Origin of the sequence: Myxococcus sp. AB036A (assembly GCF_006547355.1) — a bacterium.
In the GTDB taxonomy this organism is placed as follows: Bacteria; Myxococcota; Myxococcia; order Myxococcales; family Myxococcaceae; genus Myxococcus; species Myxococcus virescens.
Genome location: NZ_VHLC01000063.1, coordinates 1 through 50,944 on the forward strand (window position 1 = coordinate 1; position 50,944 = coordinate 50,944).

General features: G+C 70.4%; 47 protein-coding genes and 2 riboswitches. Of the genes, 29 read left to right on the forward strand and 18 right to left on the reverse strand.

Annotation, left to right across the window (positions count from 1 at the left end; translation table 11 throughout):
* A partial coding sequence (locus FL344_RS23940; protein WP_305021771.1) for an FIST N-terminal domain-containing protein occupies positions 1 to 489 on the reverse strand: 489 nt, incomplete at its 3' end.
* A 147-nt stretch (positions 490 to 636) separates the two neighbouring features.
* Between FL344_RS23940 and FL344_RS23945 the strand changes: the two genes are divergently transcribed.
* The 15 genes from FL344_RS23945 (at position 637) to FL344_RS24015 (ending at position 21,360) form a co-directional block, all read left to right on the forward strand.
* The gene (locus FL344_RS23945) at positions 637 to 1,947 is read left to right on the forward strand and encodes a hypothetical protein (RefSeq protein ID WP_141620142.1); all 1,311 of its coding nucleotides are present in this window, start codon (positions 637 to 639) and stop codon (positions 1,945 to 1,947) included.
* Between the two features lie 116 nt (positions 1,948 to 2,063).
* Entirely contained in the window at positions 2,064 to 2,720 is a 657-nt protein-coding gene (locus tag FL344_RS23950; RefSeq protein ID WP_228565315.1) for a hypothetical protein, read from the forward strand.
* A 14-nt stretch (positions 2,721 to 2,734) separates the two neighbouring features.
* Positions 2,735 to 3,016, forward strand: coding sequence for a hypothetical protein (locus FL344_RS23955; protein ID WP_141620144.1), 282 nt, complete (start codon positions 2,735 to 2,737; stop codon positions 3,014 to 3,016).
* Between the two features lie 273 nt (positions 3,017 to 3,289).
* Positions 3,290 to 3,646 carry an FHA domain-containing protein gene (locus FL344_RS23960; protein WP_228565316.1) on the forward strand — a complete coding sequence of 119 codons (357 nt, stop codon included), beginning with the start codon at positions 3,290 to 3,292 and terminating at the stop codon, positions 3,644 to 3,646.
* Between the two features lie 6 nt (positions 3,647 to 3,652).
* Positions 3,653 to 3,900: riboswitch (cobalamin riboswitch) on the forward strand.
* Positions 3,901 to 3,958: 58 nt separating this feature from the next.
* Entirely contained in the window at positions 3,959 to 5,968 is a 2,010-nt protein-coding gene (locus FL344_RS23965) for a TonB-dependent siderophore receptor (protein ID WP_141620146.1), read from the forward strand.
* Complete coding sequence (locus tag FL344_RS23970; protein WP_141620147.1) at positions 5,940 to 7,556, forward strand: MXAN_6577-like cysteine-rich protein; 1,617 nt, start codon at positions 5,940 to 5,942, stop codon at positions 7,554 to 7,556. The genes FL344_RS23965 and FL344_RS23970 overlap by 29 nt, the downstream gene beginning before the upstream one ends.
* A 19-nt stretch (positions 7,557 to 7,575) precedes the next feature.
* On the forward strand, positions 7,576 to 8,469 hold the full coding sequence (locus tag FL344_RS23975; RefSeq protein ID WP_228565318.1) for an ABC transporter substrate-binding protein: 894 nt from the start codon (positions 7,576 to 7,578) through the stop codon (positions 8,467 to 8,469).
* Positions 8,466 to 9,551 (forward strand): iron ABC transporter permease, encoded by a 1,086-nt coding sequence (locus FL344_RS23980; RefSeq protein WP_141592708.1) that lies wholly within the window; start codon positions 8,466 to 8,468, stop codon positions 9,549 to 9,551. Before FL344_RS23975 ends, FL344_RS23980 begins: the two co-directional genes overlap by 4 nt.
* Before the next feature lie 20 nt (positions 9,552 to 9,571).
* A riboswitch (cobalamin riboswitch) is annotated at positions 9,572 to 9,784 on the forward strand.
* A 157-nt stretch (positions 9,785 to 9,941) separates the two neighbouring features.
* Positions 9,942 to 11,264, forward strand: a complete 1,323-nt coding sequence (locus tag FL344_RS23985; RefSeq protein WP_228565319.1) for a hypothetical protein — start codon at positions 9,942 to 9,944, stop codon at positions 11,262 to 11,264.
* A complete protein-coding gene (locus FL344_RS23990) occupies positions 11,261 to 12,025 on the forward strand; it encodes a cell surface protein (protein ID WP_141620150.1) in 765 nt (254 codons plus the stop codon). Before FL344_RS23985 ends, FL344_RS23990 begins: the two co-directional genes overlap by 4 nt.
* Positions 12,026 to 12,057: 32 nt before the next feature.
* Complete coding sequence (locus FL344_RS23995; protein ID WP_141620173.1) at positions 12,058 to 12,561, forward strand: ubiquinol-cytochrome c reductase iron-sulfur subunit; 504 nt, start codon at positions 12,058 to 12,060, stop codon at positions 12,559 to 12,561.
* A gap of 142 nt (positions 12,562 to 12,703) precedes the next feature.
* Positions 12,704 to 14,389 (forward strand): FHA domain-containing protein, encoded by a 1,686-nt coding sequence (locus tag FL344_RS24000; RefSeq protein ID WP_141620151.1) that lies wholly within the window; start codon positions 12,704 to 12,706, stop codon positions 14,387 to 14,389.
* Positions 14,390 to 14,474: 85 nt separating this feature from the next.
* Entirely contained in the window at positions 14,475 to 18,266 is a 3,792-nt protein-coding gene (locus FL344_RS24005) for a protein kinase (RefSeq protein WP_141620152.1), read from the forward strand.
* A 4-nt stretch (positions 18,267 to 18,270) separates the two neighbouring features.
* On the forward strand, positions 18,271 to 19,053 hold the full coding sequence (locus tag FL344_RS24010; RefSeq protein ID WP_141620153.1) for an ABC transporter ATP-binding protein: 783 nt from the start codon (positions 18,271 to 18,273) through the stop codon (positions 19,051 to 19,053).
* Between the two features lie 69 nt (positions 19,054 to 19,122).
* The gene (locus FL344_RS24015; protein ID WP_141620154.1) at positions 19,123 to 21,360 is read left to right on the forward strand and encodes a fused MFS/spermidine synthase; all 2,238 of its coding nucleotides are present in this window, start codon (positions 19,123 to 19,125) and stop codon (positions 21,358 to 21,360) included.
* 1 nt (position 21,361) lies between these two features.
* Here FL344_RS24015 and FL344_RS24020 read toward each other — a convergent pair whose 3' ends face one another.
* Both FL344_RS24020 and FL344_RS24025 read right to left on the reverse strand, forming a co-directional pair.
* Positions 21,362 to 22,132, reverse strand: a complete 771-nt coding sequence (locus tag FL344_RS24020; protein WP_228565320.1) for a YoaK family protein — start codon at positions 22,130 to 22,132, stop codon at positions 21,362 to 21,364.
* A gap of 46 nt (positions 22,133 to 22,178) precedes the next feature.
* Positions 22,179 to 22,529 carry a histidine triad nucleotide-binding protein gene (locus tag FL344_RS24025; protein ID WP_141592699.1) on the reverse strand — a complete coding sequence of 117 codons (351 nt, stop codon included), beginning with the start codon at positions 22,527 to 22,529 and terminating at the stop codon, positions 22,179 to 22,181.
* A gap of 193 nt (positions 22,530 to 22,722) precedes the next feature.
* Here FL344_RS24025 and hprK point away from each other — a divergent pair, with 193 nt between their 5' ends.
* From hprK to FL344_RS24040, 3 genes are read left to right on the forward strand one after another with little or no spacing between them, the layout of a single operon-like run.
* Complete coding sequence (gene hprK, locus FL344_RS24030) at positions 22,723 to 23,688, forward strand: HPr(Ser) kinase/phosphatase (RefSeq protein ID WP_141620156.1); 966 nt, start codon at positions 22,723 to 22,725, stop codon at positions 23,686 to 23,688.
* The gene (gene rapZ / locus FL344_RS24035; RefSeq protein ID WP_141592697.1) at positions 23,685 to 24,548 is read left to right on the forward strand and encodes an RNase adapter RapZ; all 864 of its coding nucleotides are present in this window, start codon (positions 23,685 to 23,687) and stop codon (positions 24,546 to 24,548) included. The genes hprK and rapZ overlap by 4 nt, the downstream gene beginning before the upstream one ends.
* A gap of 46 nt (positions 24,549 to 24,594) precedes the next feature.
* Positions 24,595 to 25,272 (forward strand): hypothetical protein, encoded by a 678-nt coding sequence (locus tag FL344_RS24040; protein ID WP_141620157.1) that lies wholly within the window; start codon positions 24,595 to 24,597, stop codon positions 25,270 to 25,272.
* Positions 25,273 to 25,293: 21 nt separating this feature from the next.
* Here FL344_RS24040 and FL344_RS24045 read toward each other — a convergent pair whose 3' ends face one another.
* On the reverse strand, positions 25,294 to 26,295 hold the full coding sequence (locus tag FL344_RS24045; RefSeq protein ID WP_141620158.1) for a hypothetical protein: 1,002 nt from the start codon (positions 26,293 to 26,295) through the stop codon (positions 25,294 to 25,296).
* 116 nt (positions 26,296 to 26,411) lie between these two features.
* On the opposite strand from FL344_RS24045, the gene FL344_RS24050 reads away from it, so the two are divergent.
* Positions 26,412 to 29,186 carry a serine/threonine-protein kinase gene (locus FL344_RS24050; protein WP_228565322.1) on the forward strand — a complete coding sequence of 925 codons (2,775 nt, stop codon included), beginning with the start codon at positions 26,412 to 26,414 and terminating at the stop codon, positions 29,184 to 29,186.
* 19 nt (positions 29,187 to 29,205) lie between these two features.
* Here FL344_RS24050 and FL344_RS24055 read toward each other — a convergent pair whose 3' ends face one another.
* From FL344_RS24055 to FL344_RS24095, 9 genes are all read right to left on the reverse strand, one after another.
* Positions 29,206 to 30,636 (reverse strand): fibronectin type III domain-containing protein, encoded by a 1,431-nt coding sequence (locus tag FL344_RS24055; protein WP_141620159.1) that lies wholly within the window; start codon positions 30,634 to 30,636, stop codon positions 29,206 to 29,208.
* A 297-nt stretch (positions 30,637 to 30,933) separates the two neighbouring features.
* Positions 30,934 to 31,269 (reverse strand): hypothetical protein, encoded by a 336-nt coding sequence (locus tag FL344_RS24060; RefSeq protein ID WP_141620160.1) that lies wholly within the window; start codon positions 31,267 to 31,269, stop codon positions 30,934 to 30,936.
* A gap of 20 nt (positions 31,270 to 31,289) precedes the next feature.
* Positions 31,290 to 32,516 (reverse strand): ROK family transcriptional regulator, encoded by a 1,227-nt coding sequence (locus FL344_RS24065; protein ID WP_141620161.1) that lies wholly within the window; start codon positions 32,514 to 32,516, stop codon positions 31,290 to 31,292.
* Positions 32,517 to 32,556: 40 nt separating this feature from the next.
* A complete protein-coding gene (locus FL344_RS24070; RefSeq protein WP_228565323.1) occupies positions 32,557 to 32,895 on the reverse strand; it encodes a hypothetical protein in 339 nt (112 codons plus the stop codon).
* 72 nt (positions 32,896 to 32,967) lie between these two features.
* Positions 32,968 to 34,977, reverse strand: coding sequence for a TonB-dependent siderophore receptor (locus FL344_RS24075; RefSeq protein ID WP_141620162.1), 2,010 nt, complete (start codon positions 34,975 to 34,977; stop codon positions 32,968 to 32,970).
* A 53-nt stretch (positions 34,978 to 35,030) separates the two neighbouring features.
* A complete protein-coding gene (locus FL344_RS24080) occupies positions 35,031 to 36,095 on the reverse strand; it encodes a PEGA domain-containing protein (RefSeq protein WP_141620163.1) in 1,065 nt (354 codons plus the stop codon).
* 42 nt (positions 36,096 to 36,137) lie between these two features.
* Positions 36,138 to 37,253: a serine/threonine-protein kinase gene (locus FL344_RS24085; RefSeq protein WP_255508246.1), complete on the reverse strand. Its 1,116-nt coding sequence runs from the start codon at positions 37,251 to 37,253 to the stop codon at positions 36,138 to 36,140.
* Between the two features lie 179 nt (positions 37,254 to 37,432).
* Positions 37,433 to 38,155 carry a DUF1629 domain-containing protein gene (locus tag FL344_RS24090; protein ID WP_141592686.1) on the reverse strand — a complete coding sequence of 241 codons (723 nt, stop codon included), beginning with the start codon at positions 38,153 to 38,155 and terminating at the stop codon, positions 37,433 to 37,435.
* A gap of 183 nt (positions 38,156 to 38,338) precedes the next feature.
* Entirely contained in the window at positions 38,339 to 39,046 is a 708-nt protein-coding gene (locus FL344_RS24095) for a UDP-2,3-diacylglucosamine diphosphatase (protein WP_141592685.1), read from the reverse strand.
* A gap of 344 nt (positions 39,047 to 39,390) precedes the next feature.
* Here FL344_RS24095 and FL344_RS24100 point away from each other — a divergent pair, with 344 nt between their 5' ends.
* The gene (locus tag FL344_RS24100; RefSeq protein WP_194863230.1) at positions 39,391 to 40,356 is read left to right on the forward strand and encodes an SPFH domain-containing protein; all 966 of its coding nucleotides are present in this window, start codon (positions 39,391 to 39,393) and stop codon (positions 40,354 to 40,356) included.
* A gap of 16 nt (positions 40,357 to 40,372) precedes the next feature.
* Positions 40,373 to 41,293 (forward strand): NAD+ kinase, encoded by a 921-nt coding sequence (locus tag FL344_RS24105; RefSeq protein ID WP_141620166.1) that lies wholly within the window; start codon positions 40,373 to 40,375, stop codon positions 41,291 to 41,293.
* 54 nt (positions 41,294 to 41,347) lie between these two features.
* On the opposite strand, the gene FL344_RS24110 is transcribed toward FL344_RS24105, so the two are convergent.
* A complete protein-coding gene (locus FL344_RS24110) occupies positions 41,348 to 41,788 on the reverse strand; it encodes a protease (RefSeq protein WP_228565324.1) in 441 nt (146 codons plus the stop codon).
* A 612-nt stretch (positions 41,789 to 42,400) separates the two neighbouring features.
* Between FL344_RS24110 and FL344_RS24115 the strand changes: the two genes are divergently transcribed.
* Complete coding sequence (locus tag FL344_RS24115; protein WP_228565325.1) at positions 42,401 to 43,360, forward strand: hypothetical protein; 960 nt, start codon at positions 42,401 to 42,403, stop codon at positions 43,358 to 43,360.
* A 58-nt stretch (positions 43,361 to 43,418) separates the two neighbouring features.
* Here FL344_RS24115 and FL344_RS24120 read toward each other — a convergent pair whose 3' ends face one another.
* Positions 43,419 to 43,922, reverse strand: coding sequence for a peroxiredoxin (locus tag FL344_RS24120; protein WP_090488292.1), 504 nt, complete (start codon positions 43,920 to 43,922; stop codon positions 43,419 to 43,421).
* Between the two features lie 428 nt (positions 43,923 to 44,350).
* Between FL344_RS24120 and FL344_RS24125 the strand changes: the two genes are divergently transcribed.
* The 7 genes from FL344_RS24125 to FL344_RS24155 all read left to right on the forward strand — a co-directional run bounded on the left by FL344_RS24125 (position 44,351) and on the right by FL344_RS24155 (position 49,550).
* On the forward strand, positions 44,351 to 44,770 hold the full coding sequence (locus FL344_RS24125; protein ID WP_011556465.1) for a PTS sugar transporter subunit IIA: 420 nt from the start codon (positions 44,351 to 44,353) through the stop codon (positions 44,768 to 44,770).
* 33 nt (positions 44,771 to 44,803) lie between these two features.
* Positions 44,804 to 45,289, forward strand: coding sequence for a PTS sugar transporter subunit IIB (locus tag FL344_RS24130; protein ID WP_141257940.1), 486 nt, complete (start codon positions 44,804 to 44,806; stop codon positions 45,287 to 45,289).
* Between the two features lie 4 nt (positions 45,290 to 45,293).
* A complete protein-coding gene (locus tag FL344_RS24135; RefSeq protein WP_141592680.1) occupies positions 45,294 to 46,010 on the forward strand; it encodes a PTS sugar transporter subunit IIC in 717 nt (238 codons plus the stop codon).
* A complete protein-coding gene (locus FL344_RS24140) occupies positions 46,007 to 46,774 on the forward strand; it encodes a PTS system mannose/fructose/sorbose family transporter subunit IID (RefSeq protein ID WP_141592679.1) in 768 nt (255 codons plus the stop codon). The genes FL344_RS24135 and FL344_RS24140 overlap by 4 nt, the downstream gene beginning before the upstream one ends.
* A gap of 17 nt (positions 46,775 to 46,791) precedes the next feature.
* Entirely contained in the window at positions 46,792 to 47,070 is a 279-nt protein-coding gene (locus FL344_RS24145; RefSeq protein WP_002633201.1) for an HPr family phosphocarrier protein, read from the forward strand.
* Between the two features lie 46 nt (positions 47,071 to 47,116).
* Positions 47,117 to 48,970, forward strand: a complete 1,854-nt coding sequence (gene ptsP / locus FL344_RS24150) for a phosphoenolpyruvate--protein phosphotransferase (protein WP_141620169.1) — start codon at positions 47,117 to 47,119, stop codon at positions 48,968 to 48,970.
* A 133-nt stretch (positions 48,971 to 49,103) separates the two neighbouring features.
* Positions 49,104 to 49,550, forward strand: a complete 447-nt coding sequence (locus FL344_RS24155) for a hypothetical protein (RefSeq protein WP_228565326.1) — start codon at positions 49,104 to 49,106, stop codon at positions 49,548 to 49,550.
* Positions 49,551 to 49,571: 21 nt separating this feature from the next.
* Here FL344_RS24155 and rpsN read toward each other — a convergent pair whose 3' ends face one another.
* From rpsN to FL344_RS24170, 3 genes are all read right to left on the reverse strand, one after another.
* A complete protein-coding gene (gene rpsN / locus FL344_RS24160) occupies positions 49,572 to 49,877 on the reverse strand; it encodes a 30S ribosomal protein S14 (protein WP_141620171.1) in 306 nt (101 codons plus the stop codon).
* 193 nt (positions 49,878 to 50,070) lie between these two features.
* Positions 50,071 to 50,307, reverse strand: a complete 237-nt coding sequence (gene rpmB / locus FL344_RS24165; protein ID WP_011556457.1) for a 50S ribosomal protein L28 — start codon at positions 50,305 to 50,307, stop codon at positions 50,071 to 50,073.
* A gap of 11 nt (positions 50,308 to 50,318) precedes the next feature.
* Positions 50,319 to 50,944 (reverse strand): DUF1826 domain-containing protein (locus FL344_RS24170; RefSeq protein ID WP_141620172.1); only part of this gene is annotated, 626 nt, incomplete at its 5' end.

Sequence of the window (50,944 nt, forward strand, 5' to 3'; positions counted from 1 at the left end):
GACGACACCCGCCCCCGCCTCCTGCTGCGCCCCGCGCACGACTTCCGTTGGATTCCCGCTCAGCGCGTCCGGGAAGACGAGCAGCGCACGGCGGCGCCCCGGCCGCATGGGAGGCAGCTTCTCGATGGCCCGCGCCACCGCGTCACGTCCGGCCGCTCGGGGGTCCTTGCTCACGGGCCCACCCATCCCCGTTCCGACTTGCAAGTCCATCCCGCCGAACAGCGCGACCACCAGCCCCTGGTGCAGCAGCTCGGCTCCAGCGAAAACACCCGCCGCGCAGCATCCGGCCCAGGGGAGGTCCCGGAGCTCCCGCCGGAGCGCCGACGCCAGGTCATCCGCGTCATATTGGTCCGTGCAGAGGACCAAGGCGAAGGTGGGCGCGTCCGCGCCTCGCAGCGCCTCCGCGCCCGCCTCCCGGGCGGCGACTTCGCAATCGGGCGAGCAGCTCTTTCCAATCTGCATCCGCATCCCACTGGAATCGATATTCACGCGCGTACTGGCGTGCAGGTGGCGCTGGCTTCGTTTGGCCGAAGCAGGCGCCTTTCGGGCCTGCCTCGGTTGACACCTCCCACGTGCGCTCGGTTGTATCTGCGTGCTCATCGAGTGAGCGCAGCGTGCGCTCGAAAGGGGGACCTTGTGAGACGCGGAACCATTCTCTTCGTCCTGGCCGTCGTGACTTCCGTGGGGTGTGGCGATGCCTCGGACCCGGACCCGGGCGGGTGTCCCGAGACAGGCACGGGGACGTTGGAGTTGGCCATCGAGGGACTTCCTGCCTCCGCCAACCCTCACGTCATCATCCGCCGGGGCAGTGAGTCCCGGGAGGTGCGCGCGGGCGGCCGGCTGGCGGGGCTCGCGGCGGGCATGTGGACGCTCTCCCCCGAGCCGGTGGCGGGGAGCGGCGGACGGGTTCGCGCCGCCTATGATGCGCCGGCCCGTCAGGTCTGCGTCCTGGATGGCGAAGCAGCAGCGGCGGCCATCCAATACGCGCTCATCCCCAGCAGCCAGCGGCTGTGGCTGTCCACCAGCAACGGGGCGGCCGAAGTGGAGGCCTTCGCCACCGAGGAACTGGAGGTCACGGGCGCGCCGCCGGCCACCGTCCGGCTCGGTTCGAGCCCGGGCATTCCCCGGGCCTCAGGGCTCGCGTTCGACAGGCGTGGCAACCTCTGGGTGGCGCTGGGGTCGGGGGAGCTGCGGCGCTACCCCGCAGGCGACCTGGGCGCCTCTGGCGTCAAGAGCCCCGACGTCATCATGAGCGGCGGCGTGTTGAGCGCCGGGAGCCCGGGTCCCATCGCCATCGCATTCGATGCCGCCGGCGACCTGTGGACCTCCATCGGGTTCAGCAACACCGTCATCCGGTTTGGAGCGGCCCAGCTTGTCTCCGGCACCGCTCCGGCGCCGCAGGTCGTGTTGAGCGGGCTGGGAGACCCCTCCACGCTCGCGTTCGACGCCATGGGCAACCTCTGGGTGGGAGATGTGACGGCCGGGGCCTCTCGCGTCCACAAGGTGGCCGCATCGAGCCTCCAGGCGTCCGGCGCGGTGACGCCTGTTACGAGCATCGACGTGATGGAGGCTGCTCCGGGCAGGAGCTTCGCGGGCCCCGCGGGGCTCGCCTTCGACGGGGAGCGAAACCTGTGGGTTTCCTATGGCGCGAGCGGCGTCGTCGTGCGGCTCACGCCCGAAGACCAGGGCGGCTCCGGCGCGGTGAGCGTCGTCCCAGGTATCCAGATTGACGCGGGCGGTCCCAAGGAGCTCGCCTTCGACGAAGGCGGGGGGCTCTGGATGGCCTACAACTCCGGGAGCATTTCCCGGCTGAGCCCGAGCCAGCTCAGCGTCTCTGGCGCGCCCACGCCCGACGTCGTCATCTCCAGTCCCGACCTCGGGGCCACACATGGCGTCGCGGTGTATCCCGCCCCCGCGAACCTGCCGCTGTTCCACCGGCTGCCGTGACACGGGCCGGTGGGCGCGGGGCGCTGGCCGCTCGACACTTCCAGCGTGCAACGAACCGTTGAATGGCCGGGCGGGGGACTTCCGTCCCCCGTTGCCGGGACAGTAGCGTTGCTCGCATGGCATCGGGCACCGGCTTGCTGCGACTCGGCGTGTTGGGAGGGCTGCTCGCGGGTTCCGCCTCGCTGGCGGCGGACACGGGGGATGTGCCCCGGGCGGAAGCTGCTCCGGTGGTCCCGGAGTCCTCATCCGTGCAGTGGCAGCTCCTGGCGGGCGGCCTCGCCTCGCTCGATGGCTACGCCTCAACGGGTTACCAGGGATGGTTGCTCGGGGCCGGCTGGGAGTTCCCCCGGCTGCGCTTCCGCTTCCAGTTCCTGGCGGGCCTCCCGTCGAGCATGGTGGAGACCCGCACCGAGGTGAAGCTGGAGCAGTACGTCTTCGGCTTCTGGCTGGACACGCCCGTGCTCCGCTCGGGTGCGTGGCGTTGGAGCGTGGGCGCGGGCGCGGGCTTCCTCCTCTTCGGCCGGACCGTTTTTGCGCGCGTGGGCGGACTGGACACCGCGGGCCCCCGCTTCGTCCCCGCGCTCCTCTCGGGGCCGGATACCTCCCTGCGCTGGCGCTTCTCGAAGTACTTCGCCGTGGAGGGCTCGCTGGCGATGGACGTCGTCTTCGGCCGCCCCCTCATCGGCTTCCAGAGCGCGCAGGGGTTCGAACCGCTCCATGAGGGCTGGGCCGTCCGGCCGCGACTGAGCGTCGCGATGATGGTCTTCCCGTGAAAGGTGGCCGCCCGATGAACCGCACTGACTTCGCATCGCACGCGCCTCGCGGGACGTTCCGGCACCTGCTCGTCCTGGCACTGCTGGCCTGGAGCGGAGGCTGCGCCGTGGAGGACCCCATCGCGCGGCTGCGTGCCGCGGACGGTGGGACGGGCACCTTCTCCACCGATGACGACGAGGCCCTGCTCTTCGGTGAGGAGGGCCTGGAGCTGGCGCTTCCGGATTGCGCGGAGGTCGAGCCGGATGCCGGCTCGGGCGTGGCTTGCGAGGACGCGGGGACGCCGGACGTCCCGTAGTCGCCTGGTGGCAGGCGTGGGTGGACATCCCACGCGGTGGGACCTGGCGGTGAATCGCACGTCCCGAGGCTCCAGGAACTGGCGCCTCCGGAGTCTCGTGTCCATGTTGCACGCGTCCATCCGGTGAACAGGAAGGTGCGCGTGTTCCAGCCAGCTCCTCGCGATGCGCGAGCCCATGATGGGAGCTGGCCCGTGTTGCTGTGGGAGCCTGCTGCCACGCGGCCTCGCGGTGGAGCGTCCCGGTCATTGGAGAGGGCATCGACGCCCTGCGCCATGGCGCCCGTAGTGCTGGAGGTGCGCCCACGGTTCCGCACGGCGGACGCCGAGGTGACAGTGGGCAGCGGCGCCGAGTGCGACATCGTCCTCGCCGAGCCCACGGTGTCCCGCCTGCATGCGCGCCTTCGTCGTGAGCCGCACACCGGGCTGTGGTGCGTGACGGACCTGGAGAGCGAACGGGGGACGTACCAGGATGGGGTGCTCATCCTGCCGGGCCGGCCCGCGCCGCTGCTGTGCCGTTCCCGGCTCACGCTGGGGAACGTGGAGCTCCTGTTCCTCCAGACGTATGCCTTCGAGCAGTCCGTGCGCGTGTCCTCGCTGACGCCCCCGGTGAGCTTGACCCGCCGGAGGTGACCTCCTACAAAGGGCGCGCCCTTGGGTGCCCATGTCGGGCTTTCAAGAGGGAAGCCGGTGCGAGTCCGGCGCGGTCCCGCCACTGTGAACGGGCAGCCCTGAGGTCAGGGCCGGGGGCTTCGGTTTGTCGCCACTCCATCCGCGGCCGAGCGCCGTTCTGGGGGAAGGCGGAAGTCCTCTTCTGGCATGACGCAGCGTGCGCCAGTCGCCAGAGCCCGTCAGCCAGGAGACCTGCCCAGGGGTGCGGCCGAGCCTTTCGCGGGCCCGGGCGGTTGGCCTTCTCTCTTCGTCGGAGGGAGCGGAAGGCGGAGCATGCGGTGGACCTTCCTCGCTGGGCCTGCCGTGTGCCTGGTGCTCAGCCTTCCATGTCCCGTCAGGGCGCAGCCTTCCGAGGCCGAGCCCGCCCCCGCGCGCACCACGGTGGTTCGCGGTAGGACACCCCCTCCGCCTGAGTCTCCGGAGCGGAGGGACCCGACGGGCGCCATCACCGTCATTGATGCGCGAGAGCGAGCGGGCGAGGCGCGCGACACGGCGGAGCTGCTCGTGGGCTCGGTGGGGCTCGCGGTGCAGGACTCCGGCGGCTACGGACAGAGCAAGAGCCTGGTGGTGCGGGGCGCGTCGTCCAACGGCGTGCTCGTGTTCCTGGATGGCATTCCGCTCAACGGCGCGGGCGGCCTGTCGGACCTGTCACTCATTCCCGCCGCGCTGGTCGAGCGCTTCGAGGTGCTGCGAGGTGGCGCGGGCGCGCGCTATGGCTCCGGCGGCCTGGGCGGCGCCATCAACATCATCACCCGCGCACCAGGGCCGAACCTGCGCACGAGTGGTGAGGTGACCTACGGGAGCTGGAACACGGCGCTGGGCCACGTCGCCGCCACGGGGCCGATGCTGGGCGGGCAGGCGCTGCTGCTGGTGCATGCGGGCCGCTCGGACGGTGACTTCGCCTACGACGTGGATGAACTGCCCGCCGTGGACGGCAATCCCCAGGTCTCCGAACGGCGCGCCCGCAACAACGCGCAGGGCGGTGGTGCGCTCCTGCGCTACCGGCGACGGCTCGCGGGGGGCTCACGGCTGGATGCGCTCGCGGAGCTGTCCCTGGAGGACCGCGCCATTCCAGGCACCGTGCAGAATCCCCAGTCCACCGGAGACCAGGAGCTGGGGCGGCTGGCGCTGGGCCTCCGCTGGTCGGGTGTGCTCGGCGGGTTGGGGCAGGGGAGCGCGCGAGGCTTCTTCCGGCGTGATGGGCTGGAGGTGACGGGGCACATTCCCGGCGCGGGCGGCGCGCAGCGGCACTCGGTGGGCGGCGTGGAGCTGGAGGGCCGCAGGCCGCTGGGAGAGCACCAGTCGCTGACGGTCACGGTGGCGACCTCGGGTGAGACGGTGACGCAGGAGGAGGGCGCACAGGCTTCCTCGTGGTGGCGCGCCAGCGTCATGGCCATGGATGAGGTGCGGCTCTTCGGAGGCACGTTGGACGTGGTGCCTTCGATGCGGCTGGAGCGGGTGGGGCCGTACTGGTTGCTGTCGCCGAAGCTGGGTGCATCCGTCGAACTGGGAAGCGGCTTCGGGCTGCGCGCCAACGCCGGGCAGTCCCACCGCGCGCCGTCCTTCCTGGAGCTGTACATCCGGCAGGGGACGCTGCTGCCCAACCCCGGGCTGAAGCCCGAGCGCGCCTTGTACGCGGACGCGGCGGTGATGTGGCGCTCTGGTCCGGAAGACTCCGAGGACGCGGCGCCACGATGGGGCCTCACGCTGGGCGGCTTTGCGGCGCTGTATGAGAACCTCATCGCCTATGAGCTGTACCCGCCGCTGATGGCGCGCCCGTACAACTTCGACACCGCGCGCGTGTGGGGCCTGGAGCTGGAGGGCGAGGCGCGGCCCTTCTCCTGGCTCCTGGCCAGCACGGGCTACACGTACCTGCGCACGGAGAACCGCTATGGGGACCCGCGCTTCTTCGGCAAGGACCTGCCGTACCGTCCCAGGCACAAGTGGGTGGGGCGGGTGCGCGCGGGGCCGGATTGGCTCAACGCCCGCGCGGAAGTGCTCTACCAGTCCGCGCAGCTCATCAACCGCACCGGCTCGTTGGACCTGCCCTCACGCACGTTGGTGAGCGCGGGCGCGTCCAGCACCTTCCTTCATGGTCCGGACCTCACCCTCTCCGTCGAGCTGAAGAACCTCCTCGATGTCCGGACCTTCGACTTCACGGGCTTCCCGCTGCCGGGACGCTCCGTCTACGTGACGCTCGCGGTGGCGCTCGAGCCCGGCGCGTCACCGTCATCCTCATCCACTCGGGAGCCCCATGACTCGCCCGCGTCCCCTGTTCCCTGAGCCGTTCATTCCGACCTTGTTTCTGACGGCCGTGGCGGCGCTGCTGCTCACCGGGTGTCCCGAGGAGGGCGCGGTGTGCACCTCCGGCCTGTCCGTCTGCGGTGACGCCTGCGTGGACCTGAGCGGCGACGTCGCGAACTGCGGCGCCTGTGGCAACGCGTGCGGCGATGGGCAGACGTGTCAGGCCGGCGTCTGTGGCTGTCGCCCGGGGACGGAGTCCTGCGGTGGCGCGTGCGTGGCCACGGCGAGCGATGTCGCGAACTGCGGCGCCTGTGGCAACGCGTGCGCCGCCGGGCTCGTGTGTGAATCCGGCGTGTGCCGCGAAGGCTGCTCCGAAGGCAGCTTGCGGTGCGGAGACTCGTGCGTGGACGTCCGCGCGGACGTGCTCAACTGCGGCGCCTGCGGCAACGTGTGTCCGGACGTGCAGACGTGCCACGAGGGACGCTGCGGCTACGACGTGGTGGCGGCCTGCTACACCCACGGGCAGCTCGTGGGCATCCAGGCGGGGACGGACCAGCTCGGGCCGCGGCGTCAGTTCGGCTCGGGCGTGCAGACGCTCGCGTCCTGGGACGGTCATGTGCTGGCCGCGGACGCCACGGCTTCGAAGCTGCTCCAGGCGGCGGGTGGCGCGCTGGGGACGGTGGTGGAGGAGGACTCGCTGGGCGGGGTGGCGGGCTCGCCCAACGACATCCTGGTGGACCCGCCTTATGTCTACGTCGTGGACTCGGTGAACAACACCTTGCAGGTGCTCAAGCGAGAGGGCCCTTCCCAGGGGGCGGGGCTGGGTCTGCGCACCGTGACGCAGGTGAACCTGGGGGCCAACACCAGCCCGCAGGCGCTGGCGAAGTGGGGCACCACGCTGTATGTCCCCTTGTTCGGCACGGGCGGCTCCATGTTCCAGTTCGGCAATGCCGTCGCGCGTGTGGACATCTCCAACCCCGAGCAGCCGCGCAAGGTGGACACGATTTCGCTCACCGGGCTGGACCTGAAGCCCTTCGACGGTGGCACGGTGTTGCCGCTGCCCTACTCCGTCGCGGCGACGGAGTCGGGCGTGTACGTGAGCCTCACCAACCTGAATCCCTACAACGGCTACAAGCCCAATGGCCCGGGCATGCTCGCGAAAATCGACCCCGCGAGCGGCAGCGTGAGCGCCATCGACCTGGGCGCGGCGGATTGCCTCAACGCGGGCTACGTGGAGGCCGTGGGGGACCAGCTCGTGGTGGCCTGCCTGGGCGAGGCCGAGTACGACGAGGCCAACGGGCACAGCGCCAGCGCCGTGCGCGCCTCCGGGCTGGTGCTGGTGAAGAACGACGCGCCCGTGGCGGCGTACGCGCTCAAGGCGGGGTGTGAGCCCGGAACGCCGGGCTGCAACCTCTCCGTGGCCAGCCGCTTCGCGGTGGCGGAGGGCGCGGTGTACCTGGCGGACACGAACGCGGGCCGCGTCTTCGTGGTGGCGGTGGAGGACGGGCGGTTGGTGGAGCGCCGCGGCTTCTCTTCACCCCAGGCGCTGGGGCCCGCGCTGGAGGCGTGTCCCACGGACCCGCGCCGGCCCGTGTCCAATGCCATTGACGTCACCGCCCTGCACTGAGGAAGCGCACGCCATGCCGATGAACACGACTTCCACTTCGCGTCTCTGCTCGGGCATGTCCGTCCTGCTCGCCACGGTGCTGTGCCTGCTCGCCGGTACGGTGAGCGCGGCGGAGAGCTCGAGCCTGAGGACGCTGGGACCGCCAGCGCCTTCCAAGGTGCGGCGCGTGGTGACGCTGGCGCCCTCGCTGTCGGAGATGGTGCTGTCCCTGGGCGCGGGGAGCACGCTGGTGGGGGTGTCCCGCTTCGACGAGGCGAAGGAGGTGGCGAAGCTGCCGCGCGTGGGCGGCTTCACGGATCCTTCCGTGGAGGCGGTGATTGCGCTCAAGCCCGACCTGCTCCTGGTGCAGCCCGGGCCGGGCAACCAGCGTCCGGTGGAGAAGATGGCGGAGCTGGGCGTGCCCGTGCTGCTGCTGCCGCTGCACTCCGTGGCGGACGTGCTCGCGGCCATGCGCGCGGTGGGGAAGGCGCTCGGACGGGAGAAGGAGGCGGAGGCGGTGGTGGTGGGCATCGAGGCCACGCGCACGCGCATCCGGGAGGCGGCGAAGAAGCTGCCCGCGCCGCGGGTGCTGTTCGTCTATGGCTTCGAGCCGCTCGTGGTGGCGGGGCCTGGCTCCTTCGCGGACGAGCTGCTCCGGGACGCGGGCGGCATCAACGTGGCGGCGGACGCGAGCTCCGCGTACCCGGTGTACTCGGTGGAGCGCGTGGTGCGTGCCCGGGCCACCGTGGTGGTGGATGCCGCGGACGTGGACGTGGGCAAGGACAAGTTGCGGGCCCTGCCCGGTCTGTCCAGCGCGCGCTGGGTGGACCTGCCCTCCATGTCGCTGTTGCAGCCGGGACCTTCGCTGGGGCGGGGACTGGAGGAACTCTTCCGTTTGCTGCATCCGAAGGGAACAGGTAAGGCCGCGCCGTGAGCGAGCCGGCGACATCCCAGCGTGCACATGGCGGAGCGGGAGGCTTTCGCGCCTCGCGCGCGGTGATGTTGTTCGGGGGCTTTCTCGTGTTGGCGGTGGGCTGCCTGGCCGTGGCGGTGCGCTTCGGTGAGCAGTCCATCTCCCTCACCGCTGCGCTGACGGAGCCCACGTCCACGGACGCCGTCATCTTCTGGTCGCTGCGGCTGCCGCGCGCGCTGCTGGGGGCCATCGTGGGCGCGGGGCTGGCGGCCTCGGGCGCCACGCTCCAGGGGCTCTTGCGCAATCCGCTGGCGGACCCGTTCGTGCTCGGTGTGTCCGGCGGGGCGGCGATGGGGGCGACGCTGGCGCTCGCGGTGGGGCTCGCCACCGTGGGGGACGTGGCACCGGGCCTGGGCGGCGCCATGGCGCGTCTGTCCGCGCCCGCGCTCTTCTCCTTCCTGGGCGCGGGGGCCGCCATCCTCTTCGTCCTCTCCGCCAGCCGGGGCTCCGCGTCGCGCGCGCCCTATGCCGCGCTGCTCACCGGCGTGGTGTTCAACGCGTTCGCCTCCGCGGCCATCACCCTGGTGAAGACACTGTCCGCCCCTGACCGGCTGGGGGAAATCCTCTACTGGCTCGCCGGAGCGCTGGGGTACGAGCGCGGCGGCACGCTGCTGCTCTCCGCGCTGCTTCAGGCCGGCGCCATTGGCGTCATGTGGGTGCTCTCCGCACGGTTGAACCTGTTGTCGCTGGGTGATGATGACGCGGCGTCCCTGGGGGTTCCGGTGGCGGCGACGCGCCGCTGGTTGCTGCTGGCCGCCAGCGCGAGCGTCGCGGGCGCGGTGGCGCTCACGGGGTTGATTGGCTTCGTGGGCCTCATCGTGCCGCACCTGCTGCGGCTGGCCTTCGGGCCGGACCAGCGGCTGCTGGTGCCACTGTCGGCGCTGGGAGGCGCGGCCTTCCTCGTCCTGTCGGATTTGCTGGCGCGGCTGGCCTTCCCCTTGTTCGGGGCCGAGCCTCCCGTGGGCGTCGTCACCGCGCTGCTGGGAGGCCCGCTGTTCCTCGCGCTGCTGCGGCGGCGGGTGCGCCTGGGGACCAGTCATTGACAATGGCTTGCACCCGCCATATCCCCGCCCGCGTCCTCGGTGTCGCCGTGGAGCCACGGTGACTCAAGGGAACCCGGTGTGAATCCGGGACTGCCCCGCAGCGGTGAGCAGGAACGAACGCCGTCACGTGAAGCACTGGCCCGAAGCGGGCTGGGAAGCGACGGCAAGTAGGTGGGTGCTCCGTGCACCCGCGCCTGCGAGTCCGAAAACCTGCCGAAGACCCGTGCCCTTGGCACGGACATCACCGAGGCCTCCGAGGGGAGGCGGCGGGGGCGGTGCTGTCCGGCGCGAAAGGTCCGCCGGGGCTTTGCCTTCGGCCGTGTCCTCCTGGAAGCCCATTCGCCCGTGGGGGCGGAAGAGGGAGCGAGGACACCGATGAAGTACGCCGATGTGAAACGCGCAGGAGCCCGCACGAAGTCCCTGATGTTCGCCACGGCCAGTCTGGTGCTGGCGGTTGCCACCACGGGCTGTGGCTCCGAATGCGTGGATGTCTACGACTGCCGCAACGAGAACGGCCCCGCTCCCGCGGGCCAGGAGTGGACGTGCGCCTCGGAGAAGTGTGAGACGCGGCCCATCCAGCAGCTCCCCGGGGAAGACGCGGGCACCGACCCGGAGACCGATGCTGGCACCCATCCAGAGCCGGACGCGGGCACGGAGCCCGACGCGGGTACGGAGCCGGACGCGGGCACGGAGACGGACGCGGGCACGGAGTACACGTGTGAGACGGCGCCGTACGACCCGGTGCTCGGCACGCTTCAGCTCCAGGCGGGCTTCGAGACCGCGGGCTCCGCGCCCATGCCGGACGACGTGCTGGCGGTGGCCGTCACGCCAGGCCCCACGTACGCGGTCTACGCCGTGCAGGGGGATACGAGCGCGGACGTCCATTCGCTGGGAATCTGGCCGGACCTGACGCCTTCCGCGTCGCCGCTGTTCAACGTCCTGGCGCCCGAGGACCGTGGGGCCACGTCGGGCATCTTCCCCAACCGCTTCCTCGTGCATGGCGCCGAGCGGCTGCTGGCCGGCTACACGAAGTCGGGTGGCGCGGGCACGGTCTCGCTCTATGACATCCTCACCCCTGACAACTCGAGCTACGTCAACTCGCCGGGCAACATGAGCGCCGCCGCGTTCACGTCGGGCACGACGTCCGCCTTCCTCATCAACAGCATGGGGCTGTCCGCCATCGACGGCTTCGGAATCTATGCGCTGGTGACCTCCGCGGAGCCCGTGGCCTCCGTGAAGGTGGCCGACTTCCCGCAGGCCGCCGGCGGAAATGGCTTCAGTGCCGTGGCGACCAACGGCGTCTCCGTGCTCGGGTTCGTCGTTCCGCCGGACTACGCCAACGTGGTCTACGCGGTGGCGCCCTCCGTCGTGAGCGCGGCGCTCTCCTCCAACACGCCGTTCGCATTGGATGCGCAGCCCCAGATTGACGTGGGCAGCGACTTCAACGCGGCCTCCGCTTTCGGTGACGGCGTCGTCGTCAAGCGGGGTGCCTACGATGACACCTGGCAGTTCATCACCACCGACGTGTCCCGCTACGCCCTCTCCGCGGACGCGACCCCGGGTGAGGTCGTCATTGGCGAGCGCACGCCGGTGCTGACGCTCGTGGACCAGTGCACCCAGGTGACGCAGTTGACCCATCTGGGCTCGGACCTGCTGGTGGGTGTCGAGGACGTGAACGGTGAGCGGCTGGTCCGCATCCGGGCCGTGCCATGAGCCACCATCGCCTCCACCACTTCGTCTGGGGCACGGCGCTCGCCGTGCTCCTGGGCACCGCCGCATGTGGTGACGATTCCTCCGGCGTCAGCGAGGACGCGGGAACGGACCCCGTGCGGGACGACGCGGGACAGCCGGATGGCTCCACACCGCTGGAGCCCGATGCCGGACTTCCGCCCGAGAATCCATACGCGGACGAAGTCGTCCTCTTCGAGCCCGGCGACTTCGCGGGCTTCGGGCAGGACCGCTTCCCGGACGTCGTGCTCGGGCCCCCGTCGGGGCTGGGGCCGGACAACGGCTCGCTGGACGTGCTCTCGCTGGGCCGGGGCGGCAAAATCGAGCTGCGTTTCACCGACATCGCCGTGGTGGATGGGCCGGGCGTGGACCTGCTCGTGTTCGAGAACGCCTTCCTCGTCGCGGGAGGAGCGGCCACGCACTCCGAGCGGGGCATCGTCTCCGTCAGTGACGACGGCGTCACCTGGTACGAATTCCCCTGTGCCACCACGGACGCCGAGGGCGGCTACCCGGGATGCGCGGGCGTCGCCACTGTCCAGGCCAATCCGGCCAACGGCATCAGCGCCACGGACCCCGCGGTTGCGGGTGGAGACGGGTTCGACCTGGCGACGGTGGGCCTGAGCCGCGCGCGGTATGTGCGCATCGTCGACGCAGGCAACAACCGCTACGGCGGCACCTCCGGGGGCTTCGACCTGGATGCCGTCGCGGTGGTGAACGGTGTGTCGCTTCGGAGCGGCACCCCGTGAAGCGGCTCCCGCCACGGCCATGTCCCCTGTCCATGAAGGGGGAGGTGGACCGCCGCGCCGCGCTCGGCACGCTGCTCAAGGGTACCTGTGCCCTGGCGGCGTTCGGGGCGGGGTGTGGTGACGGGTGGCGGGAAGCCGTGGTGCTCGACCCTCCCGATGCGGGAGGGCCGGGCCCGTCTTGTGCGCCGCCGGTGCCGTCGGGCCCACCCGGCGAGGGCTGGGTGGAGGTCTCCCTGGTGGAGTATCCCGCGCTGGATGTCCCCGGCGGCGCCGCGGAGGTCCGCATTCCCCAGGCGCTGCTGGACGTGGTGGTCGTCCACACCTCACCTGGCTGTTACGCGGCGCTCTGGCGCATCTGCACGCACGGTGATTGCGCCGTGGACTGGGTGCCGGCCGACGGCGTCATGGAATGCCCCTGTCATGGCTCCCGCTTCACCCGGGAGGGGCAGGTGCTGAATGGCCCGGCGACTCGACCGCTCGCGGCCTTCCCCGTGGTGAGACAGGGCGCGTCCCTGTTCATCCACCGGCCCCGCTGAGCAATCGTTCGGACATTCGCACCACAGGTGAAATGACGCGGTGCGGAGAGACGTGTCGTGGCGCCGGGTTACGGGATACCCGCACTGAGTCCGAGTCTCCTTCTCTCAACAGGCGGGAGAGTCGTGTAATGTCGGGCATTCGATGTGGCAGATCATCATCAACGGGCCCGGCTACTTCGACACGTCGTACGATCTGCCTGAGGGCGTGACGAGCCTCGGCCGCGCGGACGAGAACGATATCGTCCTGGGCGGCGATCTCGTCTCACGCCGGCATGCGCGGCTGTACGTCGACGGTGACGTGCTGCGAATCGAAGATTTGGGCAGTCGCAACGGCAGCCGCATCAACGGCGCGCCCTTGCAGGGCTCTCGGCAGCTCGTCGCCGGAGACTCGGTGGCGCTGGGCGAGAACGTCCTCTCCGTGCGCCAGCCCAACACCGTGGAGAACGCGGCCACGGAGATGGTGGACCTGGGCGCGGGCGGCGTCGTGCGCTTCGGCCACGGCCAGGACGTGGGCCCCTCCGTCCTGCTGGCGAAGAACGTGCGCGACGCGGACGTGCTGCGGCTCCTGGACAACGTGGGCCCGGTCTCCTTCGACGACAGCTTCTCCGCGTCCGCGCCGCTGCCCGCCGCGAGCCCGCGCGTGGGGCAGGAGACGCTGGTGCTGTTGTTCCGCACCGCGGAGGCGCTCTCGTCGGCCAGCACGCTGTCGTCGTTCCTGGACACCACCATGGACCGGCTGCTGGAGGTCACGGACGCGACCACGGCGGTGGTGCTGCTCAAGCACACCACGGGCGCTCTGGTGCCCGCCGCCGTGCGCCACCGCGGCCGGCTGGCCAAGGGCGAGGTGCCCGTCTCGGATGCCATCGTGGAGGAGGCCCTGCGTCAGGGCCGTGCGCTCGCCGTGGGCGACGTGCGCGATGACCGCCGCTTCGCGGGCCGGGAGAGCGTCATCCTCTATGGCGTGGACCGGGTGCTGTGCATCCCCATCGGCACCGAGCCGCCCTATGCGGGGGTGCTCTACGTCAACCTGTCGGCCAAGGGTGACGCCAGCGTGGAGTCGATGCTGGATACCTGCACCGCGGTGGCGCATCTGGTGGCCACCGGCGTGCAGAAGTTCTCCCCGCGCGAGGGCAGTCCCGCGGCGGACAGGCTGCGGCGCGACCTGGAGCGCTTCCACCCGCCGGAGGTGGCCGAGCGCCGCGCCGCCGAGGCCCAGAAGCAGGGCGGCAAGCTGCCCGGCCTGGAGGAGCGCAACCTCACCATCCTGCACGCGGAGCTCGTGGGCTTCTCCGTGTTGTGCATGCGCATCGGCGCCGCGCGCGCCACGCAGATGCTCAACGACTTTCACGCGCGGATGAGCGGCATCGTCTTCAGCTTCGAGGCCACCGTGGAGGGCTTCCGGGGCGAATCCCTGCGCGCCCTCTTCGGCGTCCCCTACGTGAAGGGCGAGGACTCGATCCGGGCCGTCCGGGCCGCCCTGGCGCTGCGCTCCGAGTGGGAGCGGTCCATGTCGCGCAGGCCCCTGGACGAGCGCTGCGAGCTGCGAATCGCCCTGCACAGCACCCGAGCCCTGGTGGGGATGATCGGCACCGAGGTGCGCCCGGACTACACCGTGGTGGGGGACGGCGTCGGGATTGCGGGGTGGCTCGCCGGTACCGCCAGCCCGGGCCAGGTGCTCATTACCGGCAAGGTCCTGGCCACCGTGGGGGCGCGCTTCGACGTCCAGCCGCTGGGCGAGCGCCTCATCCGCCCCCCGAAGGACAAGGTAGCGGCCTTCGAGGTGCTGGAAGAGGATGTAGGCCAGTTGACCAATCCCGGCTTCCGCTGAGGGGCCCGCGTCCGGTTGACGGGTTGCTGGGACGTACCGGGAAAGGGTTCAATGCGGACCCCGTCGTGGTGAACCCCCGCACCGCATGAACTCGTCAACCCAACCCGCCCGGTTGAGACCCTTCCGGCCCCAGCCCTTTGGCCGGTACACGCTCCTGTCCCAACTGGCGACGGGGGGCATGGGAGAGATCTACCTCGCGCGGTTGGAGGGGGCGCAGGGGTTCGAGAAGCTCTGCGTCATCAAGAAAATCCTCCCGCAGCTGGCTGCGGACTCGGACTTCGTCGAGCGCTTCGTGGGCGAGGCCCGCACCCTGGTCCGCCTGAGCCATGGCTCCATTGCCCAGGTGCTGGACATGGGCCTCCACGAGGACGAGGCCTACATGGCGCTCGAGCACGTGGACGGCAAGGACCTGCGCAAGGTGGCCGCGCGCGTGCGGGACCGGCAGATGCCGCTGCCGGTCACGTTCATCCTCTACACCATGGGCCGGGTGCTGGACGCGCTGGCCTATGCGCACCGCAAGAAGGACGACGACGGGGAGGACCTGAAGCTCGTCCACCGGGACATCTCGCCGCAGAACATCCTCATCTCCTACGAGGGGGAGGTGAAGGTCATCGACTTCGGGCTCGCCAAGAGCCGGCTGTCGGCCGCGAAGACGAACCCCAGCATCATCCTGGGCAAGTTCCTCTACATGTCGCCGGAGCAGGCGCGGCACCAGCCGGTGGACCGCCGCAGCGACCTGTATGCGGTGGGGCTCTGCCTCTACGAGCTCATCTGCGGGAAGAACCCGTTCGACGGGGTCCACCCGGGCGAGCTCATGTCCCTGGTGGCGAACCCGCGAATCGCGCCGCTGGACCAGGTGGAGCCGCTCACGCCGCCCGCGGTGACGGCGCTGGTGGCCAAGGCGCTGGCGGTGGACCCGTCGCAGCGCTTCCAGTCGGCGGAGGAGTTCCGCGGGCGGCTCCAGGCCTGCCTGATGGAGATTGACGCGAGCGCGGGCCCGGAGAGCGTCAGCCGCTTCATGCGCGAGCTGTTCTCGGCGGACTTCCAGTCCGAGCGGCGTCTCCTGGCGAGCCTCAAGGAGGTGCCGCGCCTGTCCACGGCAGAGGTCCGTGCGCTGGCGTCGATGCCGGATGATCCGCTGGCGCCGAAGACGGCGCACGCGATGCTGCCGGCGAAGACCATCCGCCTGGACGGCCCGGTGGAGCCGCTGTCGTTCTTCCCCACGCCCCGCAGCCGCGAGGGCGGTGGTCCGGTGACGGACGGTGAGACGCGCCCGGGTGTCCCGATGGACGAGTCCACCCGGCCCGCGTTCCCCATCGAGGCGCTGGAGGAAGAGGCGCGGGCGCGGGGCGTGCGCCAGGACACGGCGCCTTCGGTGGAGGTGGGCCCCGAGGCCTTCGTTCGCGGCGGCGGGGTGAGTCCTTCGTCTGCGCCGATTCCTCGCGCGCCCGCGCTGACGCGCGAAGTCCAGATGACGTCGATGCCGCCCGAGGCGGTGCCGCCAGGTGTGGCCGCCGCGCGTGCGCTGCTTCCGACGCACATGCGGCCGACCGAGCTGGCGATGCCGAGCCTGGGTGGGCCGCCTTCTCCCGAGGAGGCGTCCGTTCAGGTGGAGTCGACGGCCGCGAAGGCTGAGTCGCTTCGGAGCAGGGCGTTCGAGGCGAGCCCGAGCGTGATTGCCTCGGTGGGAGCGCCCACGCCCGCGGTGCCGCCGCGTGGGTCGCAGGCCACGGTGAACTCGCGACCTCCGCCGCCAGGGGCCGAGCCGCGCGCGCCCGGAGCGGTGCTGCCACGCAGCGGCGTGGTGGTGATGCCCGCGGTCAACGTGACTGCTCCCGCGCCGTTGCCTCGCACGTCGGCGCTGGAGTCGATGCCGGCCGTTGAGGTCTCGGAGGGGGCTGCCGGAGACGAGGACTCCGCCTCGGAGCGCGAGGGCGCGTTTGAGAGTGCGACGCCGGACGAGGCGGCATTCAGCGAGCCGCATCCTTCTGTCCCGATGCCTCGAACGGCTTCGATGGTGATGGCGGCCGTCCAGCCGCCTCCGCCGGGCTCGACGCCGTCTCGCGCGACGTCCGCGGTGGGCTCGCCGGATGAGGCCGTGGCTCCACGCTCCATGTCGTCGGCGGGGATGTCCGCGGTGGGCTCGCCGGATGAGGCCGCGGCTTCACGCTCCATGTCGTCGGCGGGCATGCCCGCCGTGGGCGCGCAGGCGGGGGTTTCGACTCGCGCCATCTCCTCCGTGGAAGTCGCTGCGTTGGATGCGCGGGACGAGGCCTCTTCGGACCCGGTGTCCTCCGTGGCCAGGTCGACGGAGGGCGAGACGCCACCGCGCAGGGTGTCCTCGGCGGGGATGGCCGCGGTGTCGCCAGCCCAGGCTGGCATGACGCCCTCGCGGGGCATGCCTTCGCTGGGGGCACCTCCACCTCCGAAGGGGGCAACGCCCTCGCGAGCCATCCCCAGCGCACCTGCATCGGGAGCGACGGCTTCCCGCTCCGCGCCCGTGGTGGACGAGCCCGTCGTGGACGCCACACCCGCAGATGGCGGGCAGGCCCTCTCTCCGGAGGACGAAGCGGAGGCCGCGCACGAGTCCGAGGCGGGCGTGTCCGAGGACGAAGCCGGCCTTTCTTCGACCGACGCGCAGTCTCAGGACGGCGCCTCGTCGGAGCTGCCTGTGCTCTCCACCGAGGATGTGGGGCACGAGGAAGCCGCGCCGAGCATCGCCGACGTCGACACGCATCCGCGCATCCACCGCCCGTCGCGAACCGAGCGCCACGACGACACCCAGCCCCGCGTCGCACATAACGCCGACACGGACCCTCGCGTCACCCGTCCTGACGACACGCATCCGCGCGTGGTGCTGGATGCGGGCCTCTTCAAGGATGTGGATGGCTCCGAGGACGAGGAGCGGTCCGGCGTCTCCCGGCCCAGGTCTCGGCGGGCCCGGTCGTCTTCGCCGGGGATGGCACCGGCCAGCACCGCGCGCAGGACAGGTTCCGTCTCCGCTGTGCGTCCCACCGCGCCCGCCCCCGTCGTGACGGACGAAGAGGAGGACGAGAGCGACGACGATGTCCGCGTCTCCCTCACGCCCAACGAGGAGACGCGGCGCACGACGATGCCCGTCCGCCCGGAGACGCGCTCGGCCGAGCGAATCGCGAAGGAGGACACCCGCCGCACGACGATGCCCGAGCGCCCCGAGCGCCCCGAGCGTCGTCGCAAGGGCCCGCTGGTGCTCGTGCTGGTGTTGCTGTTCTTCATCCTGGCCGTGGTCGGAGCCTTCTTCCTGGGCCCCCCGGCGCTCCGCGCCCAGGTGCTGAGCCAGTTCATGCCGGAGAAACCCGAAGGGCCGCCGCCCGCGCAGCCCCTGCGTCCCTCCGCTCCTGACGAAGCGCAGGCGGGCAAGGCCGCCGACGAGAATCGCCCGCCTCCCGAGGGGAACGCGGCGCAGGCTCCGGGAACCCCCGCGCCCGACGTCGCGCCGCCAACCGGTGCCACGCCGGGAACCCCCACGCCCAACGCCGCGCCGCCCGCCGGTGCCACGGAAGGCCGAGGCTCGCTCGACGACTCCTTCCTCGCGCCGCTGGACGCGCAGCAGAAGAACACCGAGGTTCCCGAGAAGCGCTCGGCGCCGGTCCGCAAGATTCGCTCCGCGCGCTCCCGTCAGCTCACCGTGCTGGAGAGGGAGTGGCGTGAGACGAACGCGCTCTTCAACCAGCTCAACGCGGAGCACTCGTGCGTGGTGCTCGGCCTCTGGTGCACGCGGTACGCCGAGGTGAAGAGCGAGGTGGAGGCCGCGGGCAGCAGCGACAACCCGGAAGCGCTGCGCAAGGTCCGGGCGATGAAGCGCTACCTGCTGCAGAAGCAGAAGGAGCTGTACTAGTCCCGTGGAGCCTCTGCTCGTCACCCGGGCGCTGGTCGCGGGCTACGGTCCTCGTCCCATCTTGCATGGGGTGGCGTGCGAGGTCCGGCCCGGTGAGCTGTGGGCGGTGCTCGGCCCCAACGGGACGGGCAAGAGCACGCTGCTGCGCGCGGTGCTGGGCCTGGGGCCCTGGACGCGCGGAGAAGTCCGCCTGCTGGGGCGCGAGCGCGCCGCCTGGGAGCCCCGAGCGCTCGCCCGCAAGGTGGCGTGGGTGCCGCAGACCATCGAATCCACGGAGGGCTTCAGCGGCCTGGAGCTGGTGTTGATGGGCCGCAGTCCGCACCTGGGGCTCTGGGGCCTGCCGTCCGCGGGAGACGTGGCGCTGGCGCAGGAGGTGATGACGGAGCTCGGCATCGCGCACCTGTCCGAGCGGCCCGCGGAGGCCCTCTCTGGAGGCGAGCGCCGGATGTTGATGCTGGCGCGAGGACTGGTGCAGCAACCCGAGTTGTTGCTGCTGGATGAGCCCACCGCCTTCCTGGACGTGGCCCACCAAGTGGGCTCGCTCGACCGCGTGCGCGCGCGCGTGGACGCGGGGCTAGGCGCGGTGGCGGTGCTGCATGACGTGAACCTCGCCGCCGCCTTCGCCACCCATGTGCTGCTCCTCCGGGATGGCCAGGTGCTCGCGCAGGGGCCGGCGAACGAGGTGCTGGAGCGTGGCTCCCTGGAAACGCTCTACGGGCTGCCCATGGAAACCGCGCTGGCTCCGTCCGGCGCCCGGCTCTTCGCGCCCCGAGCACCCTCGCGCTGAACCTTCTTCGTCCCTCGGACGCCGGACAGTTGACCGGACGTGCCGGGCGGGAAAGCCTGGACCGCCAACATGTCCCGCTACGCCATCGCCATCTTCGCCAGTGCGTTCCTCCTGTTCGGCGTGCAACCCCTGGTGGGGCGCTATTCGCTGCCGTGGTACGGCGGAACGCCCGGCGTGTGGACGGCGTGCATGTTGTTCTTCCAGGCGGTGCTGCTGGGGGGCTACGCGTACGCGCACGGACTCGCCTCGCGGCTGACACCTCGCACGCAAGCCCGCGTCCACCTGGGACTGCTCGCGGTGGCGGTTCTTCTGCTGGGCGCTCGCGCGTTGCTGGCGGGCTCGCCGGTGGCGCCCGGGCCTGAATGGCGTCCGGAGGGCACCGCGCTGGCCGTCCCCCGGCTGCTGGCGATGCTGGCGGTCACCATCGGCCTGCCTTTCTTCGTGCTGAGCACCACCGGTCCGCTGCTCCAGTCGTGGTTCGCCCGCGCGCGGCCGGGTCGCTCGCCCTATCCGCTGTATGCGCTGTCCAACGCGGGCTCGCTGCTGGCGCTGCTCGGCTATCCCTTCCTGGTGGAGCCGTGGGTGGGACGCGGCGCCCAGGCATGGGGCTGGGGCGTGGGCTTCGTCTTCTTCGCCGTGGCCTGCGCGGTGTGTGCGCTGGACGTGATGAAGCAGCCGGACACGGCGCCCGTCGCCACGCCCGCGCCCGTGACGGCCACGCCGCTGACGGAAGGCGCCGGGGGAGAGGCCGGCGCGGAGGTGGCACGCCCCACCGTGCGCGCCACGATGACGTGGCTGGGGCTGAGCACCTGCGCGTCGGTGCTGCTGCTGGCGACGACGAACCAGCTCTCCCAGGACGTGGCGGCCGGCCCCTTCCTCTGGGTGCTGCCCCTGGCCGTCTACCTGCTGACCTTCATCCTCGCCTTCTCCCGCGAGTCCTTCTACTCGCGGACCGTCTACGCGGTGCTGCTCATCGCCTCGGGCGCGGGCGTGGCGCACGCGCAGACGCAGGGGCCGCAGTCGTCGCTCGCGCTCCAACTGGTCGCGTACTCCGTGGCCCTCTTCGCGGGCAGCATGGTGTGCCACGGCGAGCTGTACCGGCTGCGCCCACCGCCGCGCCACCTCAGCGCCTTCTACCTGTGGGTGTCCGCGGGCGGCGTGCTGGGCGGGCTGCTCATCAGCGTGCTGGCCCCCGCCGTCTTCAGTGCCTACTGGGAGTACCCTCTGTCGCTGGGCGCGTGCTGCGTCGTCGCGCTGGTGGGCATGGCGAAACAGGCGGGCGAAGCGACGCGGACGCAGCGGATGCAGCGTGTCCTGCGCGGCGCCATGCTGCTCCTGGTGGCCGGACACCTGACGTACACCATGGCCCGCGAGCAGGGCCGCGCGCGCTTCGCCTCGCGCAACTTCTTCGGCGTGGTGCGGGTGATGGAGCAGGGCGTGGGCTCGCCGGAGGACCACCGCTTCACGCTGCTGCACGGCGCCATCACCCACGGGCTCCAGTACGTGACGCCCGAGCGCAGGGGCGTGCCCACGACGTATTACACGCCGGAGGCGGGCCTGGGACTGGCCATCGCCGAGCAGCGCCGGCTGCGCGAAGCCGTGGGGCTGCCCGCGGGGCTTCGCGTGGGCGTGCTGGGGCTGGGCGTGGGCACCAGCGCCGCGTTGCTCGAAGCGGAGGACACCGGGCGCTTCTACGAAATCGACCCCGCGGTCATCGCGCTGGCGCAGGGCGAGGGCGGCTACTTCTCCTTCCTGGGAGACACGCCGGCGAAGGTGGAGCTGGTGGAGGGGGACGCGCGCATCTCCCTGGAGCGGGAGCTGGAGGCGGGCGGCGCGCAGGGCTTCGACGTGCTCGCGCTGGATACCTTCTCCTCGGACGCGGTGCCGGTGCACCTGCTCACCCAGGAGGCGGTGGCGCTCTACCGCGCGCACCTGGCGCCCCATGGCGTGCTGGCGCTGCACATCAGCAACGTCCACCTGGACCTGGTGCCGCTGACGCTGGCGCACGCGCGGGCCCTGGGGCTGCACGCGGCGCTGGTGGTCAACGAGACGCAAGGGGACGCGCTGCGCAGCAACTGGATGGTGCTGAGCCCGGACCGCGAGTTCTCCTGGGGACCCACCTTCACCCGGGCCTCCGCGCGCGTGCGCCGGCTGGGCCTGCGGGAGGACCCCGACTTCACGTGGACGGACGAGAAGAGCAGCGTGCTGCACGTGCTCCGCCGCGGCAGGCCCTCGGCGAGCGTCAAGGACGTGGAGGCGTCCTCCGGGCCGCCCGGCCCCGCGTCCGCCCAGCCCGGGACGGAGTGACTCAGGCGCGCGGCATCGCCTGGGGACCGGAGGCGGCGACGGCGCTCAGGTCGAGCGCCACCAGCAGCACCAGCGCGCCGCAGGGAATCGCCAGGGTGGCCGCGCCGAGCCGGGCGAAGAGCAGCGGCCCCAGCGTGCAGCCGCCCAGGAAGGCGGAGCCGAGCCCCAGGTGCAGCCGGGTCCGCTCAAATTCAACAGCGGTGGGCAGCGCCCAGAGACGGCGTCGCAGGCCCAGCAGGCCCTGGCCCCGCGTTCCCTCGCGCAGCCAGGAACCCAGCCGCACCACCTGGATGCCGATGTCGGTGAGGATGCCGGTGATGTGCGTGGTGCGCACCACGGCGCCGGAGACGCGGGTGACGAGCGCGTTCTGGAGCCCCATGGCATAGGCCAGGCCCCACATGAGCGTCGGCTCGTGTGTACTGGGGTGGTACGACAGCCAGGCGCCGATGCCGCCCAGCGTGAGCGCCTCCAGCAGCAGCGCGGAGGAGTGGCGGCCCCGGGGGCGCCGTTGGGAGAGCTCCAGCAGCACCGACGCGGACACGGCGCCCACCACGAAGGACAGCAGGAGCTGCGCGGCCAGCCAGGCCAGGGCCACGTTGCCAGAGGCCAGGGACTCTCCCAGCGTGGCCATGGTTCCGGACATGTGCGACGTGTGCAGGCCCAGCGCCACGAAGCCCGTGGTGTTCACCAGGCCCGCCACGCCCGCGAGCAGCAGTGACAGCAGTGTGTAGGCTCGCCGGTTCCCGGGAGACGATTCCGATGAGAAGGGCATCGCAGTGCCCGAGGCTAACACCGGCCTCGGGCAGGGGCTCGCGGAACTAGCCCGGCGGCCAGCCCAGCGGGCGTCCGGCCAGCAGGTGCAGGTGGATGTGGAAGACCGTCTGGCCGGCGTGCACATGGGTGTTCATCACCACCCGGTAGCCGTCGCTCGGGTCCGCGTGCCCGCGCTCCTGGGCCACCTTGGCGGCCGCGGTGAAGAGGTGGCCCACCAGCTCGCGGTCCTCCGCCGTGATGTCGTTCACGGTGGGGATGTGCTTGCGGGGGATGAAGAGGACGTGGGTGGGGGCCTGGGGATTGATGTCCTCGAAGGCCACGCACACGTCGTCGCGGTAGACCACCTTGGCGGGGATGAGCCCGTCGCGAATCTTGCAGAAGAGACAGTCGGACATGTTTTCCGGCTTACCAGCGGCCGGAGCCCCACGGAATGGCTTCCGTGGCCTTCCGTTACCTGCCGGAACCCGCATTTTGCCTCCCGGTGGGGCGGCCGGGCCCCGGGTCTCCTACCCGGGCCCCCTCTCGTTGAGGGCCCAAGGAAGGCTGTCCCCCTCAAAGGGCCCCACCGGTGATATCCACGCCCTGACGATGAAATCCATCCGCATCTCCCAGCTCCTCGAGGACCGCGACTACGACATGCGGCTCAGTCTCGTCGCCGGCGGCGGCGGGCTGTCGCGCGTCGTGGTGTCCTCGCGCATCCAGAAGCCGGGGCTGGCGCTTGCGGGCTTCACCGAGCACCTGCATCCGCACCGCGTCCAGGTGTTCGGCAACACGGAGATTTCATACCTGGCCACGCTGCCGGAAGCGCGGCAGCGCGAGTCGCTGGCGCAGCTCTTCGGCGAGGAGGAGCTGGCGTGCGTGGTGGTGACCAAGGACCTGGACATTCCCCAGGCCCTCATCTCCGCGTGTGAAGGCGCGGGGCTGGCGTTGATGAAGACGCCGCTGCTCTCCAGTGAGTTCATCATGCGGGTGCAGACGTTCCTGGAAGAGGCCCTCACGGAGTCCAGCAGCCTGCACGGCGTGTTGATGGACGTGTTCGGCGTGGGCATCTTGCTGCTGGGCAAGAGCGGCATCGGCAAGAGCGAGATTGCCCTGGACCTGGTGATGCGGGCCCACCGCCTGGTCGCGGACGACATCGTGGACGTCACCCGCCGCAAGGGGGCCGTCTACGGCGCTGGCAACCCGGTCATCAAGCACCACATGGAGATTCGCGGCCTGGGCATCATCAACATCAAGGACCTGTTCGGCGTGGCCGCCATCCGCGAGCAGAAGAAAATCGAGCTGGTCATCGAGCTCCAGGAGTGGGACCCCCACCAGGAGTATGATCGGCTGGGCGTGGAGGACAGGCATCTGCAGATTGTGGGGGTGGACATCCCCTTGTCGGTGGTGCCCGTTCGTCCGGGCCGCAACATGGCGACCATCATCGAGGTCGCCGCGCGTAATCAGTTGCTAAAGCTACAGGGCCACCACTCGGCGAGAGAGTTCGCCGAGCGACTCAACCGGGCCATCGCCGAAGGGGCGATGCGCCGTACCCTGGGAGAAGAGGTCGAGTGACCGCCCCCGCGAAACAAATCGTCATCATCACCGGCATGTCCGGGTCCGGTAAGTCCACCGCCATCCGCGCGTTGGAGGACTCGGGCTTCTTCTGTATCGACAACCTGCCGGTGTTGCTCTTGCCCAAGCTCACGGAGCTGGCGGGCGGCGGTCACTTCGAGCGCATGGCGCTGGTGGTGGACGTCCGCGAAGGCGTCTTCCTCAAGGACGCGCCCCGCATCCTCGCCGAGGTCCGCCGCGCCGGGCACCAGGTGGAAGTGCTGTTCCTGGACGCCAGCGACGACAGCCTCATCCGCCGCTTCAGCGAGACGCGCCGCCGCCACCCCCTGGCGCCCAACGGCACTGTCGCCGAGGGCATCAAGGCGGAGCGCCAGGCGCTGCGTGACTTGCGCGAGCTGGCCGACCAGGTCATCGACTCGTCCACGCTGAACGTGCATGACCTGAAGCGCATGGTGCAGGCGCGCTTCAGTCCGGAGCCCGCCGCGGGCCCCAGCCTGTCCATCATGTCGTTCGGCTACCGCTACGGCGTGCCGCCCCAGGCGGACCTCGTCCTGGACGTGCGCTTCCTGCCCAATCCGTACTTCGTTCCGGAGATGAAGGGGCTCACGGGCAAGGTGCCGAAGGTGGCGGCCTACGTGCTGGAGCGTGAGGAGACGCAGCAGTTCCTCGAGAAGGTCGTGGACCTCTGCCGCTTCCTCTTCCCTCGCTACCAGAAGGAGGGGAAGGCTTACCTCACCGTGGCCCTGGGCTGCACCGGTGGCAAGCACCGCTCCGTCGCCATCGCCGCCGAGCTCACCCAGCGCCTGACGGACGACGACACCCGCGTCCAGCTCTGGGACCGGGACATCGAGAAGGAATAGCGCCGCCAAATTGCAATGTAATTGTGTTGCAGTTTGCTCCAGTTGAATGCTGGACAAGGACTCTGTCAGCTTTTGGAGAGGTGGGGATGAGTCCCCATCCTCTCCGTCCTGGAGTCCCGACATGCGAGTCTTCAAGTCCGCCGTCTGGTGTTGTGCCGCCGTGTCCCTGGCCGCTTGTGGCGCCCCCGAAGAGGCCCCCGAGCAGGCGGCGCTGGCGCAGCAGGAGGCCGCGCTGGTGACCGGCACCACGCAGGGCTGCACGTACACCATCTCCTCCGTGCCGGTGCCCGGCTCCATGCCTCCGAGCCTGGACATCGTCGTGACGCGCGCGGCGTCCGGCACGTGCGCCCATGGCGCGGGCAGCGTGACGCTGGGACGGTCCTACAACACCCCGTACCTCGCGCTCCTGGCCAACAGCTACGGCGTGGCCACGGCCTTCTCGTACAAGCCCACGCCCAGTGGCAGCTCGATGAATCGCTGTCAGGTGAATCACATCGACCCGGCGACGCTCAGCATGGTCCGCTCGCATGACATCGTCGTCATGTACGGGACGAACCATGTGAACTCCTGCGCGCTGGACCAGACGGACGGCGGCGCGACGCTGGTCGTCTACGGGACGAAGGGTGGCCCGCTGCCGGGTGAGGTCGGCAACCACGCCAACTACGTGGCCACGTATTACGATTTCTTCACCAGCACCACGCCGCCTGTCTATTACACCTACTGAGACAGGTTCCGGGCGCGCGCTTCAGCTCGACTCGCCCAGGCTGAGGCGCTTGCTGCCCACGCCGTTCCCGTCCGCGAAGGACGCCGTGCGCTCGCGGTTGAGGTGGGCCAGGGCGTCACGCTCCTTCTGTCCGCCCACGTCCGTGCGGTTCTCCAGCGCGAAGATGCCGCCGCTGCCGTGGTGCTCCTTGCCGGCCTGGACCGCGCTCTCCAAATCCCTGGCGGACACCCAGTACTCGCCATTGACGGGGTCCTTCACGCGGAACAGGTCGTCCGACGTGTCGGCCGTCCCGTTGCTGTTGACGCCATCGATGGTGACCCAGTGGAGCTGGCCCGGCCCGTTGCGCCGTTGCTCGGGCGCGAGCGCGCCATTGAGGATGGCATTGGCGTCCACGAGCGCCAGGCCGAACTGACCGGCCTTCATCACCTGGCTCATCGCCGCCGCGTCGAAGTCGGCGAAGCCGTCCGTGACTTCGATGCCCAGGCCCCCCAGCGCGGTCGCCATCTCCGTGGGCGTGGCGCCATCATCCAGGTTGACGTCCACCGGGGCGTGGACGGACCGGGCGCCGCTGACCTGCGACGCGCGCTCGCGGACCGTCTCTCGCTCCTGCTTCTCGCACAGCGTGCCCTTCGTCACGCTGCGGCTCGCCCGGCTCAGGAAGGCCAGCGTCGCCTCGCCGCAGCCCGTGTCCGAGTTCTGCGCGATGACGGACGCGGTGGGCGCCCAGCCCTTGTCGGCCTGCGCCTGCGCCGCTTCATTCTCGGGCGCCAGGTCTCGCAGGAAGGGAAGCTCGCTGGTCCCCGTGGCGTCCGGCACCGACAGCCGCGGCACGCCCTTGGCCGCGGGCTTCGTGTCCTGGAAGGTGTCCCGCTCCGGACGGGGCGTCGCCAGGGCGGAGCTGTTCACCGGCCTGGCGAGCGACGTCTCCAGGGGCGTCCTGGCGTCCTTCAACACGGCCGGCTGGATGGGCTTGGACAGGGCCTGCGGCGCTGAGTTGAACACGGTGGTGACAATCCTGGTCACGGCGGACCCTCCCGGACTTCCTTCGCCTGTTCGCATTATCGGCGGCATGTGTGTGTTGTTGCGCGTGAATCCTTCATGGGGGCAGAGAGTCGCTCGCTTCCCGGTACACTTGCGCCATGGCCAACACCGATGACCGGGGCTCGGGTGCTGATGATTCGCCAGAGCTGTCCACGCAGGTCGTGTCAGCGGATGCGCAGGGGACGCCGCATGCGGCGGAGCCTTCCTCCGCGCGCGATGCGTGTGGGGATTGGCGTTCGCGGAGCCCGCTGGGCCAGCGGGTGGGGCGCTTCATCCCGTTGAAGCTGCTGGGGCAGGGCGGCATGGGCGCGGTGTTCGCGGCCTATGACCCGGACTTGGACCGCAAGGTGGCGCTCAAGTTGTTGAGCGTGGAGGCCCGCTTCGCGGACGAGGAGGGCGGGCGTGCGCGGCTGCTGCGCGAGGCGCAGGCCATGGCGCGTGTCTCCCATCCCAATGTCATTCCCATCTACGAGGTGGGCACCTGGGACGCGCAGGTCTTCTTCACCATGGAGTGGGTGGCCGGTGGCACGCTGGCGGACTGGCGGCGGGAGAAGCCCCGTTCCTGGCGCGAGGTGCTGGAGAAGTACCTGCAAGCGGGACGCGGGTTGGAGGCCGCGCACGCGGCGGGGCTGGTGCACCGCGACTTCAAGCCCGCCAACGTGCTGGTGGGGCGTGACGGGCGCGTCTGCGTCACCGACTTCGGCCTGGCGCGTCCCGTGGACAACCTGCCTCTGGACGAACAGCCCACGCTGGCGCGCGTGCGCGACGCCTCGGAGACGTCGCGCCCGCTGCATGACCCGCTCACCGAAACGGGCGTCGTCCTGGGTACGCCGCCGTTCATGTCCCCCGAACAGTTCCGCGGCGAGTCCCTGGACGCGCGCTCGGACCAGTTCAGCTTCTGCGCGGCGCTGTACCGGGCGCTCTACAACCAGCGTCCCTTCGACCCCGACGAGCTCTCGCGGGCCGCGAAGGCGCTGAGGTCCGCACCCGCGAAGGTGACGGCGCCGTTGGAGCGCGCCGGGCGGGAGCCCTCGCCCATCCACGAGCCGCCGAGCGACGCCCGCGTCCCCGCCTGGGTGCGGCGCGCGGTGATGCGGGGGTTGTCACTGGAGCCAGCGGCGCGCTTCGACTCCATGGGGGCGTTGCTGGAGGCGCTGTCCCAGGAGCAGCAGCGCGCACGGGCGCGCAAGGCGGGAGGCATGGCCGCGGCCACGGTGGCACTGGTGGGTGCGGTGGGAGGCGCGCTGTGGTTTCAGTCCAGCGTCTGCGCGGGCGCGGAGGGGCTGCTGGCGGACAGCTGGGGGGCCGAGGCGAAGCAGCGACTGTCCTCGGCCTTCGCGGCCACGGGCAGCCCCCTTGCGGGGGACATGGCGGGCCGGGTGGGGCAGGTGTTGGATGCCTATGCCAGCAGTTGGGCGCGGCAGCACACCGACGCGTGCGAGGCCACGCGCCTGCACGAGGTGCAGCCGGAGGCGTTGTTCACCCAGCGCGTGGTGTGTCTGGAGCGGCGGCACAAGGATTTGCGTGCGCTGGTGGGCGCCCTGTCCCAGGTGGACAAGGCGGGCGTGGAGAAGGCGCTGGACGCGGCGTACGCGCTGCCTTCGCCCGAGGACTGCGCGGACGTGGAGGCCCTGGCGAGCCAGCAGCCCCGGCCCGCGGACCCGGCAATGCGCGCGGAGCTGGAGTCATTGGAAGGCGCGCTGTCGGAGGTGAAGGCGCTGGTGGACACCAGCCGCTATCCCCAGGCGCTGGCGGCGGCGAACGCGGTGGAGTCGCGGGTGTTGGCCGCGCGGTACGCGCCGCTGACGGCGGAGCTGCGCTTCCACCAGGGATGGCTCCAGGCCGTGCTGGGGGAGAAGGAGAAGGGCGCGGGGCTGCTGGAGCAGGCCGTCTATGACGCCACGTCGGGCCGGGCGGACCGGCTGGAGGTCTCCATTCTCAACAAGTTGCTCTACGTGGAAGGGGAGCGCGAGCGCTTCGAGCACGCCTCTCAATGGGCACGCCTGGGCAAGGCGACCCTCCAGCGGCTGGGCGGGGACGCGGTGCTGCGGGGCGACCTGCTGGTGAACGAGGCCAACCTCGCGTTGATGCGCGGTCAGACGGACGACGCCCGGGCCTTGCTGGAGGAAGCCAACACCTTGCTGGCGGACGCGCTGGTGCCGGGCCATCCGAAGCGCGCGCGGGTGACGTTCTCACTGGGGCGGGTGCTGCTGGAGGTGGGGGCCTTCCCGGAGGCCGTGCGGGTGATGGAGGAGGCGCTGCGCCAGACGGAGGCGGCGGTGGGGCCTCGGCACCTGGACGTGGCCCGGCGCCACCAGGGCCTGTCCATGGCGCTGCGCGAGCAGCGGGAGTTCGCGCGGGCCTTGGTGCATGCCCGGGCCTCCGTGGCGCTGCACCGCGAGCTGCTGGGCGACAGTCACCTGAAGCTGGCGGAGGCGCTCGACGAGGAGGGCATGAGCCTGCTCGCGCTGGGCCGCCATGAAGAGGCGCTGAAAGTCTATGAGGCGGCGCTGGCGGTGAAGCACGCCCAACTGGGGCCCGACGACGAGGACCTCCAGTACTCCTACGACGGCGTGGGGCAGGCCCTGCTGGGACTGGGGCGCACGCGCGAGGCGCTGGCGCCGCTGCGCAAGGCGGTGGCCTTCACGGGCGCGCAGGAGGACTCGCTGGGGGAGTCGGGCTTCGCGCTCGCGCGGGCGCTGTGGAAGGAAGGGCAGGGTGTGGAGGCGCGGACCGAGGCGGCGAAGGCGCGTGAGCGCTTCACGGCCTCGGGCCGGGCGCCCCAGGCCGAGGCGGTGCGGGCGTGGTTGGATGCGCTGCCTCCGGAGACGAAGGCGAAGCCCGCCCGTCCCCAGCAGCGGAGGCGCCGCTAGGGACGGGAGGCGCCGTGGCTCACGGCGTGGTGAAGAGGGAGCTGATGGTGTCCGCCGTGTGGAGGGGCAGCTTCTCGTAGATGGTGAAGGGCTCTCGCGTCACCTCCTGATGCGGGCTGTCCAGGGCCGTGACCCTCACCGAGTAGATGGCGTTGGGCGCCAGCGTTCCCACGGGCAGCCGGACCTCGGTGGCCGTGCCCGGCAGATAGAGGGCCGTCTGGGTCGACGCGCTGGTGTTGACGTGGCGAATCAGGCTCACCCGATAGGCGGTAGGCGCGCCGTTCGCGGGTGGCTTCCAGGTGATGATGGGGCTGGTGTTGCCCACCACGCGCTGGGACGTCGCCGGAATGCCGTCGATGGACAGCGCGCGCGGAGGCGTCAGCGCGGGCGTGATGGGGCTCGCCACCAGGTTCTCCACATAGTCCGACGTCAGGAGCGAGCCCGTCACGCTTCGCGTGATGGTGGTGTCGCCCGGCAGGGGCTCCAGGATGCGGTACTGATAGGTGGCGGTGCCCACGGGGCGCCACGACGAAGGGTAGGGGTTTCCATACGGCAACCGGTCCGCGATCGTGTGCGAGGTGCCAGGCGGGAGCAGGAGGCTGAAGAGCTCCCCCGAGTAGCCGACCCAGCCCTCCTGGGGGCTGTGGGCCGAGGGCTCGATGTAGAAGGTCGGCAGGCGCGCCGTCGCGGCGGGGTGGATTTCGGTGGCGACGGAGGCGTAGTTGCCCAGACGCCACTCGAAGGAGACGTCCGTCATGGGGACGTCCTGCATGGCGCCGATGATGACGAGCGGCGTCACCCCATCCGCGGTGAAGTTGAAGGCAGGCAGTTGCGCGCTGCGGACGAGGGCCGAGGCGACCAGGGGTTCACCGTTCGGAAGCGGTTTTCCGAAGACGTTCGTGAGTTGATTCACGTACAGCCGGTCCCCCTTCGCCGCCTCGAAGACGGGGAAGTTGCCCGACAGGCCGTAGGCCTGCGCGTCCTGCGCGTCCAGTTGCGTCTGGCCCGCGGCGACGTAGTCGTTGGTGTACACCTCCGCCGAGAGGTCGACCTGCCCGGAGACAATCTGCAGCCGGCTGCCGCCGCTGTACCCGACGGAATCCTGCCAGGGGGCGAGGTTCGTGAGGTTCAGGTACGCGGGCGTCATGGAGTGAGACGTCGCGACGGCGTCCTGACGTCCCAGATAATGACGGCCAATCTCCACATGCCGCTCGTCGGTGACGACATAGGCGCTCCCCGTCTTCAGGTAGTACTCCCCCTGGGGCACGCTGGGAAAGCGGTAGCCCTCCGACGAGGGCGCGCCGGTGTAGCGCGTGAAACCGGTCCGGGTGCGGACGAGCAGCTCGGGAGGATTGGAGGACAGGTCCTTGCTCCGGACCGCGACGCCTACGGAGGTGTAGAAGCGCTCGGTGTGGGTGATGATGACGTCGGTCGAGTCAACATCCTCCATTTCGCCGGGGGCAGGGTCTTCGCCAGTGGGCTGACCCGTCCAGGTCCCGTCCTCCCCTGGGATGCCGTTGGGTGACGCTGGTGGTGGATTGTCTTTGGGGTCGTTGGTGACATTCGGTCCATTGTCGGCACAGCCCGACAAGACAAGGCACATCGAGACACACGCCACTCCTAGGCGATACATGCGCATGAGTTCCCACGCTGAAAGGTGATGAGGGACAACTGGCGCGGGAGTCTCGGGGAAGTCAGGCGATGCCTGCAACTCAACGCAAGGAAGGTCCATCTTTCCGCCGGGGCTTCAATTCGAAACCCTGGCGGAAAGCGGACGTGCTCCGCAGGAGTCGCAGCCGTGGTTGCCCTTGAAGACGAGCACCTTGCCGCTGTCTGGATAGAACAGCACTGCCCAGGCCGCGTTGTCGTGGCAGTTGTAGCAGGGCACTTCGTACGTTGAAATCGAGGCCTGCACTTCGCTGCCGCCGGCAAAGGCATCCACCGCGGCCAGCAGTGGGTCTCCGTTCCGCCAGGGATTGAAGAACAGCACCTGCGACAAGCCGCTGCGGTGTTGAACGCCTGCTGCTCGTTTTCCCCGGCTGGCGGCCGGGTCACTGGCGAGGCCCGTCAGGGCCAGGGCCACGGGGAGGAGGCCCTGGCGCGTCATGCAGGTTTGCCGATGTGTTGGAGGGGGAAGAGGGTTCGGTCACGCAGCGCCGCCTGGAGCACCAGGGTGGCCGCGCCCACGGCGATGGCGCGGTCTCCCAGCGCGGAGGTGACGATGCGCGTCTCCGCCATGGAGGTGGACAGCGCCCGCTGGCGCACCGACGCGCGGAGCGGGTCCAGCAGCAGGTCTCCCACCGACGAGATTTCACCGCCGAGCACGACGATGGCTGGGTTGAGCAGGTTCAGCAGACCGGCCACGGCGATGCCCAGGTAGTGCCCGAGCCCGTCGATGACCTGACACGCGGCGGGTTCACCCGCCCGCGCGCCTTCCACCAGCTCGCGCACCGTGAGGGCGCGCTTGTCCTTGCGGCCCATCAGCTCCCGCGCGCGCTCCAGCAGGGCCGCGGACCCGATGAGCGTGACGAGGCAGCCGCGCAGGCCGCACACGCACTGCGGTCCGGAGGAGTCCACCGCCAGGTGGCTGATTTCGCCCGCGGTGCCGCCCGCGCCACGGTAGACGTCGCCGTGGATGATGTGGCCGGAGCCGATGCCCGTGGCCAGCTTGATGTACGCCAGGTCCTCGCCGTTGACGCCCGCGCCCCAGTAGCACTCCGACAGCGCGCCCAGGTTCGCATCGTTGTCCACGAACACCGGCAGGCCGAACGCGCTCCGCAGCGACTCCTGCACGTCGTAGTCGCGCCAGGCCGGCACCAGCAGCGGGGACAGCTTTCCGGGCGCGGACGGGTGGACGGGGCTGGGCACGGCGATGCCCATACCCGCCACGGAGCGGCGCGGTACGCGTTCGGCGTCCAGGACCTCCTGGACCAGCTCGCGCACCTTCTGGAGTGTGCCCTTGGGGTCCTCACGGACAGCATGGCTGGCGTGCCGGTACGCGCGCACCCGGCCGCGCAGGTCGGTGAGCGCGGCCGTCACGTGGGTGGCGCCCATCTCCACGCCGATGAGGCCGAACGCGTCATCGCAGAAGCCGATGAGGGTGGGGCGACGGCCGCCCCGGGACACCCCGGCGCCAATGCTGCGCACCAGGCCGGAGCGCTCCAGGTCCGCCACGATGGCGGAGACGGTCGACGGACTGAGCTCCGTCCGCCGGGCGATCTCCGCCCGGGAAATCTGACGCTCGCGCCAGATCATGTTGAGCAGCAGGCTACTGTTCTGCGCGCGCATGCCCGCCGCATCGACCGTCGTCACCGCCGTTCCCACTCGCATCGTCCTCTCGCTCCGTTCCGCCGCGAGGAGGGGGTGGGTGTCAGTGCCAGTGGAGGTCGTCGATGAAGAAGACGAGCGGAGTCGTCCTCCCATCGGCGGTCCATCCGAAGCCACCCACCACCTGTCCATCCCGGACGCGGCTGATGTCGATTGTGTACTGGGTCGGGGTGGTGGTGAGCGCCACGTTCGCTTCTTTCACCCCGAAACCGTCGGCGGCGTTCATTCCCACCACGAAGGAGACGATTTCGCCGCCCTCCGTGCCCCTGGCGTAGACGGACACGGTGTTGGCGCCGTCCGGGACGCGGAAGCCGGGTTGGTCTCCCCAGGTGCCTTCCGGGTACTGCCAGTACACTGTGACAGTCCATTCCCTGTGACGCATTGCTGTAAAGGCAGACGGCCCACCCTCCCGAGGGAAGGCGGGCCGTGGCGGACGTCAGCCTTGGGCGTGCTGTTATTCGTCGCTGACAGGGTCCAGCAGGTAACTGATGCGCACCATGAACTCGCGGGAGAAGACAGGCATGGGCGCGTGGCCGCCGTTGTAGGGCTGGGCGATGCGGAAGTTCGTGCCGGTCAGGTTGTAGACGCCCGCGCCAATCTCCAGTCCGCGCGTGCCCACGTCCTGCGCGCGCACGAAGAGGTTGAGCAGTAGCTGCGTGGGGAGCTCCTCTACCGCCGCGTTGCCCTCGTCATCCGGCACGTCCACGGCGTAGCGCTTGCCCACGAGGACGGCGGTGGGGCTGACGGTGAACCAGGGCAGCACCTTGATGCTGCCGGTGAGCGCGGCCTTGTGAGTGGGCATGCCCGTGAAGGCGTTGGGCTGTCCGGGCACCTGGTAGTCCTCCACGTCATTGCGGCCTGACGGCGTGTAGAACGAATAGTTGAGGGCGGCGCGGCCCCAGCTTCCGCGCACGTGGTAGTCCAGCTCGACGCCGCGGCTGCCCAGGCGTCCGAGGTTCCGGTAGGCCTCCGTGTTCGTCACCGCGTCGTATGAATAGATGATGGGGTCCGCCACGCCCATGTCGAAGGCGTTGGCGCTCAGCGCGTGGCCTTCTCCCATGCGCAGCGTGCCCTCCAACTCGAGCACGGTGGTGCGCTCGGGCCGGACGTCGGCGCCCAGGCTGATGTTCTCGATGCTCGGCGCGCGGAAGGCGCGGCTGAACAAGGCCTTGCCGCTGAACGGCCCGAAGCTGCGCAGCAGCACCAGCCGCGGCACGAAGGACTCACCGAAGGCGCTGTGGTTCTCCACGCGCGCGCCAGCCACCACGTTGACGAACGGATTGACGGAGAAGGCCTCCACGAAGCCCGCCAGATTCACGTAGGAGACGCTGTCGGCCTCCTCGGGGCCGAAGCCCGTCTGGAGGCCCACGCCCACCGGGCCGTTGACCCACCCCTGGTCGGACGTCACATCCACGCCGCCGGTGAGTTGCAGCCAGTCCAGCGCCGCCCAGCGCGCCAGCGTCCGCCCTCGCAGGCGCAGCACCTGCTTGTCGTAGAAGAAGGGCGAATCCTGGTCCGAGTCACTGAAGGGCTTGGAGAAGGTGAGGTTGAGGCGGGGGATGATTTCCACCCGCTCGTCCGGGCGGAACCTGTCGCTCAGCTCCGCGTGGAGGGACTCGAAGTCGGTGGGCGCGGGCGCTTCCAACACCTCGTCGAAGGCGACAATGGCGGAGGTGCCATAGCGCTGGTACAGCACGCTGAGCTGCAGGTCCTTGTAGCCCACGCCCGCCTGCACCATCGTCGGGTCCAGCCGCGAGTTGCCGCCCAGCTGCGCGGAGTTGCCGAAGAAGTCCTGGAAGACGCCGCTGCTGCGCTGGGCCTGCGACAGTCCGGCGGACGCGAAGATGCTCAGGCCCGGCGCGGACTCGAAGACCTTGCGGCCGGAGACGGTGAGCCCCCGCCGGCCGTTCACGCTGCCCATCTGCCCGTACATGCCGGACACCATCAGGTCCGTGCTGCCCTGGACGCCGCGCGTGACGACGTTGATGACGGCGAGCTCCGCGTTGCCGCCGTAGATGACGGAGCCGGGGCCGCGCACCACTTCGATGCGTTCGATGAGCTCGATGGGGAACTCGTTGCCCAACTGCATCGTGGAGTAGAGCTGCTCGTTCATCTCCTTGCCGTCCACGACGAGCAGCACCTTGCCCTCGTAGCCCCACAGGCCGCGGAAGCCGGGGCCGACCGCGCCCTGGGTGTCTACGCCGAAGAAGAAGCCCGGAATCTGCAGCAGCAGGTCCATCAAGTCGCGGGCGCCGGAGTTGCGAATCTCCTCCGCGTTCATCGCCGTGACGACGGCGGGGGATTCCTGGAGCCGGGTGACGGCGAAGGAGGCCACCTGGCTGTGAACCTCCGGCTCCTCGTCACCCAGGCTCCCCGCGTCGGTGTCCTGGGCGAGCGCGGGACTGGCGCACAGGAGGAGCAGGGCTCCGATGGAAGGTTCGGACCACCTACGGCAGCGGCGCATATCGACCTCGATGCGGAAAGGGAGCGCGGCTCGCCGCGCGAACGGCCTTCAGGTCAGCGGATGCGGACGGCGGTGCTCTGGTCCGCCACGACGTCGACGGTCAGCTTCCGCTTCACCACGCCATTGACGCGGACCTCCACGCGCGCGGGCCCCGCGGGAAGTCCCTGGGCGACGAGCGGCGGGAAGCCATACGGCCGGTTGTTGATCCACACCTCGCCGTAGAGGCCGGGAGACGTCACATCCAGGCGGCCCTTGCCCGTCGCCGTGGGAGCGGCGGTGGCCACGGACGGCTCGGCGGTGGGAGGCGACTCGGCGCGCGCCGCGGTGGCAGCGGGACTGGTGGGCGCGGGCGTGGCGGCGGGAGGCGGCGCCTCCACGGAGGCCGGTGCGGTCGCCGTGGGCCTTGGCGCGGGAGCGAGCTCGGCGGTGAGGTCGCGGTTGAGGGAGCGCACGTCGTCCTCGCCCAACTGCACCGTCTCCTCGGCCAGCGTGCGCTCACCCTGCGCGAGCGCCACGCGGTACGTTCCCGCGCGCAGCGGCAGCCGCGCCGGCGTGAGGTCCATGGGCTTGCCGTCCACCCGCACCATCAGCCCGGGGGGCGTGGACGTCACCAGCAGCAACCCGCCGCGTGTCTCGTCCGTGGAAGCGGACTCCTGGCGAGGCTGCGCCCGGGCTGTGCCGCGCGCCGGGCGTGTGCGCTGGACGGAGCGGGCGGGAGCCGGCGTGGGCTCGCGTTGGGCGCGGGCCTGCTCGCCTTGCTGACGCGCCTGCTCTCGCGTTCGCAATTCGGCCGCGATGCGGAGCAGCTCCACGAGGTCGCCCTGGTCGTCCTTGCGCAACCGCAGCGCCTCTGTGAAGTCGGAGACGGCCGCGTCGTAGTCGCGGTCCTCCAGCGCGGCCAGTCCCGCGGCGCGACGGGCCCGGGCCAGGCCGTCGTTCGGGTCCTCTCGCGGAGGTGCCTCGGGCGTGGTGGGCGGCGCGGCGGGCGGCGTGTGGGTGATGGCGCCCGGCGTGGCCTGGGGGGCGCTGTCGCGCCGGCTTCGCACCACGCGGTAGGCCACCGCGTTGGCGGCGAGCGTGCCCAGGATGATGACGGCAATCCACGTCTTCTGTTTCATCAGGGTCTCGTTGCCGCGCCGTCAGCGCCGGGCGGCAGCCGCTCAAGGGGCCAGTAACCAGAACAGCGCTGTGCCCAGGGCCGCGCAGCCCGCGGCCAGGGCGATTCCCCACGGAAAGCCTTGGGCGCCCGTGTCGAGCGGCACCTCCACGGCGCCATGCGCCCGCGTTGCGGCGGAGGTGCTGCTCAGCTCTCGCTTGGGCTCGGCGCTGGGGGCGGGCGTCCGGCCCGTGGCGGAGTTGCTGCCATGGGAGGTGCTGGAGGCGGGCAGCGCGGTGGGCGGCTGGCCCGTGATGCTGGGGGGAAACAGCTCGGCGACGAGCGCCGCCATCTCATGCGTTCCCGACGCCCACTGCTGGGCGGCGCGGAAGCGCTCCAGGTCGTCACGCAGCTCCCGGGCGCTCTGGTATCGCGCGGAGGGGTCCTTCTGCAGCAGGCGGAGGATGATGCGCTCCAGCTCCGCGGGGAAGTCGGGCGTCCCCTCCGACGGCGGCGGCACGTTCGCCTGGGACGCGGCCATGATGGTGGCCTCCAGCGTGTCGCGCTTGAACAGGCGGCGCCCGGTGGCTGCCTCGTAGAGGACGATGCCCAGCGAATACAGGTCGGAGCGGTGGTCCAGCTCCTGGCTGGTGATCTGCTCCGGGGACATGTACGGGTACTTGCCCTTCACCACCCCGGCGACGGTGCGCTCCGCGTTGACGGCGCTCTTCACGATGCCGAAGTCCGCCAGCTTGATGATGCCGTCGCGCGACACCAGCACGTTGCCCGGCGTGACGTCGCGGTGCACCAGCATGAGGGGCGTTCCATCCGGCAGCGTCTTCGCGTGCGCGTACGCGAGCGCGTCCGCCACCGCGAGCCCCACGTCCACCGCCACGCGAGTCCCCACCACCCGGCCGCTCCGGAGGGCCTGTCGCAGCAGCCGGTCCAACGAGTGGCCCTGAATCCACTCCATGGCCAGGTAGTACTGGCCGTCCACCCGCCCGAAGTCGAAGACCTGCACGATGTTCGGGTGCGTCAGCAGCGCGGCGACCTTCGCCTCGTCCGCGAACATGCGGCTGAACGACTCCAGGCTGGCGTACTCCGGCAGGACGCGCTTGATGACGCAGGACTTGGAGAACCCGTCGGGGCCGTCGATGGAGGCCAGATAGAGCTGGGCCATCCCGCCGGTCGCCAGCTGCTGGACAAGCCTGTACTTGCCGAAAGAGCTGTCCTCGTTGTCCAACGTCGTCCCCAGGTATTTGCTGGAAAACGAGGAAGATATTGTTAGTGCCCCTACCCCACAAGTTTCCAGCCAGGTGGCAACTCTGTTGCAACCGCGGGGCTGGAGGCGGCGTGGGCTCAGCGGCGCTTGGGCCGGGACTTCTTGGCGGCTGTCTTCTTCCGGCGGGGCTTGCGCGGCGGCTTCGTCACCTCGGCGAAGCGCGCGCCCGCGATGCCGGCATGCTCCAGGGCCTCCTTGATGCCCTCGGACACGATGAGGCTCACCGGCCAGCCCCAGGTGCGGAACACCCGGGCGCCGTTCGTCTTCGTGGGATCGACCCGGAGTCCGCGGACGTTGCGGTAGTGCCCTACGCGCTCGGGGAGTCCGTCCTCGGCGGTGTAGTGGATGACCTCCTCGCAGGCCCGGTCGTCGATGCAGCGCACCAGCCGGGTGGCGACGAGAATGAAGTGGGGCTCGTCGCGGTCCTCCACCTCCACAGGCAGCAGCTGCACGTCATCGGGGGCCAGCTCCCGGAAGACAGAGGCCACCCGCGCGGAGACGACGGGGGTGAGCCCCGCGCCCGCGAGCGAGAAGTCCAGCGGCAGTCCGGGCGGCGTCACCGCCAGGCGCAGCTTGCCCACGCTCCGCACCCGGGCGCCGGAGGTGAAGAGCCAGACGGAGTCCAGCTTCCGGCGGACATCCACCGCCACCGGGTCGCTCAGCTCGGGCCGGCCGGGAATGCGGAAGTCGTCGTGGAGGTCGAAGTAGCGCGTCAGCCGGGAGGTGCGTGGCGGTGAGCGGCGCGCGGCCGGCTTCTTCGTCCGGGGCCGCCCGTCAGCGGCCACGTCTGAGAGGAGCATCTGCCGGGGGGCACCCGGCGTGGGGCCGGGGCCTCTTATCGGGGAGCGTCGCGTCAGGACGCGGAGCGCCTCGGTGAGCCGCCTGAACATTCGCCAATGTTACTTCCCCTGCCCGCGTCATGGGGGAGGAAGAAGCGGCGGACCGGGCTCCTGCCGCCTTCCTGCCCGCCCGCGGTCCTGCGGCTACCAGGTGGTGTGCAGCGAGTAGCTCGCGGCCCGGGTGTCCAGGCTGAGGAAGGAGAACTGCCCCTCCGAGCACGTGCCGCTGTTGAGGAACAGCTTGCTGCCGTGCTCCACCCGCAGGCCCAGGTGGGTGTGGCCGGTGACGACGACGTCCGCGTGATGCGCGTTGGCCCGCTCCATGGCCCAGCGCTGGAAGGTGCACCGCGCCGGGTCCGGCAGCGCGTTGGTGATTTTCAAGTCCAGCGCCTGGAACCAGCGGAACATCGCCCGCATCCGCATCCGCCGCAGCCACGCCCCGGCCCACACCGCCGCCTCCGACAGCAGGCGCGCCTTGCGAATCATCCAGTCGTGGTGGTGTCCGTGGGTGAACAGCATCCGCACGCCGTCCGCCTCCAGAATCATCTGGTCGGGCGCCCCCAGCACGGTGCCCGCCACCAGGTCGTGGTTGCCGTGGATGTAGTGGTAGCGCGGCAGCTCGAAGCGCCGGACGATTTCCGGGTGCGCCGCGCGGGCCGCTAGCAGCTCGGCCACCTTCCGCCCCGGCGTGCGCGGGGTGAGCGTTTCGAAGATGTCCCCGAGCAGCACGATGCGCTCGAAGTTGCCTTCCAAGAAACGGAGGAACCGCAGGAAGCCGGAGTCGTCGTGCCCGAAGTGGTCGGCGGCATCACGCCGCCCGAGATGTAGGTCCGAAATCACCGCGATCCGCATGCGCTCTCCCAAAGTGCCCTGGAAAGGTAGGGACTGCGTGCGGCAGCGGAATGGTCGGCGCGCGAAAATCTCGCTGCAACCGGATGCCATTCGTGTGTCGCCACGATGCACCTTTCCTCTTGGCCCGGCATCACTGGAGCCAGATCCGGGGCTCCCGCCACCCTGCGCACGACCGGCGCATTCGTCCATGAGACCTGTGTGCTTTGTGTCGCGGCGCGGATGAACCGCGTTTCGGCACCGGACATCCGCGGGCCCGCATCTCGCGCTTCCGCACATTGACTTGAATTCGTGTCCATTTGACACTAACTATGTGTCCTAGAGACACGAAGTGGGGCGGAGGGCCCATGGTCATCGGCTACATGAAGGCGGCACCGACGACGTACGTGATGCAGTTCAAGGCGGGAAAGGTGGTCCGGGAGGGGGCGGGGCTCTCGTTCTTCTACTGGAAGCCGTCGGCGACGCTGGTGTCGGTGCCGCTGTCCAGCGCGGACGTGCCCTTCGTCTTCAACGAAGTCACACGGGACTTCCAGGCGGTGACGCTGCAAGGGCAGCTCACGTGGCGCGTCACCGACCCGCGCCGGCTTGCATCGTTGCTGGACTACTCCTTGGCCCCCACGGGGCGCTACCACTCGGACGACCCGGAGAAGCTCGAGGAGCGGCTGGTGCAGGTGGCGCAGGTGCGGGCGCGCTCGGTGGTGCAGGGGCTGACGCTGCGCGAGGTGCTGGTGCGCTCGGACGCCATCGAGCAGCAGGTGCTCGCGGCCCTGGCCGTGGCGGAGCCGGTGAAGGCGCTGGGCGTGGAGGTCATGGCCTTCTCGCTGCTGTCGGTGAAGCCGGCGCCGGAGATGGCGCGGGCGCTGGAGGCCGAGGCGCGCGAGGCGCTGCAACGCAACGCGGATGAGGCCATTTACGCGCGCCGCAACGCCGCGGTGGAGCAGGAGCGGCGCATCAAGGAGAGCGAGCTGGCCACGGAGCTGGCGGTGGAGGCGCGGCAGCGGCAGATTCGCGAGGCGAAGATGGCCGCGGACATCGCCGTGGAGGAGCAGCGCGCCGAGCTGATGACGCGCTGGAGCGACAACGAGCGCCAGGCCGCGGACGCCCGCGCGTACGCGCTGGAGAAGACGCTGGCCCCCGTGCGTGGGGTGGATTGGAAGACGCTGATGGCCACGTCGGCCAGTGGCGGGGACCCGGCGCTCAACATCGCCCTGGCCTTCCGGGAGATGGCGGAGAACGCGCAGCGCATCGGCGAGCTGAACGTGTCGCCGGACCTCCTGCAGTCGCTGGTGGGCGCGGCGGGCCGCGAGCGCTGAAGCCGGGGAGGGGACCATGTACGAGAAAATCGTGCTCGTCACCCGCCGCACGCGCATGGCGGGCCTGGTGGAGCGCTTCAACACCAAGAAGCAGGCGAAGTTCTACGTGGAGCACGCGGGGCAGGACTTCGATGAGTTCACCCGCGAGGACGAAACGTACCGGTGCAACGTGGACGCGCTGCGGGAGTCGCTGTCCTTCGGGCTGCCGGTGCAGCAGGTGGACCGGAACCTGGTGCCCACCTTCCTCTTCACCGGCAAGGAGGTGGTGGTCGTCGCGGGGCAGGATGGGCTGGTGGCGAACGTGGCGAAGTACGTGGGGGAGCAGCCGCTGGTGGGCGTGAATCCGGACCCGGAGCGCTTCGACGGCGTGCTGTTGCCCCATTCGGTTTCGGGGGCGCGCGGGGCGGTGCGGCGCGTGTTGGAGGGCAAGGCGGCCTTCAAGCGCGTGACGTTGGCGGAGGCGCGGCTGGATGATGGGCAGCGGCTGCTGGCCTTCAATGACTTGTTCATCGGGGCGCGCTCCCACGTGTCCGCGCGCTACCGGCTGCGCACCGGGGACCAGGAGGAGTCCCAGTCCTCCAGCGGCGTGGTGGTGTCCACGGGCGCGGGCGCCACCGGGTGGTTGTCCTCCATCTTCAACCTGGCGCGAGGCGTGACGGCCCACGCGGGTGGCGTGCCGTGCGCGCCCGTGCGCCTGGGCTGGGAGGACCCGCAGCTGATTTTCGTGGTGCGCGAACCCTTCGCCAGCCGTCACTCGGGCGCCAGCCTGGTGATGGGCGACGTGACGGAGGAGCGCGAGCTGGTGCTGGAGTCGCGAATGGCGTCGGAGGGCGTCATCTTCAGCGACGGCGTGGAGGAGGATTTCCTCCGCTTCGGCGCGGGTGCCACCGCGCGCATCCGCCCCGCGCGGCAGCGTGCCATGTTGGTGGCGGGCTGACGGCGCGCCACCCCGCGCGGAAGCACGGTCCGCGCGAGGCTCGCGTCCTGGCCGTCAGGGCGTGACGGTGACCTCCACCGCGGGGCATGGCACTTCCGCCGGGCGGAATCCGCCATTCGGAGCGGGCACCGGTTCGCCTTCCCGGGCGACGTCCATCAGCGGGCCTCGGAACGCGATGCGGTACGTTCCCGGCGCCTGCAAGTCATAGAAGCGAGCGATGTCCACCTTGCCTTCCACCGACGTGCCGGGGGAGAGGGCGACGTAGCTGTCGGCCGTGGGCGGCCCGCGCTTCGCCATGGGCCCCCGGTACTCGAGCGAGTCACCGTCACGGGACACGTCGAAGATGTTGTTGCGTACGCCCTCCAGCGGCGTGTGCCAGCCGAGCACGCGCAGGGATTGCGCCGTGGGATTGCTGAGCTCGAACACCAGCTCCACGGGTTCGCCCGCGCTCACCCGCGCCGGGCCGCTCAGCGTGCACGTCAAGGTCGTTGCCATGGCTTGGGTCTCCTGAGCCGCTTCAGCGGATGGCGCGACGACGTCCTGCCGCGCCGCGCACGCGCTGCCCAGCATTCCCAGGGACAGCGCTGCGACGCCCCACCGCCTACCGGAAGAGTTGAACATGGGCCCACGATAACGCGCCTGGAACGCGCGCAGCCCGGTGTTCTGCGTGCCGAAGCCGTGGCCGTCCTTCGCGGCGCAATCCCTGCGCACGGAAGCGGTGTGCCGCCACGTCACGCGGGGTGGGCATAGGTGACGAGCAGCATCACCACGCCCACCACCTTCAGGGCTATCAACAGGCCCATGTTGAGCACCACTTCGTCGAAAAAGTTCTCATCGGGGAACATCATGACGGCGCTCCTTCCGCCTCGCGTGAATCGCGAGACAGAAAGGCATTGAGCAAGGCCTGGGCCAACGCGCGTCCTCGCACGGCGGAGACGTGCTTCCTGTGTCCATCCCTCTGGGAGCGCTGGCGTTTTCGCCCAAGTGAAATGACGTGGTGACCCACGCGGTCAGCCGCGTCCGTCCGCGCATGGGATTCACGCGTGCGGTGCTGGCACCCGTACGAAGCGTATCGGAACGCCGTGCGGGCCCCCTAGGATGCGGGCCATGCGAACGCTCATCTCCTCCCTTGTCTGCCTGCTGATGTCGGCGTGTGCCCATGCGCCGGCCTCCGCTCCCGAATCCGCGCCGCCCGCCGAGGCCCCCGCGGCCACGCCGCCCGCTGAAGCCCCGGCGACCCCCACGCCCGTCGCGGGGCTGCCCCACATGGAGCCGCCCGCCGCGCCGATGCCCGGCTGGGTGCAGGTGCGCAAGGCGGATGCGTTGTCGCGGGAAGAGAAGTTCGCGGAAGCGCTGGCGCTCTATGAAGAGGCCCTGGACGCGGGGAATCGGGACCCGTACGCCGCGTACTCCGCGGCGTGTTCGGCGGCCCGGCTCGGACGGAAGGACGTCGCGCTGCGCAGGTTGGCCCAGTCCGTGGACCTGGGCTTCCGGGACGTGGGGTGGTTGTTGCAGGACTCGGACCTGGAGCCGCTGCGCGAGGAGCTGGTGTACCTCGCGCAGGTGGAGCGCATCACCACGCTCCCGGACCCCCATCCCACCTCGAGTTCAGAGCTGAAGACGCTCTTCGTGGAGGACCAGATGGACCGTCAGAGGCCGCTCGAAGGGGCGGACGCGTGGAAGCGGGTCGCCGAGCGGGATGCGCAGCGGCGCGAGCGCGTGAAGGCCATGCTGGCCGAAGGCGCGTTGAAGGAAGGCGCGGACTTCCTGTCCGCGGGGTTCATCTTCCAGCACGGCAACACGCCGGAGGACTACGCCATGGCAAGGCAGATGGGAGCGGAGGCCGCGAAGCGAGGTCACCCGCGCGGCCTGTGGCTGGCCGCGGCGGCCTGGGACCGCTGGCTGATGAACGCCAACCTTCCGCAGCGCTTCGGCACCCAGTACCGCATCAACCCGGAATCGAAGGAGATGACGCTCCACCCGGTGGACCCCAACGTCACGGACGAGGAGCGCGCGCGCTGGGGCTTCCCGCCGCTCGCGGAGATTCCGACCGTCCTGCAGCGCTAGCCGCAGCGGTGCTCCGGGACGCTGGGGCCCGGAGCCACCTCGCGTACCCCTCCGCTCGCTACTTCGCGGCGGAGGCCGGCGCGCCACCTTCCTGCGCCAGCGCGCGCACCAGTTCGAGCGCGCGCCGTACGTGCTCGCTGACGCGAATCTGCGACTCGAAGCTGTCGCGGACGATGCCCGACCGGTCCACTACGAAGGTCACCCGTCCGGGCAGCAGGCCCAGGAACGACGAGGACACGCCGAAGGCCTCACGCGCCTCGCCGCGCGCGTCGCTGAGCAGCTTGAAGGGCAGCCGGTGCTTCGCCGCGAAGCCCTCGTGCGAGCCCACCGAATCACCGCTGATGCCCACCACCTCCGCGCCCGCGGCGACGAAGTCCTCGTACTGGTCCCTCAGTCCACAGGCCTGCGCCGTGCAACCGGGCGAGTCGTCCTTCGGATAGAAGTAGACGACCAATACCTTCTGACCCACCAGGTCTCGCAGCCGCACCGACTGCCCACCCGCGCCGGTGAGGGTGATGTCCGGTACCGCATCGCCTTGCTTCAGCAGCTTCGTCTTGGCCATGACGTCCTCGCGTCGCCCCGGAGTCTGGCCGGTGCGTTCAACGCCGGCCTCATCCCATCTGGCCCGCCGCATCCCCACAAGTAATCCGCCGTGCCGAAAACGGGCGTCAAAGACGACCTCTGGATGCCTGCTTGCCTCTCGGGCGGTTGATACGGCGCCTAATGATGGGCGTCCTTCTCGACGCACCCTGGAAGTCGCCAGCGCATCTCATAGAGTGTGGGGAAGCGGTGTCGCTCCCCCGTCCGGCAGGCGACAGCCCTGTGCGCGGCCGGACCCGAAATTTCGGGCACCATCGCTGGGGTCGTCTTAGCTTTCGAGGCGGGAAGAGACAGCTTAGGTCAGAGGTCAGGGCGGAAACTTTCGCCGGAGTTGCGCGCCGCACGGTTCAGGCGTAGGACGCAGCTTCGGGGGGTTGGTCAGGAGCGGACATGGTCGGCCTCGTCGTCGCAGCGCACGGACGTCTGGCGGAGGAGCTGGTCTCCACCGCGGAGCAGATCGTGGGAGAGCTTCCCGCGGTGGCAGCCTGTAACATCGAGCCTGGAACTCCTGTCGAGGACATCCGGGCGAAGATGAAGCAAGCGATCGCCCGCGTGGATGAGGGTGCGGGTGTCATCATCCTGGCCGACCTCTTCGGAGGTACGCCCTGTAAGGAGTCGCTGATGATGTGTCAGCGAATGAATGTGGAGGTCCTTGCTGGCGTCAACCTGCCCATGCTGCTGAAGGCGAACTCGCTCCGTTCGGAGCAGTTGTCGCTACCGGAGATGGCCAACCAGCTGGCTTCGCACGGCCAGCGCAACATCACCTGCGCATCCGCCCTGCTTCGCGAGGCACAGCAGCCGCGAACTTGACGGACCCGCGCGGGTCGGCGATTCGAGACTGCCGTGATCACCCTGGTCCGCGTCGACAACCGCCTCATCCATGGTCAGGTCGTCGAGGCCTGGCTCCCGTTCCTCAAAGTCTCCCGGGTGGTCGTGGCGGATGACGAGGCGGCTTCCAGTCCTCTCATCCGCGCCGCCATGGCCCTGGCCGTCCAGAGCGCCATCGAGGTGCAGATTCTGCCCCTATCCCAGGTGGACTTCGCCGCCCTGTCCAAGGACGGTGTGCGCACCCTGGTGTTGCTGAGGGATGTCGCCTCGGTGCCCTTCGCGCATGCGCACGGGCTGGCCATGGATGAGCTGAATCTGGGCAACGTACACTTCGGCACCGGCCGCAGGCAGGTCTCCCCGTCCGTCTTCCTGGCGGAGGCCGAGCTGACGACGCTCCAGCAACTGGCCGACCAGGGCGTCCGGGTGACGGCCCGCGCGGTGCCCGCCGAGAAGCCCGTGGACCTGCCGGACCTCCGCGAGCGGTGGGCGAAGGCCGGGTGAGCGCGTGAGCGTCGTCTGGACCCAGGTGGCGCTTGCGGGACTGTGGGGCGGACTGGTGGCATTGGAACGCAAGGCGTTCCTCCAGGCCATGATGTCCCGGCCCCTGGTCGCAGCCACGGTCATGGGCGCACTGCTCGATGACGTGGCATCGGGTCTGGCCATCGGCATGCTCCTGGAGTTGTTCTTCCTGGGCACCGCCAACCTGGGCGCCGCGCTGCCGGAGAACGACACCCTGGCGGCCACCGGCACCAGCGCCGCCGCGGCCACGTTGTCCGCGGCCACGGGCGCGGGCTCCACGCCGGCCATCTGGTCGCTCGCCGTGCTGCTCTTCATCGGCCTGGGACGCGTGGGCCGCAAGGGTGACCGGCTGCTGGAGGGCTACACGGCGCGGCTGGCCCGGGTGGCGCTGGCCTCCGCGGAGGCGGGGAACATCACCCGCGCCATGCGGCAGAACCTGTGGGGCATGTGGCCCCACTTCGCCGTGTACGGCACGCTCACCGCGCTCTGCGCGCTGCTGGGCTTCTTCATCGAACCGTTGCTCCAGGCGCTGCCCCCCGTGGTGGTGCGCGGGCTGGCGTGGGCCTGGCCGGCCATGGCGTCCGTGGCGGCAGCCATCGCGGCGCAGGGCAGCCACGCGCGGCGCGCGCCGCTCTTCGCGGGGCTGGGCGCGGCGGTGGTGACGGCGTCCGTCGTGTGCGTCATCCTCCTGGAGGGCCGATGAGCGCGCCCCCGGCCGCGCTGCCCTTCGGCGTGCTGCTGCGCGTCTTCCTACGCTCGCTCTTCCTCCAGGCGTCGTGGAACCCCAAGGGCATGCAGAACCTGGGGCTGGCCTACGCCGTCTATCCCGCGCTGGAGGCGCTGTACCCCCAGGGGCCCGCGCGCGAGGAGGCGGTGCGCCGGCATCTCGTCTTCTTCAACACGCACCCCTACGTCGCGGCGGCGATTGTCGGCGGCGTCATCAACCACGAGGAGCGCATTGCCCGGGGGGAGGAGACGCCGGACAAGGTGGTGGCCTTCAAGGCCGCGCTCATGGGGCCCCTGGCCGCGCTGGGGGACGGCTTCTTCTGGCTGTCCCTCAAGCCCGCGACGGGGGCGGTGAGCGCCGCGCTGGTGCCGCTGCTGGGCGTGTGGGCGGTGCCGCTGTTCCTGGCGCTCTACAATCTGGTGCACCTGCTGCTGCGGGTGCGCCTGTACTGGCTGGGCCTGACGCTGGGCGACAGGCTGGTGGAAGCAGTGGCTCGCGCCAACCTCCCCGCTCGGGGGGCCCGGCTGCGGGCGGTGGCGGCGGCGAGCGCGGGCGGTGTGGCCGCCTGGCTCGCGGTGTCATTCGGGGCCAACGCGGGTGGGCTGTATGCGCCCCTGCTGGCGGCCGGATGCCTGGCCCTGGGGGTGGCGTCCTACGTGCTGGTCAGCCGTCGGGTGCCGAACTACGTGGTGCTCTATGTCGCGGCGGGCCTGGCCTGCGTGGCGGGAGCATTCCTCTAAGGAGAGTAGGAGTCGCGATGGCAAGCGTGGTCGAAGGGACATACGAGATCATCAACGCGCTGGGGCTGCACGCCCGGGCCGCGGCGCAGATGGTCAAGGTGGCCAACCGGTTCAAGAGCGAGGTCACCATCGAAGCCCAGGGACAGCGGGCCAATGCCAAATCCATCATGGGCGTGCTGATGCTCGCCGCCGCCCAGGGCACCCAGGTGAAGCTCACCTGCAAGGGCGACGACGCGGATGCCTGTCTCCAGGAGCTGGCGAAGCTCATTGGTGACCGTTTCGGCGAGGCGCAGTGAAGGGTTGGTCGGAAAACGCGGTAGACGAACAGGATTGGAAGGAACCGTGAGCAGCCAGGCCACCCCCACTCTGAGGTTGTTGGGCATCGGCGCCTCTCCCGGCGTGGCGGTGGGGCACGCCTTCATCCTGGACCGCAAACGCATTCGCACGCCCAAGCTGCGGCTGGCGGAGGCGGAGGTCGAGCCCGAGCGGATGCGGATGAAGACAGCCATTGACCTGTCCGACCGCCAGCTCGCCGAGCTGAAGGAACAGATTACGCGCACCGAGGGCAGCGACCACGCCCTCATCCTCGAGGCGCACCGGTTGATGCTCCACGACCCCATGCTCGTGGACGAGGTGAACCGGCTCATCATCGAGGACCGCATCAACGCCGAGTGGGCCGTCCGGCGCGTGGCGCGCAAAATCAAGCACCTGTTCGACAACATCCCCGACGAGTACTTCCGCGAGCGCCGCTCGGACGTGGACTACGTCGCCGACCGAATCATCCGCAACCTGATGGGGCAGGTGGTGGATGAGGAAGTGGAGGTCCCCGCGGAGGCCATCGTCGTCGCGCACGACTTGTCTCCGGCGGACGCGGCGCTGATGGCGCGCAGCGGCCGGGTGGGGGGCTTCGTGACGGACCTGGGCGGCCAGACGAGCCACACCGCCATTGTCGCCCGCGCGCGGGAGACGCCCGCGGTGGTGGGCGCCGGCCGGGCCAGCGAACAGATTTCGCCGGGCGACCTGGTGGCCATGGATGGCATCCGGGGCGTGGTGCTGGTGAACCCCTCGGACGAGCAGCTCGCCGTCTTCCGCGAGGAGCAGCGCCGCTACCAGGAGAGCGAGCGGCTGGCCCTGGCGACCAAGGACCTGCCCGCCGTCAGCACCGACGGCTTCCAGATTCGCCTCAACGGCAACATCGAATTCCTGGAGGAAATCCCCTCGCTGCTGGCGCACGGCGCGGAGGGCATTGGCCTGTACCGCACCGAGTTCATGTTCCTGGACCGGAAGACGGCGCCCACCGAGGAGGAGCACTACCGCGCCTACCGCCAGGTGTTGGAGGCCATGGGCGGGCGCCCCGTCACCATCCGCACGTTGGATTTGGGCGGCGACAAGGTGCCGGGCAAGACGAAGCACGAGAAGGAACCCAATCCAGCCATGGGCCTGCGGGCCATCCGGTACTGCCTGTCCAACCGGGAGCTGTTCCGCACCCAGTTGCGCGCCCTGCTGCGCGCCAGCGTGCACGGCAACTTGCGGCTGATGTTCCCCCTCATCTGCGGGGTGAGTGAGCTGCGTGAGGCCCGCAGCGAGCTGGAGGCCTGCCGCACGGAGCTGGGCCGCGCGGGTGTCCCCGTGGGCAAGCGCTTCCCCGTGGGCATCATGGTGGAGACGCCCAGCGCGGCCACCATCGCCGACCGGCTGGCCCAGGAGGCGGACTTCTTCTCGGTAGGGACCAACGACCTCATCCAGTACTCGCTGGCCATCGACCGCCAGAATCGCGAGGTCGCCTACCTCTACCGGCCCCTCCACCTGTCCGTGCTCCGGCAACTGCGCGGCATCATCGACGCGGGCCGGGCGGCCAACATCCCCGTGTCCATGTGTGGGGAAATGGCGGGAGATCCGCTCTACACGCTGGTGTTGCTGGCGCTGGGCTTCGACGAGCTGTCCATGACGTCGGGGCAGATTCCGGTGGTGAAGCGCTTCCTGCGCCGGGTGAGCCGCGTGGACGCCATGGACCTGCTTCAGAACGCCATGGAGCTGACCACTGCGGAGGAAATCGAGCGCTACGTGCGCACGGAGATGGACCGCCGCTTCAGTGAGACGATGGAGCCGGGCGCGCCGGGCGTCGGGAACGCGGAGCCGGCGGACCACGAGCCCTCCGAGCATGGGGCTTCGCCCTCGGGACGGAACACGGCCTGACCCCGCGCCCGTGAGGGCGGGGTGGACGGCGGTGGCTTGCCAACATGCCTACCGGACCCGAAGGGGATTCCGGACGCGGGCCGTCGTGTGCACCTTGCCGGGACGACCACACGGGCTCGCCCCAGGAGCAAGCATGTTCAACCCCGCCAACATCCAGATGGGTATGACCGCGAGAGACCGGGACGGTGAGAAGGTGGGCACCATCATCGCCGCGGACGCGGCGGGTTTCTTCATCGGCAGGGGGCACCTTTTCACGCGCGACTGCCGGCTGTCCTTCTCGGATGTGGCGGACATCGACGGGGAGGACGTCTACCTGCGTGAGGAGTTGTCGCACCTGCCGGACCTCAAGCCGGAGGCCCTGGCACCCGCGCGGCGGACCTCCACCACGGCGGGCCTGCCGCTCCAGCACGATTTGACGGGCGGACTGGGCTGGGCGGACGACGAGACCGACGAAGAGTCCCAGGTATCGTCTCCGGCGCGGGAGCCCTCCGGCATGCAGCAGTGGGCCAGCGGGGAGGGCGAAGCGGCGCCTCGTCGCGAGGCGCCTTCCGCGGATGCGCGGCGGTACACGCACCACTGAGCGCCCCCGCCGCGGCGTTGCTCACCAGCTCGACTTGATGACGCCGGGAATCTCTCCCCGGAGCGCCTTCTCACGGAATGCGATGCGAGACAGGCCGAAGCGCCTCAGGTTGCCCCGAGGCCTTCCCGTCAGCGCGCAGCGATTCGTCACGCGGTTGGGGTTCGAGTCGCGGGGCAGTGACGCCAGCGCGTCCTGCGCCGCGCGCCTTTCTTCATGGGACAGGGTGAGGTCACGGATGCGCGCCTTCAGCGCCGCGCGGCGCTTCGCGTACTTCGCGACCAGGGCCTTGCGCTGCGCGTTGCGCGCGACCTTGCTCTTCTTCGCCATGGCTGTGTCTTTCTTTCTCAGGGGGGCGGGGGAGGGACGACGTTCAGGTGGGACGGCGGCGCCGGGGATTCGTCCGAGTCGCTCCCCCCGACGTCGACGAGCAGCGGGGGCGCGAACTCACGGCCATGAAGCCGGTGCCGCGCGGCGGCCCGGAGGCGGGGCGGCCGGGTGGGGCGTCCATCGCGCCGGCGCATCAGAGCTTCACCCCCTCCGCGAGCAGCTCCCGCACCACGCGGTCGATGCCGCGCTGGTTGATGATGCGGATGCCGTGCGTGCTCACCCGCAGCTTCACGAAGCGGTTCATGCTGGGCACCCAGAAGCGGTGCCACTGGAGGTTCGGCAGCGAGCGCCGCTTGTGCCGGTTGTTGGCGTGGGAGACGGTGTTGCCGACGAGCGGCCGCTTCCCGGTGACCTGACAGACCTTCGACATGGTGGGGTCCTCTAGAGTGCTTCGATGGAGAGAAAGAGCCGCCGCCGGCCACTGCTGGCGATGGCGGGGGAGCGGTGCACGGCGCCGTTGCCCTGATTGCCGGGCCAGGACTCGCCCTTGAGGAGCGCCACGTCGAAGCGCTCCAGCGCGTGGACGTGCGCGCCGGGCCGCGTGACGTCACCCGAGGCGCCCAGCGCGCCGCGCGCGACGTGCGCGTTCTCCAGCCATTCGGTGGCCGGCCCCGCGTAGGTGCAGAGCAGCCGGACGCCTACGCGGTCCACGTGGAAGCGCGGGCACATGTCGCTGGCCAGGATGTGAAGGCGTACGCCCAGCTCCGTCGCGCCGAACAGGTCCGTGTAGAGGTGCAGCAGGAAGTGCACGTCCGTGAGCCAGGCCTCGAAATGGGGCCCCTGGGGCAGCCCCTCCACCCGGCGCCGCAAATCCGGCGCGTCGCCTCGTACGCGGGCGATGACGTCCAGTTCGCGGGTGGCCGCCACGTCGCTGAGCCAGTGCGCCAGCGGCGCGTCCAGGCCCCGGCGCCACACGCAGAGGTTGAGGTCCTCGCGGTAGATGCCCGCGAGCTCCTCGGGCGTCCACACGAAGGCATGGGCGGGCGGAGCGGCGAGGGGGCGGAGGG

Excerpts from the sequence above, each read along its gene's own strand:
- FL344_RS23950 (WP_228565315.1), top strand. The coding sequence starts at position 2,064 with ATGGCATCGGGCACCGGCTTGCTGCGACTCGGCGTGTTGGGAGGGCTG.
- FL344_RS23955 (WP_141620144.1), top strand. The coding sequence starts at position 2,735 with ATGAACCGCACTGACTTCGCATCGCACGCGCCTCGCGGGACGTTCCGG.
- FL344_RS23960 (WP_228565316.1), top strand. The coding sequence starts at position 3,290 with ATGGCGCCCGTAGTGCTGGAGGTGCGCCCACGGTTCCGCACGGCGGAC.
- FL344_RS23965 (WP_141620146.1), top strand. The coding sequence starts at position 3,959 with ATGCGGTGGACCTTCCTCGCTGGGCCTGCCGTGTGCCTGGTGCTCAGC.
- FL344_RS23970 (WP_141620147.1), top strand. The coding sequence starts at position 5,940 with ATGACTCGCCCGCGTCCCCTGTTCCCTGAGCCGTTCATTCCGACCTTG.
- FL344_RS23975 (WP_228565318.1), top strand. The coding sequence starts at position 7,576 with ATGAACACGACTTCCACTTCGCGTCTCTGCTCGGGCATGTCCGTCCTG.
- FL344_RS23990 (WP_141620150.1), top strand. The coding sequence starts at position 11,261 with ATGAGCCACCATCGCCTCCACCACTTCGTCTGGGGCACGGCGCTCGCC.
- FL344_RS23995 (WP_141620173.1), top strand. The coding sequence starts at position 12,058 with ATGAAGGGGGAGGTGGACCGCCGCGCCGCGCTCGGCACGCTGCTCAAG.
- FL344_RS24000 (WP_141620151.1), top strand. The coding sequence starts at position 12,704 with ATGTGGCAGATCATCATCAACGGGCCCGGCTACTTCGACACGTCGTAC.
- FL344_RS24005 (WP_141620152.1), top strand. The coding sequence starts at position 14,475 with ATGAACTCGTCAACCCAACCCGCCCGGTTGAGACCCTTCCGGCCCCAG.
- FL344_RS24015 (WP_141620154.1), top strand. The coding sequence starts at position 19,123 with ATGTCCCGCTACGCCATCGCCATCTTCGCCAGTGCGTTCCTCCTGTTC.
- FL344_RS24020 (WP_228565320.1), bottom strand. The coding sequence starts at position 22,132 with ATGCCCTTCTCATCGGAATCGTCTCCCGGGAACCGGCGAGCCTACACA.
- FL344_RS24025 (WP_141592699.1), bottom strand. The coding sequence starts at position 22,529 with ATGTCCGACTGTCTCTTCTGCAAGATTCGCGACGGGCTCATCCCCGCC.
- hprK (WP_141620156.1), top strand. The coding sequence starts at position 22,723 with ATGAAATCCATCCGCATCTCCCAGCTCCTCGAGGACCGCGACTACGAC.
- FL344_RS24040 (WP_141620157.1), top strand. The coding sequence starts at position 24,595 with ATGCTGGACAAGGACTCTGTCAGCTTTTGGAGAGGTGGGGATGAGTCC.
- FL344_RS24050 (WP_228565322.1), top strand. The coding sequence starts at position 26,412 with ATGGCCAACACCGATGACCGGGGCTCGGGTGCTGATGATTCGCCAGAG.
- FL344_RS24055 (WP_141620159.1), bottom strand. The coding sequence starts at position 30,636 with ATGGAGGATGTTGACTCGACCGACGTCATCATCACCCACACCGAGCGC.
- FL344_RS24065 (WP_141620161.1), bottom strand. The coding sequence starts at position 32,516 with ATGCGAGTGGGAACGGCGGTGACGACGGTCGATGCGGCGGGCATGCGC.
- FL344_RS24070 (WP_228565323.1), bottom strand. The coding sequence starts at position 32,895 with ATGCGTCACAGGGAATGGACTGTCACAGTGTACTGGCAGTACCCGGAA.
- FL344_RS24075 (WP_141620162.1), bottom strand. The coding sequence starts at position 34,977 with ATGCGCCGCTGCCGTAGGTGGTCCGAACCTTCCATCGGAGCCCTGCTC.
- FL344_RS24080 (WP_141620163.1), bottom strand. The coding sequence starts at position 36,095 with ATGAAACAGAAGACGTGGATTGCCGTCATCATCCTGGGCACGCTCGCC.
- FL344_RS24085 (WP_255508246.1), bottom strand. The coding sequence starts at position 37,253 with ATGGCCCAGCTCTATCTGGCCTCCATCGACGGCCCCGACGGGTTCTCC.
- FL344_RS24090 (WP_141592686.1), bottom strand. The coding sequence starts at position 38,155 with ATGCTCCTCTCAGACGTGGCCGCTGACGGGCGGCCCCGGACGAAGAAG.
- FL344_RS24095 (WP_141592685.1), bottom strand. The coding sequence starts at position 39,046 with ATGCGGATCGCGGTGATTTCGGACCTACATCTCGGGCGGCGTGATGCC.
- FL344_RS24100 (WP_194863230.1), top strand. The coding sequence starts at position 39,391 with ATGGTCATCGGCTACATGAAGGCGGCACCGACGACGTACGTGATGCAG.
- FL344_RS24105 (WP_141620166.1), top strand. The coding sequence starts at position 40,373 with ATGTACGAGAAAATCGTGCTCGTCACCCGCCGCACGCGCATGGCGGGC.
- FL344_RS24110 (WP_228565324.1), bottom strand. The coding sequence starts at position 41,788 with ATGGCAACGACCTTGACGTGCACGCTGAGCGGCCCGGCGCGGGTGAGC.
- FL344_RS24115 (WP_228565325.1), top strand. The coding sequence starts at position 42,401 with ATGCGAACGCTCATCTCCTCCCTTGTCTGCCTGCTGATGTCGGCGTGT.
- FL344_RS24120 (WP_090488292.1), bottom strand. The coding sequence starts at position 43,922 with ATGGCCAAGACGAAGCTGCTGAAGCAAGGCGATGCGGTACCGGACATC.
- FL344_RS24125 (WP_011556465.1), top strand. The coding sequence starts at position 44,351 with ATGGTCGGCCTCGTCGTCGCAGCGCACGGACGTCTGGCGGAGGAGCTG.
- FL344_RS24140 (WP_141592679.1), top strand. The coding sequence starts at position 46,007 with ATGAGCGCGCCCCCGGCCGCGCTGCCCTTCGGCGTGCTGCTGCGCGTC.
- FL344_RS24145 (WP_002633201.1), top strand. The coding sequence starts at position 46,792 with ATGGCAAGCGTGGTCGAAGGGACATACGAGATCATCAACGCGCTGGGG.
- FL344_RS24155 (WP_228565326.1), top strand. The coding sequence starts at position 49,104 with ATGTTCAACCCCGCCAACATCCAGATGGGTATGACCGCGAGAGACCGG.
- rpsN (WP_141620171.1), bottom strand. The coding sequence starts at position 49,877 with ATGGCGAAGAAGAGCAAGGTCGCGCGCAACGCGCAGCGCAAGGCCCTG.
- rpmB (WP_011556457.1), bottom strand. The coding sequence starts at position 50,307 with ATGTCGAAGGTCTGTCAGGTCACCGGGAAGCGGCCGCTCGTCGGCAAC.